Source organism: Priestia sp. 10L35, from assembly GCF_056395685.1.
The window spans coordinates 1-55,920 of record NZ_JBFTKA010000013.1; the positions used below are offsets into that span (position 1 = coordinate 1).

At 39.8% G+C, this 55,920-nt stretch carries 71 protein-coding genes, 1 rRNA gene and 2 other annotated features (1 of these 74 only partly in view); of the genes, 71 read left to right on the forward strand and 1 reads right to left on the reverse strand.

The genetic code is table 11. The features are described 5' to 3' along the window. From rrf to AC1DEF_RS26350, 71 genes are all read left to right on the forward strand, one after another. Positions 1-110, forward strand: a 5S ribosomal RNA gene (gene rrf, locus AC1DEF_RS26000); the annotation flags it as partial. Positions 111-345: 235 nt separating this feature from the next. After that, the gene (locus AC1DEF_RS26005; RefSeq protein ID WP_097825357.1) at positions 346-807 is read left to right on the forward strand and encodes a CtsR family transcriptional regulator; all 462 of its coding nucleotides are present in this window, start codon (positions 346-348) and stop codon (positions 805-807) included. A 41-nt stretch (positions 808-848) separates the two neighbouring features. Continuing rightward, positions 849-1,391 carry a UvrB/UvrC motif-containing protein gene (locus tag AC1DEF_RS26010; RefSeq protein ID WP_025753183.1) on the forward strand — a complete coding sequence of 181 codons (543 nt, stop codon included), beginning with the start codon at positions 849-851 and terminating at the stop codon, positions 1,389-1,391. Between the two features lie 3 nt (positions 1,392-1,394). Continuing rightward, entirely contained in the window at positions 1,395-2,468 is a 1,074-nt protein-coding gene (locus AC1DEF_RS26015) for a protein arginine kinase (protein WP_097825356.1), read from the forward strand. A gap of 20 nt (positions 2,469-2,488) precedes the next feature. Next, positions 2,489-4,930 carry an ATP-dependent protease ATP-binding subunit ClpC gene (gene clpC / locus AC1DEF_RS26020; protein ID WP_097825355.1) on the forward strand — a complete coding sequence of 814 codons (2,442 nt, stop codon included), beginning with the start codon at positions 2,489-2,491 and terminating at the stop codon, positions 4,928-4,930. A gap of 123 nt (positions 4,931-5,053) precedes the next feature. Further along, positions 5,054-6,430 carry a DNA repair protein RadA gene (gene radA, locus AC1DEF_RS26025; protein ID WP_013054899.1) on the forward strand — a complete coding sequence of 459 codons (1,377 nt, stop codon included), beginning with the start codon at positions 5,054-5,056 and terminating at the stop codon, positions 6,428-6,430. Between the two features lie 3 nt (positions 6,431-6,433). Next, entirely contained in the window at positions 6,434-7,513 is a 1,080-nt protein-coding gene (gene disA, locus AC1DEF_RS26030) for a DNA integrity scanning diadenylate cyclase DisA (RefSeq protein WP_013054900.1), read from the forward strand. Positions 7,514-7,660: 147 nt separating this feature from the next. Next, positions 7,661-8,758 carry a PIN/TRAM domain-containing protein gene (locus AC1DEF_RS26035; RefSeq protein WP_013054901.1) on the forward strand — a complete coding sequence of 366 codons (1,098 nt, stop codon included), beginning with the start codon at positions 7,661-7,663 and terminating at the stop codon, positions 8,756-8,758. 25 nt (positions 8,759-8,783) lie between these two features. Beyond that, complete coding sequence (gene ispD, locus AC1DEF_RS26040) at positions 8,784-9,485, forward strand: 2-C-methyl-D-erythritol 4-phosphate cytidylyltransferase (RefSeq protein WP_097825354.1); 702 nt, start codon at positions 8,784-8,786, stop codon at positions 9,483-9,485. Further along, entirely contained in the window at positions 9,482-9,961 is a 480-nt protein-coding gene (gene ispF / locus AC1DEF_RS26045; RefSeq protein WP_013054903.1) for a 2-C-methyl-D-erythritol 2,4-cyclodiphosphate synthase, read from the forward strand. The genes ispD and ispF overlap by 4 nt, the downstream gene beginning before the upstream one ends. Positions 9,962-10,066: 105 nt before the next feature. Then, positions 10,067-11,524, forward strand: coding sequence for a glutamate--tRNA ligase (gene gltX, locus AC1DEF_RS26050; protein WP_028412658.1), 1,458 nt, complete (start codon positions 10,067-10,069; stop codon positions 11,522-11,524). 39 nt (positions 11,525-11,563) lie between these two features. Continuing rightward, positions 11,564-11,788, forward strand: a binding site (T-box leader). A 72-nt stretch (positions 11,789-11,860) separates the two neighbouring features. Continuing rightward, positions 11,861-12,517 (forward strand): serine O-acetyltransferase, encoded by a 657-nt coding sequence (gene cysE / locus AC1DEF_RS26055; protein ID WP_025753192.1) that lies wholly within the window; start codon positions 11,861-11,863, stop codon positions 12,515-12,517. Next, a complete protein-coding gene (cysS, locus tag AC1DEF_RS26060; RefSeq protein WP_043982717.1) occupies positions 12,507-13,904 on the forward strand; it encodes a cysteine--tRNA ligase in 1,398 nt (465 codons plus the stop codon). The genes cysE and cysS overlap by 11 nt, the downstream gene beginning before the upstream one ends. 7 nt (positions 13,905-13,911) lie before the next feature. After that, the gene (locus AC1DEF_RS26065; protein WP_013054907.1) at positions 13,912-14,337 is read left to right on the forward strand and encodes a Mini-ribonuclease 3; all 426 of its coding nucleotides are present in this window, start codon (positions 13,912-13,914) and stop codon (positions 14,335-14,337) included. Next, positions 14,327-15,070, forward strand: a complete 744-nt coding sequence (rlmB, locus tag AC1DEF_RS26070; RefSeq protein ID WP_043982715.1) for a 23S rRNA (guanosine(2251)-2'-O)-methyltransferase RlmB — start codon at positions 14,327-14,329, stop codon at positions 15,068-15,070. Before AC1DEF_RS26065 ends, rlmB begins: the two co-directional genes overlap by 11 nt. Positions 15,071-15,072: 2 nt before the next feature. Further along, the gene (locus AC1DEF_RS26075) at positions 15,073-15,582 is read left to right on the forward strand and encodes an NYN domain-containing protein (RefSeq protein WP_013081364.1); all 510 of its coding nucleotides are present in this window, start codon (positions 15,073-15,075) and stop codon (positions 15,580-15,582) included. A gap of 68 nt (positions 15,583-15,650) precedes the next feature. Further along, positions 15,651-16,301: an RNA polymerase sporulation sigma factor SigH gene (gene sigH, locus AC1DEF_RS26080; protein WP_013054910.1), complete on the forward strand. Its 651-nt coding sequence runs from the start codon at positions 15,651-15,653 to the stop codon at positions 16,299-16,301. 81 nt (positions 16,302-16,382) lie between these two features. After that, positions 16,383-16,532 (forward strand): 50S ribosomal protein L33, encoded by a 150-nt coding sequence (rpmG, locus tag AC1DEF_RS26085; protein ID WP_013081365.1) that lies wholly within the window; start codon positions 16,383-16,385, stop codon positions 16,530-16,532. 53 nt (positions 16,533-16,585) lie between these two features. Beyond that, positions 16,586-16,765, forward strand: coding sequence for a preprotein translocase subunit SecE (gene secE / locus AC1DEF_RS26090; RefSeq protein WP_013054912.1), 180 nt, complete (start codon positions 16,586-16,588; stop codon positions 16,763-16,765). Between the two features lie 195 nt (positions 16,766-16,960). Beyond that, positions 16,961-17,494 (forward strand): transcription termination/antitermination protein NusG, encoded by a 534-nt coding sequence (gene nusG / locus AC1DEF_RS26095; RefSeq protein ID WP_013054913.1) that lies wholly within the window; start codon positions 16,961-16,963, stop codon positions 17,492-17,494. A gap of 165 nt (positions 17,495-17,659) precedes the next feature. Then, positions 17,660-18,085 (forward strand): 50S ribosomal protein L11, encoded by a 426-nt coding sequence (gene rplK / locus AC1DEF_RS26100; protein WP_013054914.1) that lies wholly within the window; start codon positions 17,660-17,662, stop codon positions 18,083-18,085. A gap of 110 nt (positions 18,086-18,195) precedes the next feature. Continuing rightward, positions 18,196-18,891 (forward strand): 50S ribosomal protein L1, encoded by a 696-nt coding sequence (gene rplA / locus AC1DEF_RS26105; RefSeq protein WP_013054915.1) that lies wholly within the window; start codon positions 18,196-18,198, stop codon positions 18,889-18,891. A gap of 65 nt (positions 18,892-18,956) precedes the next feature. Then, positions 18,957-19,100, forward strand: a sequence feature (ribosomal protein L10 leader region). Between the two features lie 40 nt (positions 19,101-19,140). Further along, positions 19,141-19,641, forward strand: a complete 501-nt coding sequence (gene rplJ, locus AC1DEF_RS26110; RefSeq protein ID WP_013054916.1) for a 50S ribosomal protein L10 — start codon at positions 19,141-19,143, stop codon at positions 19,639-19,641. 44 nt (positions 19,642-19,685) lie between these two features. Next, the gene (gene rplL, locus AC1DEF_RS26115) at positions 19,686-20,048 is read left to right on the forward strand and encodes a 50S ribosomal protein L7/L12 (RefSeq protein ID WP_013054917.1); all 363 of its coding nucleotides are present in this window, start codon (positions 19,686-19,688) and stop codon (positions 20,046-20,048) included. Between the two features lie 112 nt (positions 20,049-20,160). Further along, positions 20,161-20,763, forward strand: a complete 603-nt coding sequence (locus AC1DEF_RS26120; RefSeq protein ID WP_097825353.1) for a class I SAM-dependent methyltransferase — start codon at positions 20,161-20,163, stop codon at positions 20,761-20,763. 245 nt (positions 20,764-21,008) lie between these two features. After that, a complete protein-coding gene (rpoB, locus tag AC1DEF_RS26125; protein WP_013081368.1) occupies positions 21,009-24,572 on the forward strand; it encodes a DNA-directed RNA polymerase subunit beta in 3,564 nt (1,187 codons plus the stop codon). Positions 24,573-24,634: 62 nt separating this feature from the next. Beyond that, entirely contained in the window at positions 24,635-28,228 is a 3,594-nt protein-coding gene (gene rpoC, locus AC1DEF_RS26130) for a DNA-directed RNA polymerase subunit beta' (RefSeq protein ID WP_013081369.1), read from the forward strand. A 131-nt stretch (positions 28,229-28,359) separates the two neighbouring features. Continuing rightward, entirely contained in the window at positions 28,360-28,608 is a 249-nt protein-coding gene (locus tag AC1DEF_RS26135; protein WP_013054921.1) for a 50S ribosomal protein L7ae-like protein, read from the forward strand. A 99-nt stretch (positions 28,609-28,707) separates the two neighbouring features. Then, positions 28,708-29,130, forward strand: a complete 423-nt coding sequence (gene rpsL, locus AC1DEF_RS26140; RefSeq protein ID WP_013054922.1) for a 30S ribosomal protein S12 — start codon at positions 28,708-28,710, stop codon at positions 29,128-29,130. A gap of 50 nt (positions 29,131-29,180) precedes the next feature. Further along, the gene (rpsG, locus tag AC1DEF_RS26145) at positions 29,181-29,651 is read left to right on the forward strand and encodes a 30S ribosomal protein S7 (RefSeq protein WP_013054923.1); all 471 of its coding nucleotides are present in this window, start codon (positions 29,181-29,183) and stop codon (positions 29,649-29,651) included. Positions 29,652-29,708: 57 nt separating this feature from the next. After that, on the forward strand, positions 29,709-31,787 hold the full coding sequence (fusA, locus tag AC1DEF_RS26150; protein WP_043982712.1) for an elongation factor G: 2,079 nt from the start codon (positions 29,709-29,711) through the stop codon (positions 31,785-31,787). Between the two features lie 116 nt (positions 31,788-31,903). After that, positions 31,904-33,094, forward strand: coding sequence for an elongation factor Tu (gene tuf / locus AC1DEF_RS26155; RefSeq protein WP_013081371.1), 1,191 nt, complete (start codon positions 31,904-31,906; stop codon positions 33,092-33,094). Positions 33,095-33,409: 315 nt separating this feature from the next. After that, on the forward strand, positions 33,410-33,718 hold the full coding sequence (gene rpsJ / locus AC1DEF_RS26160) for a 30S ribosomal protein S10 (RefSeq protein ID WP_013054926.1): 309 nt from the start codon (positions 33,410-33,412) through the stop codon (positions 33,716-33,718). A gap of 41 nt (positions 33,719-33,759) precedes the next feature. Further along, a complete protein-coding gene (gene rplC / locus AC1DEF_RS26165) occupies positions 33,760-34,389 on the forward strand; it encodes a 50S ribosomal protein L3 (protein ID WP_013054927.1) in 630 nt (209 codons plus the stop codon). Between the two features lie 28 nt (positions 34,390-34,417). After that, positions 34,418-35,041: a 50S ribosomal protein L4 gene (gene rplD / locus AC1DEF_RS26170; RefSeq protein WP_013054928.1), complete on the forward strand. Its 624-nt coding sequence runs from the start codon at positions 34,418-34,420 to the stop codon at positions 35,039-35,041. Next, positions 35,041-35,328 carry a 50S ribosomal protein L23 gene (rplW, locus tag AC1DEF_RS26175; RefSeq protein WP_013054929.1) on the forward strand — a complete coding sequence of 96 codons (288 nt, stop codon included), beginning with the start codon at positions 35,041-35,043 and terminating at the stop codon, positions 35,326-35,328. The genes rplD and rplW overlap by 1 nt, the downstream gene beginning before the upstream one ends. A gap of 27 nt (positions 35,329-35,355) precedes the next feature. Continuing rightward, positions 35,356-36,186 (forward strand): 50S ribosomal protein L2, encoded by an 831-nt coding sequence (gene rplB, locus AC1DEF_RS26180; protein WP_013054930.1) that lies wholly within the window; start codon positions 35,356-35,358, stop codon positions 36,184-36,186. Between the two features lie 57 nt (positions 36,187-36,243). Next, on the forward strand, positions 36,244-36,522 hold the full coding sequence (gene rpsS / locus AC1DEF_RS26185; RefSeq protein ID WP_013054931.1) for a 30S ribosomal protein S19: 279 nt from the start codon (positions 36,244-36,246) through the stop codon (positions 36,520-36,522). Positions 36,523-36,541: 19 nt separating this feature from the next. Continuing rightward, positions 36,542-36,883, forward strand: coding sequence for a 50S ribosomal protein L22 (gene rplV / locus AC1DEF_RS26190; protein WP_013054932.1), 342 nt, complete (start codon positions 36,542-36,544; stop codon positions 36,881-36,883). A gap of 3 nt (positions 36,884-36,886) precedes the next feature. Continuing rightward, on the forward strand, positions 36,887-37,543 hold the full coding sequence (gene rpsC, locus AC1DEF_RS26195) for a 30S ribosomal protein S3 (protein WP_013054933.1): 657 nt from the start codon (positions 36,887-36,889) through the stop codon (positions 37,541-37,543). Positions 37,544-37,545: 2 nt separating this feature from the next. Further along, on the forward strand, positions 37,546-37,980 hold the full coding sequence (gene rplP / locus AC1DEF_RS26200; RefSeq protein WP_013054934.1) for a 50S ribosomal protein L16: 435 nt from the start codon (positions 37,546-37,548) through the stop codon (positions 37,978-37,980). Next, a complete protein-coding gene (gene rpmC, locus AC1DEF_RS26205; protein ID WP_013054935.1) occupies positions 37,970-38,170 on the forward strand; it encodes a 50S ribosomal protein L29 in 201 nt (66 codons plus the stop codon). Before rplP ends, rpmC begins: the two co-directional genes overlap by 11 nt. Positions 38,171-38,195: 25 nt before the next feature. Then, positions 38,196-38,459, forward strand: coding sequence for a 30S ribosomal protein S17 (gene rpsQ / locus AC1DEF_RS26210; protein ID WP_013054936.1), 264 nt, complete (start codon positions 38,196-38,198; stop codon positions 38,457-38,459). 51 nt (positions 38,460-38,510) lie between these two features. Beyond that, positions 38,511-38,879, forward strand: a complete 369-nt coding sequence (gene rplN / locus AC1DEF_RS26215) for a 50S ribosomal protein L14 (protein WP_013054937.1) — start codon at positions 38,511-38,513, stop codon at positions 38,877-38,879. Positions 38,880-38,928: 49 nt separating this feature from the next. After that, complete coding sequence (rplX, locus tag AC1DEF_RS26220; RefSeq protein ID WP_013054938.1) at positions 38,929-39,240, forward strand: 50S ribosomal protein L24; 312 nt, start codon at positions 38,929-38,931, stop codon at positions 39,238-39,240. 31 nt (positions 39,241-39,271) lie between these two features. After that, positions 39,272-39,811, forward strand: a complete 540-nt coding sequence (gene rplE, locus AC1DEF_RS26225) for a 50S ribosomal protein L5 (RefSeq protein ID WP_013054939.1) — start codon at positions 39,272-39,274, stop codon at positions 39,809-39,811. A gap of 33 nt (positions 39,812-39,844) precedes the next feature. After that, the gene (locus tag AC1DEF_RS26230; RefSeq protein WP_013054940.1) at positions 39,845-40,030 is read left to right on the forward strand and encodes a type Z 30S ribosomal protein S14; all 186 of its coding nucleotides are present in this window, start codon (positions 39,845-39,847) and stop codon (positions 40,028-40,030) included. A gap of 30 nt (positions 40,031-40,060) precedes the next feature. Further along, the gene (rpsH, locus tag AC1DEF_RS26235; RefSeq protein WP_028410368.1) at positions 40,061-40,459 is read left to right on the forward strand and encodes a 30S ribosomal protein S8; all 399 of its coding nucleotides are present in this window, start codon (positions 40,061-40,063) and stop codon (positions 40,457-40,459) included. A gap of 30 nt (positions 40,460-40,489) precedes the next feature. Next, positions 40,490-41,029: a 50S ribosomal protein L6 gene (gene rplF / locus AC1DEF_RS26240; protein WP_013054942.1), complete on the forward strand. Its 540-nt coding sequence runs from the start codon at positions 40,490-40,492 to the stop codon at positions 41,027-41,029. Positions 41,030-41,061: 32 nt separating this feature from the next. Beyond that, positions 41,062-41,424, forward strand: a complete 363-nt coding sequence (gene rplR / locus AC1DEF_RS26245; RefSeq protein WP_013054943.1) for a 50S ribosomal protein L18 — start codon at positions 41,062-41,064, stop codon at positions 41,422-41,424. Positions 41,425-41,444: 20 nt separating this feature from the next. Next, the gene (rpsE, locus tag AC1DEF_RS26250; RefSeq protein WP_013054944.1) at positions 41,445-41,945 is read left to right on the forward strand and encodes a 30S ribosomal protein S5; all 501 of its coding nucleotides are present in this window, start codon (positions 41,445-41,447) and stop codon (positions 41,943-41,945) included. Between the two features lie 14 nt (positions 41,946-41,959). Beyond that, a complete protein-coding gene (rpmD, locus tag AC1DEF_RS26255; RefSeq protein ID WP_013054945.1) occupies positions 41,960-42,142 on the forward strand; it encodes a 50S ribosomal protein L30 in 183 nt (60 codons plus the stop codon). Positions 42,143-42,175: 33 nt separating this feature from the next. Continuing rightward, positions 42,176-42,616: a 50S ribosomal protein L15 gene (gene rplO, locus AC1DEF_RS26260; protein WP_013054946.1), complete on the forward strand. Its 441-nt coding sequence runs from the start codon at positions 42,176-42,178 to the stop codon at positions 42,614-42,616. Then, the gene (gene secY, locus AC1DEF_RS26265; protein ID WP_013054947.1) at positions 42,616-43,908 is read left to right on the forward strand and encodes a preprotein translocase subunit SecY; all 1,293 of its coding nucleotides are present in this window, start codon (positions 42,616-42,618) and stop codon (positions 43,906-43,908) included. The genes rplO and secY overlap by 1 nt, the downstream gene beginning before the upstream one ends. Before the next feature lie 66 nt (positions 43,909-43,974). Continuing rightward, positions 43,975-44,628 carry an adenylate kinase gene (locus AC1DEF_RS26270; RefSeq protein WP_013054948.1) on the forward strand — a complete coding sequence of 218 codons (654 nt, stop codon included), beginning with the start codon at positions 43,975-43,977 and terminating at the stop codon, positions 44,626-44,628. Next, entirely contained in the window at positions 44,625-45,371 is a 747-nt protein-coding gene (gene map / locus AC1DEF_RS26275) for a type I methionyl aminopeptidase (protein ID WP_043982709.1), read from the forward strand. The genes AC1DEF_RS26270 and map overlap by 4 nt, the downstream gene beginning before the upstream one ends. 235 nt (positions 45,372-45,606) lie before the next feature. Continuing rightward, the gene (gene infA, locus AC1DEF_RS26280; protein ID WP_010285101.1) at positions 45,607-45,825 is read left to right on the forward strand and encodes a translation initiation factor IF-1; all 219 of its coding nucleotides are present in this window, start codon (positions 45,607-45,609) and stop codon (positions 45,823-45,825) included. A gap of 37 nt (positions 45,826-45,862) precedes the next feature. After that, positions 45,863-45,976 (forward strand): 50S ribosomal protein L36, encoded by a 114-nt coding sequence (gene rpmJ / locus AC1DEF_RS26285; protein WP_003156543.1) that lies wholly within the window; start codon positions 45,863-45,865, stop codon positions 45,974-45,976. A gap of 24 nt (positions 45,977-46,000) precedes the next feature. After that, entirely contained in the window at positions 46,001-46,366 is a 366-nt protein-coding gene (gene rpsM / locus AC1DEF_RS26290; protein ID WP_013054950.1) for a 30S ribosomal protein S13, read from the forward strand. 23 nt (positions 46,367-46,389) lie between these two features. After that, complete coding sequence (gene rpsK, locus AC1DEF_RS26295; protein ID WP_013054951.1) at positions 46,390-46,779, forward strand: 30S ribosomal protein S11; 390 nt, start codon at positions 46,390-46,392, stop codon at positions 46,777-46,779. Positions 46,780-46,959: 180 nt separating this feature from the next. Further along, complete coding sequence (locus tag AC1DEF_RS26300; protein WP_013054952.1) at positions 46,960-47,904, forward strand: DNA-directed RNA polymerase subunit alpha; 945 nt, start codon at positions 46,960-46,962, stop codon at positions 47,902-47,904. Positions 47,905-47,948: 44 nt separating this feature from the next. Continuing rightward, positions 47,949-48,311, forward strand: a complete 363-nt coding sequence (gene rplQ / locus AC1DEF_RS26305) for a 50S ribosomal protein L17 (RefSeq protein WP_013054953.1) — start codon at positions 47,949-47,951, stop codon at positions 48,309-48,311. A 138-nt stretch (positions 48,312-48,449) separates the two neighbouring features. After that, entirely contained in the window at positions 48,450-49,289 is an 840-nt protein-coding gene (locus AC1DEF_RS26310; RefSeq protein ID WP_013054954.1) for an energy-coupling factor ABC transporter ATP-binding protein, read from the forward strand. Further along, positions 49,265-50,134, forward strand: a complete 870-nt coding sequence (locus tag AC1DEF_RS26315) for an energy-coupling factor ABC transporter ATP-binding protein (protein ID WP_097825352.1) — start codon at positions 49,265-49,267, stop codon at positions 50,132-50,134. Before AC1DEF_RS26310 ends, AC1DEF_RS26315 begins: the two co-directional genes overlap by 25 nt. Then, positions 50,131-50,928 (forward strand): energy-coupling factor transporter transmembrane component T family protein, encoded by a 798-nt coding sequence (locus AC1DEF_RS26320; RefSeq protein ID WP_016762726.1) that lies wholly within the window; start codon positions 50,131-50,133, stop codon positions 50,926-50,928. The genes AC1DEF_RS26315 and AC1DEF_RS26320 overlap by 4 nt, the downstream gene beginning before the upstream one ends. 18 nt (positions 50,929-50,946) lie before the next feature. Continuing rightward, positions 50,947-51,687, forward strand: coding sequence for a tRNA pseudouridine(38-40) synthase TruA (truA, locus tag AC1DEF_RS26325; protein ID WP_013054957.1), 741 nt, complete (start codon positions 50,947-50,949; stop codon positions 51,685-51,687). A 156-nt stretch (positions 51,688-51,843) separates the two neighbouring features. Continuing rightward, complete coding sequence (rplM, locus tag AC1DEF_RS26330) at positions 51,844-52,281, forward strand: 50S ribosomal protein L13 (RefSeq protein WP_013054958.1); 438 nt, start codon at positions 51,844-51,846, stop codon at positions 52,279-52,281. 22 nt (positions 52,282-52,303) lie between these two features. Next, positions 52,304-52,696, forward strand: coding sequence for a 30S ribosomal protein S9 (gene rpsI, locus AC1DEF_RS26335; protein WP_013054959.1), 393 nt, complete (start codon positions 52,304-52,306; stop codon positions 52,694-52,696). 108 nt (positions 52,697-52,804) lie between these two features. After that, on the forward strand, positions 52,805-53,230 hold the full coding sequence (locus AC1DEF_RS26340) for a DUF2521 family protein (protein ID WP_013081382.1): 426 nt from the start codon (positions 52,805-52,807) through the stop codon (positions 53,228-53,230). Positions 53,231-53,300: 70 nt separating this feature from the next. Next, positions 53,301-54,008 (forward strand): N-acetylmuramoyl-L-alanine amidase CwlD, encoded by a 708-nt coding sequence (gene cwlD / locus AC1DEF_RS26345; protein ID WP_097825351.1) that lies wholly within the window; start codon positions 53,301-53,303, stop codon positions 54,006-54,008. Positions 54,009-54,098: 90 nt separating this feature from the next. After that, positions 54,099-55,172, forward strand: coding sequence for an Mrp/NBP35 family ATP-binding protein (locus AC1DEF_RS26350; protein ID WP_097825350.1), 1,074 nt, complete (start codon positions 54,099-54,101; stop codon positions 55,170-55,172). A gap of 38 nt (positions 55,173-55,210) precedes the next feature. Here the strand turns inward: AC1DEF_RS26350 and AC1DEF_RS26355 are convergent, their stop codons facing one another. Further along, positions 55,211-55,920, reverse strand: partial view of a LysR family transcriptional regulator gene (locus tag AC1DEF_RS26355; RefSeq protein ID WP_097825349.1) — the 3' portion only. Its footprint extends 199 nt past the window's final position; only the last 710 of its 909 coding nucleotides appear in the window; its start codon lies beyond the right edge, outside the window; its stop codon occupies positions 55,211-55,213.

Here is a 55,920-nt window from a genome sequence, read left to right on the forward strand (position 1 = left end):
GGCGATAGCGAAGAGGTCACACCCGTTCCCATACCGAACACGGAAGTTAAGCTCTTTAGCGCCAATGGTAGTTGGGACTTTGTCCCTGTGAGAGTAGGACGTTGCCAGGCACCTGAAAAAGGACTAGCTATTTTAGCTAGTCCTTTTTTGTTTACAATTTATTTGTTTTATGAAAAAGTATAGTAAGAACAATAAAATTCACGATTTGCAGGTTTTGAAATAAATTTTAGTGGCAACGATAAAAGTAAAGAATAAACTTTAATAGTACATAGTTGAAAATTTTTTCGTTTCCTTTTATATTTAAATTAAGGTCAAATATAGTCAAAGTCAGAAGGAGGGGGCAGCGTGCCAAATATCTCTGACATTATCGAACAGTATTTAAAACAAGTACTTGAATTAAGTGAAAGAGAAATTGTTGAAATAAGGCGCAGTGAGATTGCTGATAAATTTCAATGCGTTCCGTCGCAAATTAATTACGTTATCAATACCCGTTTTACAGTTGAGAGAGGTTATCTTGTAGAAAGTAAGCGAGGCGGCGGCGGCTTTATTCGTATTGCAAAAGTAAAAATGCATGATGCAGCGGATTTGTTTCAGCAAGTAATTGAGATGATTCAAAATGAAATTTCACAAGTAAGTGCTGAAAACGTCATTATTAGGTTAGTTGAAGAAAAAGTCATCACAGAACGAGAAGCAAAAATTATGTTGAGTGTTATCAATCGTTCAGTTATTAATATTGAACTTCCTTATCGTGATGAGCTAAGGGCTAATCTTTTAAAAGCAATGCTTAATTCATTATGCTACCGATAAGCTCATGATCTATTTTATTTAGAACAGGGAGTGATGACAGGATGATTTGTCAGCAATGTGAAACGAGACCTGCAACTCTTCACTTCACAAAAATCATTAATGGTGAAAAGACGGAGATGCATGTATGTGAACAATGCGCTTCAGAAAATGGAGATGCATTTTCTTTTTCAAATCAGCAAGGTTTTTCAATCAATAACTTACTAGCTGGCCTACTTAACCTAGATCCAGCAGTAACTGAAAATTATAAGCAACAAAGTCAGGAAGTTCTTTCTTGTCCTACTTGTGGCATGACATATCAAAAATTTGCTAAAATCGGCAGGTTTGGATGTGCAGATTGCTACAAAACATTTGAGCGACCTCTTATTCCTTTCCTGAAGAGGCTGCATGGAGGTAATTATCTGCATCATGGAAAAATACCAGCAAGAATTGCAAGTAATCTTCATTTAAAAAAGGAATTACAGGCATTAAGATTGAACTTAAAAGAGTATATCGAAAAAGAGGAGTTTGAGAAAGCAGCTGAACTCCGAGATCACATTCGGTTACTAGAAAAGAAGATGAACGAATCGAGAGAGGAGGAAGCGTAATTCATGTCCCAGGATTTGTTCTTTTCCCAGCCTGTTAGCTCTTGGATGCGTCAAGAAGCTTCGAATTCAGATATTGTTCTAAGCAGTCGAATCAGGCTGGCTCGAAATTTAACTCATTATCTTTTTCCAACTCTCTTTTCTAAAGAACACGCAGTTGAAGTGGTTCGAGTATTCGAGCAAGTTTTTCAAAAAAGTGAAAACACCAATCAGTGGAATTTGCATTTACTAAAGATGAACGAATTACAGCCTCTTCAAAAGCAAGTGTTGGTTGAAAAGCATCTTATCAGTCCTAACTTGGCTGAAGGAGATAACAACGGAGCTTGTTTTTTATCAGAAAAAGAAGATTTGAGTATTATGGTTAATGAAGAAGATCATTTACGCATACAATGTTTATTTCCAGGCCTTCAATTATCTGAAGCTTTAAGCACAGCGAATAAAGTAGATAATTGGATTGAGAAATACGTAGATTATGCGTTTGATGAAAATAGAGGGTATTTAACCAGCTGTCCCACAAATGTGGGTACTGGGCTACGTGCATCTGTGATGATGCATCTGCCGGCTTTAGTGATGACCCGTCAAATTCATCGTATTATTCCCGCTATTAACCAGCTTGGCTTAGTGGTGAGAGGAATTTATGGAGAAGGTAGCGAAGCTTTAGGGAATATCTTTCAAATTTCTAATCAGATAACCTTAGGGAAATCTGAAGAAGATATTGTGGCAGATTTAAATAGTGTCGTACAGCAGTTGATTACACAAGAGCACTCTGCAAGAGACGCGCTGTTTAAAACATCTCATGTAGAGTTAGAAGATCGAGTGTATCGTTCATATGGAGTATTGGCCAATAGCCGTATTATTGAGTCAAAAGAAGCTTCACAATGTTTATCAGATGTTCGATTAGGAATCGATTTAGGGTATATAAAAGGACTGAGTCAAAATATATTGAATGAACTTATCATTATGACGCAGCCAGGCTTTTTACAAAAGTATTCGGGAGGTCCCCTAAAGCCTCAAGAACGTGACATTAAAAGAGCCACCTTAATTCGAGAACGTCTCACTATAAATAAAAACACAAATTAAACGTGGAGGGTGACGATTATATGATGTTTGGTAGATTTACAGAGCGCGCACAAAAAGTATTAGCTTTAGCACAGGAAGAAGCACTACGCCTAGGTCACAACAACATTGGAACGGAGCATATTTTATTAGGTATCGTTCGTGAAGGTGAAGGAATTGCAGCAAAAGCTCTTTCTGCTCTAGGCCTAAGCACTGAAAAAATTCAAAAAGAAGTGGAAGCATTAATTGGCAGAGGCCAAGAATTAACGCAGACCATTCATTATACACCTCGAGCGAAAAAAGTCATTGAACTTTCAATGGATGAAGCCCGAAAGCTTGGTCATTCTTATGTAGGAACAGAACATATCTTACTAGGCTTAATTCGTGAAGGTGAAGGCGTTGCAGCACGCGTTTTAAATAATTTAGGTGTTAGCCTAAATAAAGCTCGTCAGCAAGTGCTTCATTTATTAGGTAGCAATGAAGCTGCTTCAAGTCATCAAGGCGGAGGCTCTTCAAACGCTAATACACCTACGCTAGACAGCTTAGCACGCGATTTAACAGTTGTAGCGCGCGAAGGAAGCTTAGACCCTGTTATCGGACGTGGGAAAGAAATTCAGCGTGTTATTGAAGTGTTAAGCCGACGTACAAAAAACAATCCTGTATTAATTGGGGAGCCAGGTGTCGGTAAAACGGCAATCGCTGAAGGTTTGGCTCAGCAAATCGTCAACAATGAGGTTCCAGAAATTTTACGCGATAAACGCGTTATGACTTTGGATATGGGAACGGTCGTTGCTGGTACAAAATACCGCGGAGAATTTGAAGATCGCCTGAAGAAAGTAATGGATGAAATTCGTCAAGCAGGTAATATCATTCTCTTTATCGATGAGTTACACACATTAATTGGCGCTGGTGGTGCAGAAGGTGCTATCGATGCTTCTAATATTTTAAAACCGTCTCTTGCTCGTGGAGAACTTCAGTGTATCGGTGCTACGACTTTAGATGAATACAGAAAGTACATTGAAAAAGATGCAGCGTTAGAGCGTCGCTTCCAGCCAATTCAAGTGGATGAACCAACGTTGGAAGAGTCTATTCAAATCTTAAAAGGGCTTCGTGACCGTTATGAAGCCCATCACCGAGTATCTATTTCTGATGAGGCAATCGAGCAAGCGGTGAAACTATCAGATCGCTACATTTCCGATCGTTTCTTACCGGATAAAGCAATCGATTTAATTGATGAAGCTGGTTCAAAAGTGCGTTTACGTTCATTTACAACGCCGCCAAATTTAAAGGAATTAGAGCAAAAATTAGAATCAGTACGCAATGAAAAAGATGCGTCTGTTCAAAGTCAAGAATTTGAAAAAGCAGCATCTTTACGCGATACAGAGCAACGCCTACGCGAAGAATTAGAAGACACAAAGAAAATTTGGAAAGAGCAGCAAGGTAAAGAAAACTCAGCTGTAACCGTAGAAGATATTGCGATGGTGGTATCTAGCTGGACGGGTGTACCGGTCTCTAAACTGGCACAGGAAGAGACAGAAAGACTGCTGAACATGGAAGAGATTCTTCACTCTCGTGTAATTGGGCAAGAAGAAGCGGTAAAAGCAGTTGCAAAAGCTGTGCGCCGTGCTAGAGCAGGCTTGAAAGATCCAAAACGTCCAATTGGTTCATTCATTTTCTTAGGACCAACAGGGGTTGGTAAAACAGAGCTTGCACGTGCATTAGCGGAGTCAATCTTCGGCGATGAAGATGCAATGATTCGTATCGATATGTCTGAGTACATGGAGAAACATTCTACTTCACGCTTAGTAGGTTCACCTCCGGGATATGTTGGATACGAAGAAGGCGGCCAGTTAACGGAAAAAGTAAGAAGAAAACCTTACTCAGTTGTTCTTTTAGACGAAATTGAAAAAGCGCATCCGGATGTATTTAACATTTTATTACAAGTGTTAGAAGATGGACGCTTAACAGATTCAAAAGGCCGTACAGTTGATTTCCGTAATACGATTTTAATTATGACATCAAACGTAGGTGCTGATACATTAAAACGAAGCAAGCACTTAGGGTTCACAGTAGAAGCGGAAGGGCAAGACTACAAAGATATGAAAGGAAAAGTAATGGCGGAAATGAAGCGCGCGTTCCGTCCCGAGTTCCTAAACCGTATCGATGAAATTATCGTCTTCCATTCATTAGAGAAACCTCACTTAGCTGAAATCGTTAAATTAATGGCGGATCAGTTAACAAGACGCTTAAAAGAGCAAGAAATTGATCTTGAATTAACAAAAGAGGCAATTGATAAGATTGCAGAGGAAGGTTTTGATCCAGAATACGGTGCTCGTCCACTTCGTAGAGCAATTCAAAAACATATTGAAGACCGTTTATCTGAAGAGCTGCTAAAAGGGGTTGTTCAAAAAGGTCAGAAAGTGACGCTAGATGTAGACAAAGGAGAATTTGTTGTTAACTCCTCCGCTCCAAGCAGCATCAGCTAAATTTACTCAAACCAAGACGAGGCATACGAAAAAACACGTATGCCTCCCTTTTTATTTTAGCTTAGGAAATAGTGTACAATAGAGATAGAAATCGATTGAATGAACGGAGAGATTGATAACATAATGGCGAAACGAAAAACAAAATTTGCATGTCAGCATTGCGGATATGAATCAGCAAAATGGATGGGGAAATGTCCCGGGTGCGGAAGCTGGAATTCTATGGTAGAAGAAATGGAAGAAACGAAATCATCACGCCGAGGAGCTTTTTCCGGAGCTACTGCTTCTAAAGTCCAAAAACCTCAGTCAATTACAGCGATTGAATCTACAACAGAACCACGAATTTTCACACCTTCTGCAGAGTTAAATCGTGTATTAGGAGGAGGTATTGTCAGAGGGTCACTCGTTTTAATAGGGGGAGATCCGGGTATCGGAAAGTCTACTTTACTTTTGCAAACCTCCGCGCAGTTAGCAATGAAACAAAATAAAGTACTATATATTTCGGGAGAGGAATCAACCAAACAAACGAAGTTAAGAGCGGACAGGCTAGGTGTAAAAGCTGAAGAGCTTTATGTTCACGCAGAAACAAACTTAGAATTAATACTAGAGGCCATCTCAAGCATGCAGCCTGATTTTGTGGTGATTGATTCAATTCAAACCATTTACCATGCTGATGTCACATCAGCGCCAGGAAGCGTCTCACAGGTGCGAGAGTGTACGGCTGAACTAATGCGTGTTGCTAAAACGAATGGAATTGCCATCTTTATTGTGGGGCATGTAACGAAAGAAGGGGCCATTGCAGGACCAAGACTTCTTGAACATATGGTGGATACGGTTCTTTATTTTGAAGGAGAGCGCCATCATACGTATCGTATATTAAGAGCAGTTAAGAACCGATTTGGATCCACAAATGAAATGGGCATTTTTGAAATGAAAGAAAGTGGGCTAGAAGAAGTATTGAATCCATCTGAAATCTTTCTAGAAGAACGGTCTCAGGGAGCAGCAGGATCGGTTGTTGTCGCTTCAATGGAAGGGACAAGGCCCGTATTAGTAGAGCTGCAGGCGCTAATCAGTCCAACGAGCTTTGGAAACCCTAGAAGAATGGCGACGGGAGTAGATCATAATCGCGTTTCGCTTATCATGGCTGTCTTAGAAAAGCGTGTAGGAATGCTGCTGCAGAATCAAGATGCTTATTTAAAAGTAGCAGGTGGAGTGAAATTAGATGAACCAGCAATTGATTTAGCTGTAGCCGTTAGTATTGCTTCAAGCTTCAGAGATGCTGCTTCTAGCGCTACGGATGTTATTGTAGGAGAGGTAGGATTAACAGGTGAAGTACGCCGAGTATCTAGAATTGAACAGCGCGTTCAAGAAGCGGTAAAATTAGGGTTCCAACGAATTATTATCCCAGAGAAAAATTTAGGAGGATGGAAAGTCCCAGATGGTATTGATGTGATTGGGGTATCAACAGTAGCGGAGGCTCTGCAATATACATTAGGAGGATAAGCAGTGGAAGGAGAAAAAACAACAGTTAGTCAAAAACAAATATCAGAAATTCTGCAGTTTGTAGCACCAGGAACCCCTATTCGTGACGGTATCGATAACGTCTTGCGGGCAAAGACGGGCGGCTTAATTGTTATGGGCTACAATGAACAAGTCAAAAAGATGGTAGATGGAGGATTTTCGATTAATTGTGCATTTACACCTGCGCATTTATACGAGTTAGCCAAAATGGATGGAGCGCTTATTTTAAATGACAGCGGAAGCAAGATATTATTTGCTAATGCTCAGCTCATGCCAGACCCCTCTACTCCTTCTTCACAGACAGGAATGCGACACCGTACAGCAGAGCGTGTAGCTAAGCAGTCAGGTGTATTGGTAATAGCCATTTCACAAAGAAGAAATGTGATTACGCTTTACAAAGGGTCTCTGCAGTATGTATTGAAAGACATTAGCGTTATTTTAGCAAAAGCGAATCAAGCGCTTGGAACACTTGAAAAGTACAAGGCGGTATTAGACGAATCGATTACAAGTCTCAGTGCATTAGAGTTTGAAGAGCAAGTAACTCATACAGACGTGCTGCAGTCGCTTCATCGTACAGAAATGGTTCTGCGTATTAAAAATGAAATTTTGAGCTATATTAGCGAGTTAGGAACAGAAGGAAGATTAATCCGTCTCCAAATGAATGAACTACTTTCCCATTTAGAGGAAGAAGCAACTTTATTAATCAAAGATTATATGTATGACCTCAGCTTTGACCCTTACCGAGTAATTGAACGTATGCAGCAGCCGTCAAATAATGTTCTTCTCGATGACCAAACGCTTCTTCGCTTAATGGGATATCCCATGTATACAAGCTTTGAAGACAGCGTTATTCCTAGAGGGTATCGAATGCTTCATAAAATTCCAAGACTTCCATCGATTATTATTGAAAATCTCATTGATGAATTAGGGGATTTAAAAACGATAGCAGATGCGTCGGTAGAAGAATTGGATGAGGTAGAAGGCATCGGTGAAATTCGAGCACGGAAAATCAGAGAAGGTCTAAAAAGACTAAAAGAGCAGCATCTTACAAACCGTCAGCTATAGGATATTAATTGACATTAAATGTTTGATTCATTAAGATATTGTGAAAATACAAAAAAAGTGACAGTTTGTTTACAAATTCTGTTTTTTGGTTAAATAACAGGTTTCAATCATTGTAAACTGTTTATAATGATAAAGGGAGGTGAAGGCGTGTTAAAACGTTTTGTACAGTTATTTTTTATTATTACAGGTGGTACATTGGGCGTCTTTTTTATACCTGAACTTATTCAATTATTAAATCTGCAAGATGTAGCATTTCTAGAAAAGCCTTACGTCGATGCAATACTAGGAGCCATTTTGTTTTTCCTTGTCACGTTTTGGATTGTTGATTATATAGTTGAATTAATTCGCCGAGTGGAAGAAGCGTTACTGAAGGCGCCTGTAACGGATGTGCTTTTTGGGAGCTTAGGATTGATTTTAGGGCTTATTGTGGCCTACTTGGTCGGAGCTTTTTTAGGCAGAATTCAACTTCAAGTAGTAAGTACCATTTTACCAATCTTTCTAAGTATTCTTTTAGGTTACTTAGGGTTTCAAGTCGGGTTTAAAAAACGTGATGAACTTGTAAGCGTGTTTTCGATGCCGGCTCGAATTGGGAAGAAAAAAGGACAAGAAGAAGAAACAGATAACGAAGAATCATTAAAGTCTCTTAAGATTTTAGATACAAGCGTTATTATTGACGGCCGTATCGCAGATATTTGTCAAACAGGATTTTTAGACGGAACGATTGTTATTCCGCGCTTTGTGCTTGAGGAACTTCAGCATATTGCTGATTCGTCGGATGTTCTAAAACGAAACAGAGGTAGACGAGGTCTAGATATTCTAAACCGTATTCAAAAAGAACTGGCAATGAAGGTAGAAATTTATGAAGGCGATTTCGAAGACATTCAAGAAGTAGACAGCAAGCTGGTTAAATTGGCAAAGCTAACTTCCGGTTTGGTCGTGACAAACGATTTTAATTTAAATAAAGTATGTGAACTTCAAAATGTTGGCGTTTTAAATATCAATGACTTAGCAAATGCCGTCAAGCCAATTGTACTTCCAGGAGAAGAAATGAACGTATTGGTTATAAAAGACGGTAAAGAGCACAATCAAGGTATTGCCTATCTTGATGACGGTACAATGATCGTGGTAGAAGAAGGAAGAAATTATATTGGAAAGCAAATTGATGTACTGGTGACGAGCGTACTCCAAACCTCAGCAGGCCGTATGATTTTTGCGAAACCCAAGTTATTAGAAAAAGCACTGTGACGTAACAGGTAAAGGGAGTATACCTATGAAGTATGAAATTATCGTGTTAGCTGCAGGTCAGGGGAAGCGAATGAAAGCGGGGCGGAACAAACAATTTTTAACTATTCAAAACGTTCCGCTTATCATTCATACGCTGCAAAAATTCGAACAAGATCCTTGGTGCAGTGGAATTGTACTAGTTGTAAACGAAAAAGAAGTGGAGATTTTTGAAGAGTTATTAATCGAATATCCAATTCAAAAGGTTCAATCATTGACAGTTGGAGGCGATGAACGTCAACATAGCGTTTATAACGGCCTTAAAAGTTTAAAGCAGGCTCAGATGGTATTAATTCATGATGGTGCTCGTCCATTTGTTCAACAAAACACAATCCATGAGTTAGTAGAAAAAGCTGCTAGTGATAAGGCTGCTGTGCTGGCTGTTCCAGTAAAAGACACAATTAAGCGTGTGGAACAGGGTACTGTCATTGAAACAGTTGAGCGCTCTAGCTTGTGGGCTATTCAAACGCCGCAGGCTTTTCTTTTTGATGTAGTAATGGATGCACACGAAAAAGCAAAAACAAATGAATACTTAGGCACCGATGATGCAAGCTTAGTAGAAAAAGCGGGGCAAAAAGTATCGATTGTAGAGGGAAATTACGATAATATAAAACTAACAACACCAGAAGATTTGTTATATGCAGAAGCTATATTAACAAAGCTAAACAAGACTGAAGGAGTGGAAAAATGAACATTCGAGTAGGACAAGGTTTCGACGTACATGAATTTGCAGAAGGAAGACCTTTAATCATCGGCGGTTTAGAAATTCCGTATGAAAAAGGATTATTAGGCCACTCAGATGCAGATGTGCTGTTGCATACAATCGCAGATGCCTTATTAGGAGCGGCGGCTAAGGGAGATATCGGAAAGCATTTTCCGGATACAGACCCTGAATTTAAAGATGCTGATTCAGCAAAGCTTCTTCAACACGTATGGAAACTGCTAAAAGATGAAGGCTATGAATTAAGCAATGTAGATTGCACAATTATCGCGCAAAAACCTAAAATGGCTCCTTACATTGAACCAATGAGAGAGCGTATTGCGCAGCTGTTAGAAGCAAGCATTTCTCAAATTAACGTCAAGGCAACAACAACAGAAAAGTTAGGCTTTACGGGACGTGAAGAAGGAATTGCCGCCCAAGCAGCCGTTTTAGTTTATCAAAAATAAAAACAGTTGACTTTGACAGATACCTATTTGGTGATAAAATTAGAACATGTCTAAAACATATAAATACATACTATAAGTAATATTAAATTGGAGGTCATCTTAGTTATGTCAAGCGAAGTAAGAGTTCGTTATGCCCCGAGTCCAACTGGACATCTTCATATAGGGAATGCAAGAACAGCACTATTTAATTATTTATTTGCACGAAATCAAAACGGTAAATTTATTATCCGTATTGAAGATACAGATCAAAAGCGTAATATCGAAGGCGGAGAAGAAAGTCAGCTGCGCTATTTAAAATGGTTAGGTATTGAATGGGATGAGAGTATCGACGTAGGCGGCGAGTACGGTCCTTATCGCCAGTCTGAACGTACGGAAATCTATCAAAAATATACGGAAGAACTTCTTGAAAAAGGATTAGCTTATCACTGTTACTGTACGTCAGAAGAGCTTGAAAAAGAGCGTGAAGAACAGCAGGCGAACAGTCAAATGCCGCGCTATTCAGGTAAGTGCCGTAACTTAACAGCTGAACAGCGTGCTGAACTAGAAGCAGAAGGCCGTGAGCCAAGCATTCGCTTCCGTGTTCCTAGCAACACAGAAATTAAATGGAATGATATAGTCAAAGATGAAGTATCATTTGAATCTGAAGGCATTGGTGATTTCGTTATTGTGAAAAAAGACGGTACACCAACATATAACTACGCTGTAGCCATTGATGATTATCTAATGAAGATGACACATGTTCTACGCGGAGATGACCATATTTCTAATACACCGAAGCAAATTCTTGTGTATGAAGCTTTAGGCTGGACGCCTCCTGTATTTGGTCATATGACATTAATCGTAAATGAAAATCGCCGTAAGCTAAGTAAACGTGATGAGTCAATCATTCAGTTTATTGAGCAATATAAAGAATTAGGCTACTTGCCGGAAGCACTGTTTAATTTTATTACAATGCTTGGCTGGTCACCTGTGGGAGAAGAAGAAATCTTCTCTAAAGAACAGTTCATTGAAATTTTTGACCCAGCTCGTTTATCAAAATCTCCAGCACTATTTGATACAAGCAAATTACGTTGGATGAACAACCAATACATGAAACAATTGGATTTAGACGAGGTAGTAGCTTTATCAGTTCCTCACTTAGTGAAAGCTGGAAAAGTTGAAGAAACGCGCGATGCAGAAACAGAACAATGGGTACGTGACTTAGTCGCTCTATACCAAGAACAAATGAGCTTTGGCGCTGAGATTGTTGAACTTACTGAAATGTTCTTTAAGAAAGAAATTGATTACAGTGAAGAAGCAAAAGCAGTGCTTGCTGAAGAGCAAGTACCGGAAGTGTTAAAAGCATTTGCTGAAGAAATTTCTTCCTTAGAAGAATTCAGTGCTGATGAAATTAAGGCAGCAACAAAGGCTGTACAAAAAGCAACAGGTCAAAAAGGTAAAAAACTATTTATGCCAATTCGTGTAGCAACAACAGGCGAAACACACGGTCCTGAGCTTCCAAAAGCTATTTCTCTTTTAGGGAAAGAAACAGTTTTAGCTCGTCTAGAAAGCATTTATAGTTAACAAATTTCTATTTTGCCCATATGATAGAATAATCAAATATGGATATCGTTGAGAAGGAAGAGTAGGCAAGTTCATTGCATATCAGAGAGGGTTATCACCGGCTGAAAGTAACCTATGACAAAACTTGTTGAAGTGCGCCTTTGAGTCTTTTGTTGAATGCTGCTAAAGTAAGTAGGCAAAAGCGGGTACTTTCACGTTATGAGAGAAGAGTTGGGATCGTTTGTTGATCCAAACAGAGTGGAACCGCGTATATACGTCTCTGTGTCATTTGACATAGGGGCGTTTTTTTATACAATCAATGAGTAGATAGAGGAATAGCGGAATTGGGGTGAGATGATGCTAAAGTTGTTAAAGGAAGACATTGAAGCCATATTTGAACAAGATCCTGCAGCAAGAAGTTATATTGAAGTGATATTAACCTATTCGGGGTTGCATGCTATTTGGGCACATAGATTCGCTCACGGGCTTTTTAAAAGAAAGTGGTTTTTTCTGGCACGTGTAATCTCACAAATTAGCCGATTCTTCACAGGGATTGAAATCCATCCGGGTGCGAAAATTGGCCGCCGCTTTTTTATTGACCATGGAATGGGAATTGTGATTGGGGAAACGTGCGAAATTGGAGATAATGTAACAGTATATCAAGGAGTAACACTCGGAGGAACAGGGAAAGAAAAAGGAAAGCGTCACCCGACGATCGAAGACAATGTCTTAATTGCAACAGGTGCTAAAGTACTAGGGTCGATTACGATTCATGCGCACTCCAAAATTGGAGCGGGCTCAGTTGTGTTAAATGACGTCCCAGAAAACTCAACGGTTGTTGGTATCCCTGGCCGAGTCGTCATTCAAAATGGCGTCCGGATTCCAAAAGATTTGAATCATCAAGATTTGCCAGATCCAGATGCAGAGCGTTTTAAACAGCTAGAGAAAGAAATTTTACACCTGCAAAATCAATTAAAGGAATTAAAAGAAGGGAAGATTCACCATGGCAATTAAGCTATATAACACGTTAACACGTCAAAAAGAGACATTTGTACCTCTAGAAGAAAACAAAGTCAAAATGTACGTGTGCGGACCGACCGTGTATAACTATATTCATATTGGAAATGCGCGTCCTGCAATCGTATTTGATACGGTGCGCCGCTATTTAGAATTTAGAGGCTACGATGTAGAGTATGTCTCAAACTTCACAGATGTGGATGATAAATTAATTAAGGCAGCAAAAGAGTTAGGAGAAGATGTTCCAACGATCGCAAACCGCTTTATCGATGCTTACTTTGAAGATACGTCAGCTCTTGGATGCAAGCATGCCGATGTGCATCCACGCGTAACTGAAAATATGGATATCATTATTGAGTTCATTGATGAACTGGTGAGAAAAGGATATGCATATGAGTCAGAGGGTGATGTATACTATCGTACACGTAAGTTTGAAGGATACGGAAAATTATCACATCAATCTATTGATGAATTGCAATCCGGTGCTCGTATCGAAGTTGGAGAAAAGAAAGAAGATCCATTAGACTTTACTCTTTGGAAAGCAACCAAAGATGGAGAAATCGCATGGGATAGCCCTTGGGGTCAAGGAAGACCAGGCTGGCATATCGAGTGCTCTGCGATGGCACGCAAGTATTTAGGTGATACAATTGATATCCACGCAGGCGGTCAGGATTTAGCTTTCCCTCATCACGAAAATGAAATTGCCCAATCAGAAGCGCTCACTGGGAAATCGTTTGCGAAATACTGGCTTCATAACGGATATATCAATATTGATAATGAAAAGATGTCTAAATCACTAGGGAACTTCGTGTTAGTTCATGACATTATTAAAAAGCATGATCCGTCCCTACTTCGATTCTTTATTTTATCTGTTCACTATCGTCACCCAATTAACTATAACGAAGAAATTTTAGAGAATACGCGCAAAGGGTTTGAGCGTCTGCAAACAGCTTACGGCAACTTAACTCACCGTTTAGAGGCAGCAACAAATCTTCAAGAAGATGCTTCAGAATGGTTCGAAAAGCTAAAAGAGCTTCGCGAAACGTTTGTTGAAGAGATGGATGATGATTTTAATACGGCAAATGCCATTTCTGTTCTGTTCGAGCTAGCAAAGCAAGCTAACTTGTATTTATTAGAACAAACAACGTCTACAGATGTAATTGAAGCCTTTATTAAAGAGTTTAAAGAATTAGGTGCTGCAATAGGCATTACGTTTGGAGAAGCTGAACTTCTAGACGAAGAAATTGATCAATTGATCCAAGATCGTATTCAGGCTCGTAAAGATCGTAATTTCCAATTAGCAGATCAAATTCGAGATGAATTAAAGGCTAAAAATATTATTTTAGAAGATACGGCGCAAGGAACAAGATGGAAAAGAGGATAATAGTGTTATGAGCAGCAGTAAATTAGATGTAAAACAGCTAAATAGCTTAGCTCTTGCTTATATGGGTGATGCGGTGTTTGATTTACATGTTCGCCGCCACCTGCTGGTGTTAGGGACAGTGCGCCCTAACCAGCTTCATAATAAAGCTAAAAAATACGTATCAGCAAAAGCACAAGCGCAAATCGTATATTATTTTAAAAATGAAAACTTTTTTACTGAAGAAGAAGAAGGTGTACTGCGCCGAGGACGCAATGCAAAGTCCGGTACAGTCCCTAAAAACACAGATGTGCAAACGTATCGCTACAGTACGGCATTTGAAGCGGTCGTAGGCTATTTGTATCTTTTAGGTGAAGAAGAAAGAATGATGGAACTTATTACTAAAGCTATCTCTTTCGTCGATGAAGGAGAGGGAGGAATGAATCATGGAACATGAATTTATCATTGGACGTAATCCGGTCCTAGAAGCCCTAAAGTCTGGGCGCGACATTAACAAACTATGGATTGCCGAAGGATCGCAAGGCGGTTCTATGGGGCAAATCACGCAGTTAGCAAAACGTAATGGTGTATTGGTGCAGTTTGTACCGAAAAAGAAAATTGAGCAAATGGTAGAAGGTATTCATCAAGGAGTAGCTGCACAAGTTGCTGCTTATCAATATGCAGAGTTAGATGATTTATTTAACTTAGCGGAAAAACGTAATGAAAGTCCGTTTTTTCTTCTGCTAGATGAGCTTGAAGATCCCCATAATTTAGGTTCTATTATGCGAACAGCCGATGCCGTTGGCGCACACGGTATTATTATTCCAAAGCGCCGTTCAGTTGGATTAACGGCCACTGTAGCTAAGGCCTCTACAGGAGCGATTGAACATGTTCCCGTAGCAAGGGTAACAAACCTATCAAGGACGATTGATGAATTAAAAGATCGAGGCGTATGGATTGTTGGAACAGATGCGAAAGAAAGCGATGATTATCGCAACTTAGATGGAGGTATGCCGCTTACGTTAGTTATTGGAAGCGAAGGAAAAGGCATGAGTCGTTTGATTCGTGAAAAATGCGACTTCCTTGTACAGCTTCCAATGGTTGGGCATGTTACATCGTTAAATGCATCTGTAGCAGCTAGTCTTCTCATGTATGAGGTTTACCGAAAACGCCATCCTCTAGGTGAATAAGAATGGATATTCTACTGGTGGATGGTTATAACATGATAGGTGCGTGGCCCGACCTAAGAAAGCTTAGAGATAATGATTTAGCCGGTGCTCGAGATCTGTTAATCGAAAAGATGGCAGAGTATCAAGCATATATGGGGTATCGTGTCATTATTGTCTTCGATGCTCATATGGTCGAAGGAATTGAAAAGAAGGCAAAAAATCATAAGGTTGACGTTGTATTTACAAGAGAAAATGAAACAGCGGATGAGTACATTGAAAAGCTGGCTCAAGAGCTAAACAATGTAAAGACACAGATTCATGTTGCTACATCTGATTTCACGGAGCAGTGGGCAATCTTTGGACAAGGTGCGCTTAGAATTTCTGCTCGAGAATTGTACAACGAAATTGAGCAGATTGAGAAACATATTAATCTTGATGTGAAGTCTATTCAAAATCAAAAGCCAGCGGCACGCATTCAACTTTCCAATCAAGTAGCCGAAATTTTCGAAAAATGGCGTCGGGGACAGCGGTGAGGTTATTGACGGTACGGAATTAGCTACTGTATAATATTTCTATCTACTGTGCGGTCGGGGGGATCGATATGGGCGATAATTATGGGAGAAAACTGCATGCTCATTTCGAACAACAAGAGGATGAAACAGTTGTCGATCTTGTGCATAAAGGCGATATTGACGCATTAGAGTATTTGATTCATAAATACAAAAACTTTGTGCGAGCAAAGGCGCGGTCATATTTTTTAATTGGGGCAGACCGTGAAGATATTGTGCAAGAAGGTATGATAGGGTTATATAAGGCAATTAGAGATTTTAGAGAAGATAAGCTAACTTCGTTTAAAGCTTTTGCTGAACTTTGCATTACCAGGCAAATTATTACCGCTATTAAAACCGCAACAAGGCAAAAACATATTCCATTAAACTCTTATGTATCATTGGACAAGCCAATATATGATGAAGAGTCCGACCGAACCTTAATGGATGTTATTTCGGGGACAAAAGTAGCAAATCCAGAAGAGTTGCTCATTAATCGAGAGAAGTTTGATGATATTGAATTAAAGATGGCTGAACTTTTAAGTGATCTTGAGCGAAAAGTTCTCGTTCTTTATTTAGATGGTCAATCTTATCAAGAGATTTCAGAAGAGTTAAACCGCCACGTCAAATCCATCGATAATGCACTTCAGCGTGTGAAGAGGAAATTAGAGCGCTACCTCGAGATTCGTGAAATCACAATGTAGCCTTCTATCCTCATATTGACATGCTAAGAAAGTCTGTGATACTTTTTTATAGACATTATCACTCTATAGGTGGTTGACATTATGCGTAAAAAAGTTGTACTTGCGTGTGTGCAATGCGCTAGTCGTAACTATACGACTATGAAAAACACACAGCAAAACGAAGAGCGTTTAGAAATGAAGAAGTTTTGCAAAACGTGTAACGCACATACGATTCATCGTGAAACAAAGTAGATCAATAATCTGCACAGACTAATACCCCTTTTAATTTATTGGAGGTTACAAACATGAACCGTGTAGGAAATTTCTTGCGTGATGTTGGGCGTGAGATGAAGAAGGTAAGTTGGCCTAAAAAAAATGAGCTAACTCGTTATACAATTACTGTTATTTCTACAGTTGTATTTATGACACTCTTTTTTGTAGTAGTTGATTACGGAATTTCGTCACTTATTCGTTTAATCCCTTGAATAAATTGACTTGAATCATGGTATAATAAAGCTAAATTATGTTTTTTTCAGAAAAGCCCGGAGACGGGTTTTTTAATTTGCTTTAAGAATGATTGTGCTAGGAGTCAACTATTTTCCTAGTGCGTTGTCTGTGCAATAGATTAGGACATCTTATTTTATAGTGAGCTGGGAGGGAAGGACGTATAGTCCTCAGAAATGGAGAAAAATTGGTATGTAGTCCATACTTATTCTGGATATGAAAATAAAGTAAAAACAAATTTAGAAAAGCGCGTAGAAACAATGGGTATGCAAGATAAAATTTTTCGCGTTGTTGTTCCTGAAGAAGAAGAAAGAGAAATTAAGAACAACAAAGAAAAGATTACAAAGAAAAAAGTATTTCCAGGGTACGTGTTAGTTGAAATCATCATGACGGATGATTCATGGTATGTAGTTCGTAATACACCTGGCGTTACGGGCTTTGTAGGTTCAGCAGGTTCTGGCTCAAAGCCAACTGCTCTTCTACCAGAAGAAGTAGAAATGATCTTAAAACAAATGGGCATGGACGAGAAGCATGCTGACTTTGACTTTGAACTAAAAGAAACAGTATTGGTTCAAGAAGGTCCGTTTGCAAACTTCGAAGGTACCATTGAAGAAATCGATACAGATAAACGTAAGGTTAAGGTTCATGTGGATATGTTCGGAAGACAAACGCCAGTAGAGCTAGACTTTACACAAATTGAAAAAATATAATCTGTAAGACCTTGCAATTCATGAAGTTTAATGTTAATATTTCATAAGTCAGTATGTCTCAAAACTAGAGACTAAAACAACTATTTCTTTATTTTATATATAAAGAACATTGAGTGGGAGGGCATCGCCCTATTACCACATCACGGACTTAAGGAGGTGTGTCTCGTGGCTAAAAAAGTAATTAAACTTGTTAAGTTACAAATTCCTGCAGGTAAAGCAAATCCAGCGCCACCAGTTGGTCCTGCATTAGGTCAAGCCGGTGTTAACATCATGGGTTTCTGTAAGGAGTTTAACGCTCGCACAGCTGATCAAGCTGGTCTTATCATTCCTGTTGAAATCACGGTATTTGAAGACCGTTCATTTACATTTATTACGAAAACTCCACCTGCTGCTGTACTACTTAAGAAAGCGGCTGGTATTGAGTCTGGTTCTGGTGAACCAAACCGTAATAAAGTTGCAACAGTCAAGCGTGACAAAGTGCGTGAGATTGCTGAAACTAAAATGCCTGACTTAAACGCTGCTAGCGTTGAATCTGCAATGCGCATGGTAGAAGGTACAGCGCGCAGTATGGGAATCGTAGTTGAAGACTAATTCCATTTGATTGGGTGTTAGAAGGTTGCGAGAAATGGAAGTTTTCCTATGCTCGCAACCTTTATTAGTGGGAGGTTATTCCGTTAAAACCACATAAGGAGGAAACAAAAATGGCTAAAAAAGGTAAAAAGTACGTTGAAGCTGCTAAGCTTGTAGATCGTACACAAACTTATTCAGTACAAGAAGCGATTGAATTAGTAAAGAAAACAAACACAACTAAATTTGATGCAACTGTAGAAGTAGCATTCCGTTTAGGAGTTGACCCTAAGAAAGCTGACCAACAAATTCGTGGTGCAGTAGTACTACCAAACGGTACAGGTAAAACTCAACGTGTATTAGTATTCGCTAAAGGCGAAAAAGCTAAAGAAGCTGAAGCTGCAGGCGCTGACTACGTTGGCGATGCTGACTACATCAACAAAATCCAACAAGGTTGGTTCGAGTTCGATGTAATCGTAGCTACTCCAGATATGATGGGTGAAGTTGGTAAACTTGGTCGTGTATTAGGACCTAAAGGTTTAATGCCAAACCCTAAAACTGGTACAGTAACATTTGATGTTCAAAAAGCAGTTAACGAAATCAAAGCTGGTAAAGTAGAATACCGCGTTGATAAAGCTGGTAACATCCACGTACCAATCGGTAAAGTATCTTTCGAAGAGAGCAAGTTAGTTGAAAACTTCACTACAATCTTCGAAACTATGGTAAAAGCTAAGCCGGCAGCAGCAAAAGGCACATACATGAAGAACGTAGCTGTTACTTCAACAATGGGCCCTGGTATCAAAGTTGATACTGCTTCATTCTCTGCTTAATAAATTTGGAAATAAATCGGTGTTGACTTTTTGAAAGTCCCTGATTATAATAGATAATGTTGTTAAAAAGAATAACATTTGTACCGTAGACAGTAGGTGCTGCAAAGCTTAATTTCCTACCGAGGTGTGTGAGATAAATTAGTGAAACGTTATGGTTCGCTTACTACACCTCCATGTCTTTATTGTCATGGAGGTTTTTTATTGCACCTTGTCTGAGTGTACGGAAGGAAATCTACAGGAGGTGTAAAGATGAGCAACGTAATTGAACAAAAGAAACAAGTCGTAGACGAAATTGCTGAAAAACTTCAAGCGAGTAACTCAATAGTTGTCGTTGACTACCGTGGTTTGAATGTTGCTGAAGTTACTGAACTTCGTAAGCAATTACGTGAAGCAGGCATTGAGTTCAAAGTTTACAAAAACACTTTAACTCGCCGTGCTGTAGAAAAACTTGAACTAACAGATCTTAATGATGCGTTAGTAGGTCCAAATGCAATCGCATTTGGTGGAGAAGATGTTGTTGCTCCAGCTAAAATTCTAAACAACTTCGCGAAAGAACACGAAGCGTTAGAAATCAAAGCTGGTGTAATTGAAGGTAATGTTGCATCTGTTGAAGAAATTAAAGCACTTGCAGAACTACCATCTCGCGAAGGCTTACTTTCTATGTTGCTTAGCGTGCTTCAAGCTCCAATTCGCAACCTTGCTCTTGCTACAAAAGCTGTGGCAGATCAAAAAGAAGAACAAGGTGCATAATCTAGTCTGTTATATATAACACAATCACAAGGAGGAAATTAACAATGACTCAAGAACAAATCATTGAAGCAGTTAAAAATATGACTGTTTTAGAACTTAACGATTTAGTAAAAGCAATCGAAGAAGAATTTGGCGTAACTGCTGCTGCTCCTGTAGCTGTAGCTGGCGGTGCTGCTGGTGAAGCTGCTGCTGAGAAAACTGAATTTGACCTAGTACTTGAAAGTGCTGGCGGACAAAAAATCAAAGTTATCAAAGTAGTACGTGAAATCACTGGTCTTGGCTTAAAAGAAGCTAAAGAAATCGTTGATAACGCTCCAAAAGCTCTTAAAGAAGGTATTTCTAAAGAAGAAGCTGAAGAAGCAAAAGCTAAACTTGAAGAAGTTGGCGCTTCTGTAGAAGTTAAGTAATTATTGCTTAACAACTGATATAAAAAAGCTCGCTTGTACAAGCGAGCTTTTTTGCTTCTGTCATCCTTTTCATTTATAGTAAAGAAGAACATATTGATTAGGAGGTTCTATTTTGACAGAACATTATTTTTCTAACACACCATCGTCTGCAAGTAATGAAGAGCGCTTTTCATTTGAATTGAGAGGAACCTCTTTTTCATTTACGAGTGACCGCGGTGTTTTTTCAAAAAAAGAGATCGATTTTGGATCGCGCCTGTTAATTGAAACGTTTCAAATGCCCGAGAATCCCGGCCCGCTTCTGGATGTTGGATGCGGATATGGCCCAATTGGGTTGGCACTTGCAAAAGAGGACAGTCAAAGAAACGTTCATATGGTTGATGTTAATGAACGTGCATTAGCACTAGCTCAAAAAAATGCTGAAGTTAATTCAGTATCAAATGTTTCAATCTATCAAAGCTCTTGCTATGAAAATGTGAAGGAAACGAATTTTGCAGCTATTCTTAGTAATCCGCCGATCCGTGCGGGTAAAAAAGTTGTTCATGAAATTCTAGAAAAATCATTAGATCACCTTGCCGACCAAGGAGAACTTTGGATTGTGATTCAGAAAAAGCAAGGAGCGCCATCTGCTCTTGCGAAATTAGAATCTCTATTTAATGAAGTAGAAGTAGTAGACAAGAAAAAAGGGTATTATATCATATGTGCTAAAAAATGTTGACTAATATTTTTTAGTATGTTAGCATTATAAAATGCCAATATATAAATATTCCATATAAGCTCGGGTTATACATAAAATAAAAGGTATAATTTTGAATTATATGGGAAAAACTAATAAAATCAATAGTACGTTTTTATGAAATTGTGGTTTTCTATTTAAAGAGACCATTTTTCTTTTGTTCAATAATAAACATATGGTTTATTATATATTTTGAATAATAACGCTTGATTTGAGGGGTGAATCAGTTGACAGGTCAACTAGTTCAGTATGGACGCCACCGCCAACGCAGAAGTTATGCTCGTATTAGTGAAGTTTTAGAGTTACCGAACTTAATCGAGATTCAAACGGCTTCATACCAATGGTTTTTAGATGAAGGTTTACGAGAAATGTTCCAAGATATTTCTCCAATTGATGATTTTACAGGTAACTTATCACTAGAATTTATTGATTACAGCTTAGGTGAGCCAAAGTATTCAGTAGGAGAGTCCAAAGAACGTGATGTAACTTATGCAGCACCTCTTCGTGTTAAGGTGCGGTTAATTAATAAAGAAACAGGTGAAGTAAAAGACCAAGATGTGTTCATGGGAGATTTCCCATTGATGACCGAAACAGGTACCTTTGTAATTAATGGTGCTGAGCGTGTTATCGTATCACAGTTGGTTCGTTCACCAAGTGTTTACTATAGTGGAAAGCTTGATAAAAACGGTAAAAAAGGATATACAGCAACTGTTATCCCTAACCGTGGTGCATGGCTAGAATATGAAACTGATGCAAAAGATGTAGTATACGTGCGTATTGATCGTACTCGTAAACTGCCAGTAACAGTGCTGTTACGCGCGCTAGGTTTCGGTTCTGACCAAGAGATTATCGATTTAATCGGTGATAATGAATACATCCGTAATACGCTTGAAAAAGATAATACGGAAACAACGGAAAAAGCGCTATTAGAAATCTATGAGCGTTTACGTCCGGGTGAACCACCGACAGTTGAGAATGCGAAGTCTCTATTAGTATCTCGCTTCTTTGATCCAAAACGATATGACTTAGCGAACGTAGGTCGCTATAAAATTAATAAAAAGCTTCATATCAAACATCGCTTATTTAATCAAAAGCTAGCTGAAACATTAGTTGATCCTGAAACAGGTGAAATTATTGCAGAAAAAGGCGCAATGATTGACCGCCGTCTGCTAGATCGCTTGATTCCGATGCTTGAAGGTGGAGTAAACTTCAAAACTTATAGTCCGGTTGGTGGAGTAGTAGAAGACGATGTTACATTACAATCTATTAAGATTTATGCGCCAAATGATCCAGAAGGTGAAAAAATCATCACTGTATCAGGTAACGCATATGTAACAGAAGAAGTTAAAAATATCACACCTGCTGATATTTTAGCATCAATCAGTTATTTCTTTAACTTGCTTCATCAAGTAGGAGACACAGATGATATCGACCACTTAGGTAACCGTCGTCTGCGTTCTGTAGGTGAATTGTTACAAAACCAATTCCGTATCGGTTTATCTCGTATGGAACGTGTTGTTCGTGAAAGAATGTCAATTCAAGACACGAATACAATCACACCTCAACAATTAATTAATATTCGCCCAGTTATTGCGGCGATTAAAGAGTTCTTTGGAAGTTCTCAATTATCACAGTTCATGGATCAAACGAATCCATTAGGCGAATTGACGCACAAACGTCGTCTTTCAGCTCTAGGACCTGGTGGTTTAACTCGTGAGCGCGCTGGTTTCGAAGTGCGTGACGTTCACTACTCCCACTATGGCCGTATGTGTCCGATTGAAACGCCAGAGGGTCCGAATATCGGGTTAATCAACTCACTATCTTCTTATGCAAAAGTAAACAAATTCGGTTTCATCGAAACACCTTACCGTCGTATCGATCCTGAAACAGGTAAAGTAACAGAGCGAATTGACTACTTAACAGCTGATGAAGAAGATAACTATGTTGTAGCCCAAGCGAACGCTCGTCTAGGTGATGATGGTTCATTCTTAGATGAAAATGTCGTTGCACGTTTCCGTGGAGAAAACACGGTTATCCGTCGCGATCGTTTAGATTATATGGATGTATCACCAAAACAAGTTGTATCTGCCGCTACAGCATGTATCCCATTCTTAGAGAACGATGACTCTAACCGTGCATTAATGGGTGCGAACATGCAACGTCAAGCAGTACCTTTATTAAATCCTGAAGCACCAATCGTAGGTACAGGTATGGAATACGTATCTGGTAAAGACTCTGGTGCAGCCGTGATTTGTAAATATCCTGGCGTTGTAGAGCGCGTAGAAGCAAAACAAATTTTTGTTCGCCGCTATGAAGAAGTAGACGGACAAAAAGTTAAAGGTAACTTAGATCAATACAAATTATTAAAATTTGTTCGTTCTAACCAAGGTACTTGTTACAACCAGCGTCCAATTGTTTCAGTTGGCGACGAAGTAGTAAAAGGTGAGATCTTAGCCGACGGTCCTTCAATGGAAAAAGGTGAGCTTGCTTTAGGACGAAACGTAATGGTTGGTTTCATGACATGGGATGGTTACAACTATGAGGATGCCATCATCATGAGTGAACGCCTTGTGAAAGACGATGTATATACGTCTGTTCATATTGAAGAATATGAATCTGAGTCTCGTGATACGAAGCTTGGACCTGAAGAAATTACGCGTGACATTCCAAACGTAGGTGAAGATGCGCTTCGCAACTTAGATGAGCGTGGAATCATCCGCATTGGTGCAGAAGTAAAAGACGGAGATCTTTTAGTTGGTAAAGTAACGCCAAAAGGTGTAACAGAACTAACAGCTGAAGAACGTCTTCTACACGCTATTTTCGGTGAAAAAGCGCGTGAAGTTCGTGATACTTCTCTTCGTGTACCGCACGGCGGCGGTGGAATCATTCTTGATGTTAAAGTCTTCAACCGTGAAGATGGCGACGAATTACCACCAGGTGTAAACCAATTAGTCCGTGTATATATTGTTCAGAAGCGTAAAATTTCTGAAGGTGACAAAATGGCCGGTCGTCACGGTAACAAAGGTGTAATTTCACGTATTTTACCTGAAGAAGATATGCCTTATCTACCAGACGGTACGCCAATTGACATCATGTTAAACCCATTAGGGGTACCATCTCGTATGAACATCGGTCAGGTGCTAGAGCTTCATTTAGGTATGGCTGCTCGTAAGCTTGGCATTCACGTTGCGTCTCCAGTATTTGATGGTGCGCGTGAGGAAGATGTTTGGGCAACAATCGAAGAAGCTGGCATGTCTCGTGATGCTAAAACAGTTCTATATGATGGTCGAACAGGTGAACCATTCGATAACCGTGTATCAGTAGGAATCATGTACATGATCAAACTTGCTCACATGGTAGACGATAAACTTCACGCTCGTTCTACTGGACCATACTCACTTGTTACACAACAACCACTTGGTGGTAAAGCGCAGTTCGGTGGACAGCGTTTTGGTGAGATGGAGGTATGGGCACTTGAAGCATACGGTGCTGCTTACACATTACAAGAGATCTTAACAGTGAAATCAGATGACGTAGTAGGTCGTGTGAAAACATACGAAGCAATTGTTAAAGGTGAAAACATTCCAGAACCTGGCATACCTGAATCGTTCAAAGTATTAATTAAAGAACTGCAAAGTTTAGGTATGGATGTGAAGATGCTTTCTGCTGACGAGCAAGAAATTGATATCATGGACTCAGAAGAGGACCATGAGCAACCAACAGAATCAATTATTGCTGATAACGAAGAAAGCCTTTCTGAAGGACAAAAAGATCCTGTCACAAAAGAGTAAGGAATTACTTTCATATAAACGTTAAGGGAAAAAACCTGTAGATTAAAAGGGAGGTAGGCTCCTTGCTAGATGTAAATAACTTTGAGTATATGAAAATCGGTCTAGCTTCGCCAGATAAAATTCGTTCTTGGTCGTACGGTGAGGTAAAAAAACCTGAAACGATCAACTATCGTACGTTAAAACCTGAAAAAGACGGCTTATTCTGTGAGCGTATTTTTGGTCCACAAAAGGACTGGGAATGTCACTGTGGAAAATATAAGCGCGTTCGTTATAAAGGTGTTGTATGTGATCGTTGCGGCGTAGAAGTTACGCGCGCAAAAGTTCGTCGTGAACGCATGGGTCATATCGAACTAGCTGCACCTGTTTCTCATATTTGGTACTTTAAAGGTATTCCTAGCCGCATGGGACTTGTCTTAGACATGTCCCCTCGTGCGCTAGAGGAAATCATTTATTTTGCTTCTTATGTAGTAACAGATGCTGGTGATACACCACTTGAAAAGAAACAGCTTTTATCAGAGAAAGAATACCGTGCGTATCGTGAGAAGTACGGACAAACTTTCCATGCAGCAATGGGTGCTGAAGCTGTTAAGAAATTATTGCATGACATCGATCTTGATAAAGAAGTAGATGCTTTGAAAGAAGAATTGAAAACTGCTCAAGGTCAACGTCGTACACGTGCTATTAAACGTTTAGAAGTACTAGAGGCTTTCCGTCATTCTGGTAACGAACCTTCTTGGATGATTTTAGACGTTCTACCGGTTATTCCGCCAGAACTTCGTCCAATGGTTCAATTAGATGGTGGACGCTTTGCTACGTCTGATCTAAATGATTTATATCGTCGTGTAATTAACCGTAACAACCGCTTAAAGCGTTTATTAGACCTTGGAGCTCCTAGCATTATCGTTCAAAACGAAAAGCGTATGCTTCAAGAAGCTGTAGATGCATTAATCGATAATGGTCGTCGCGGACGTCCGGTAACAGGACCAGGTAACCGTCCATTAAAATCTCTTTCTCACATGTTAAAAGGTAAGCAAGGTCGCTTCCGTCAAAACTTATTAGGTAAACGTGTTGACTACTCTGGCCGTTCGGTAATCGTTGTAGGTCCGAACTTAAAGATGTATCAATGTGGTCTTCCAAAAGAAATGGCGTTAGAGCTTTTCAAACCTTTCGTAATGAAAGAGCTTGTTGAACGCGGTTTAGCTCATAACATCAAGAGTGCAAAACGTAAAATTGAACGCGTGCAACCTGAAGTATGGGACGTATTAGAATCGGTTATTAAAGAGCATCCAGTTCTTTTAAACCGTGCACCAACGCTACACAGACTAGGTATTCAAGCATTTGAACCTACGCTTGTAGAAGGTCGCGCTATCCGTCTTCACCCGCTTGTATGTACAGCATATAACGCTGACTTTGACGGTGACCAAATGGCGGTTCACGTCCCATTATCTGCAGAAGCACAAGCAGAAGCACGTATCTTAATGCTTGCTGCTCAAAATATCTTGAACCCTAAAGATGGTAAACCAGTTGTTACACCTTCACAGGATATGGTATTAGGTAACTACTACTTAACGCTTGAGCGTGAAGAGGCTGTTGGAGAAGGTATGGTGTTCAAGGATACAAATGAAGCACTATTAGCGTACCAAAACGGTTATGTGCATCTTCATACACGTGTAGGTGTGTATGCAGGTTCTTTAAACAACGAAACGTTTACAGAAGCACAAAATCAACAGTTGCTTGTTACAACGGTTGGTAAATTAGTTTTCAACGAAATTTTACCAAAATCGTTCCCATACATTAACGAACCAACAAGAGAAAACTTAGAAGTGAAAACTCCTGAGAAGTACTTTGTTGAAAAAGGTGCAGATGTGAAGGAATTCATCAAGAATCAACCGGCTATCGCACCGTTTAAGAAAAAAATCTTAGGTAATATTATCGCTGAAGTATTTAAACGTTTCAAAATTACTGAGACTTCTAAAATGCTTGACCGTATGAAAGACCTAGGTTTCAAATATTCTACTAAAGCCGGTATTACAGTTGGTGTAGCTGATATCGTGGTTTTAGGAGAAAAAGAAGTTATCTTAACAGAAGCGCAAGCTAAAGTAGATAACGTACTAAAACAATTCCGTCGCGGTTTAATTACTGAAGATGAGCGTTATGAGCGTGTTATCTCTGTATGGAGTAGCGCGAAAGACGTTATCCAAGGTAAATTAATGGCGTCATTAGACAAACGCAACCCAATCTTCATGATGAGTGACTCTGGTGCCCGTGGTAACGCATCTAACTTCACTCAGCTTGCAGGTATGCGTGGACTAATGGCCAACCCGTCTGGTCGTATCATTGAGTTACCAATCAAATCTAGTTTCCGTGAAGGTTTAACAGTATTAGAGTACTTTATCTCTACCCATGGTGCACGTAAAGGTCTTGCCGATACGGCTCTTAAAACTGCTGACTCAGGTTACCTTACTCGTCGTCTGGTTGACGTGGCACAAGACGTTATCGTACGTGATGACGACTGTGGTACAGACCGCGGTATTCTGGCTGTTGCAATCAAAGAAGGAACAGAAGAAATTGAGAAACTTGATGAGCGTCTAATTGGACGTTATGCAAGAAAAACACTACTTCACCCAGGAACAAACGAAGTGTTAGTGAAAGAAAACGAACTAATTACAGAAGACCTAGCTGAAACAATTGTGGATGCTGGTGTTGAAGAAGTATGGATTCGTTCTGCATTCACTTGTAACACTCGCCACGGTGTATGTAAAAAATGTTACGGTCGTAACCTTGCAACTGGTTCAGAAGTTGAAGTGGGTGAAGCAGTTGGTATCATCGCTGCTCAATCTATCGGTGAGCCAGGTACACAGTTAACGATGCGTACATTCCATACAGGTGGGGTTGCTGGAGACGATATCACTCAAGGTTTACCGCGTATCCAAGAGATCTTCGAAGCGCGTAACCCTAAAGGTCAAGCCGTTATTTCTGAAATTGAAGGTACAATTGCCGGCATTTCTGAAGGACGCGATCGTCAACATGAAATTACTGTTCAAGGAGAGATTGAAACGCGTTCTTACACAGCTCCGTACAGTGCACGTCTGAAAGTTATTGAAGGACAGCGCATTGCACGTGGTCAAGAATTAACAGAAGGTTCAATTGATCCTAAAGAATTACTAAAAGTAAAAGACATCACGGCTGTACAAGAGTACTTGCTTCGTGAGGTGCAAAAAGTATACCGTATGCAAGGGGTAGAAATTGGAGATAAACACGTAGAGGTAATGGTTCGCCAAATGCTTCGTAAAGTGCGCGTAATGGATTCAGGAGATACAGATGTATTACCAGGTTCATTACTTGATATTCACCAATTCACTGATGCAAATGAAAAAGTATTACTTGAAGGTAATCGTCCAGCGACGGGTCGTCCTGTATTACTTGGTATTACAAAAGCATCTCTTGAAACTGATTCCTTCTTATCTGCTGCATCATTCCAAGAAACAACCCGTGTTCTTACCGATGCTGCAATCAAAGGAAAACGTGATGAGTTGCTTGGACTTAAAGAGAATGTTATCATTGGTAAGCTAGTTCCGGCTGGTACAGGTATGACGAGATATCGTAATGCTGAACCGATCAAAAACCAAGCTGAAGAAACGGTAACAATCGACTAATTATAAAATCATTACTCTAGAATGGATGTTTTTTAAAAAAACTACAAAACGTTAGTTGACATCCATTCTAGGGAATGATACTATATCAAAGGTGCTCCTATAAACTACCTGTTACTTTGGAGGATATGATAATGTCTTATGAAAAAGTATTACAGGCTGATCATATTATTGTAGGAACAAAGCAGACGGTGAAAGCATTAAAAAAAGGTACAGTAAAGGAAGTCATCATTGCTGAAGACGCTGATTTTTATGTCACATCCATTGTGGCAAAAACAGCACAGCAAGAAAACGTTCCGTATACGTATGTCCCTTCTATGCGAAAGCTTGGTCAAGCTTGTAGGATAGAAGTTAACGCTGCAACTGTTGCAATTATTAGTTAACACGTTTTTGAACTTTTAGTTTCAAAGACTTTGTTTTTTGCTAAAAAATGAACCACCTGGATGTGTGGTCTTACAAAAGGCGAAAGGAGGAAAATTTAAATGCCTACTATTAACCAATTAATCCGTAATGGTCGTGTGAGTAAAGGTAAAAAATCTGACTCACCTGCTTTAAACAGAGGTTACAACAGCTTCAAAAAAGCTCAAACTAACCAATCTTCTCCACAAAAACGTGGTGTATGTACACGTGTGGGTACTATGACACCGAAGAAACCGAACTCGGCTCTTCGTAAATATGCTCGTGTACGTTTAACAAACGGTATCGAGGTAACAGCTTATATCCCAGGTATTGGTCACAACTTACAAGAACACAGCGTGGTACTTATCCGCGGTGGACGTGTAAAAGATTTACCAGGGGTACGTTACCATATCGTACGTGGTGCACTTGATACTGCTGGTGTGGATGGCCGTATGCAAGGTCGTTCTAAATATGGTACTAAGCGACCAAAAGCAGCTAAAAAATAATAGCTTAACAATTAATAGATAAACTTTTAAAAGTGAAAGGAGGAAGTAGAATGCCACGTAAGGGACCTGTTGCAAAAAGAGACGTATTACCAGATCCGATTTACAATTCTAAGCTTGTATCTCGCTTAATCAACAAAATGATGCTTGATGGAAAGCGCGGTAAGTCACAAGCTATTCTTTATAGAGCATTCGATTTAGTACAAGAGCGCAGTGGTAAAGAAGCTATGGAAGTATTCGACCAAGCTCTTAAAAACATCATGCCTGTACTAGAAGTTAGAGCACGCCGTGTAGGGGGTTCTAACTACCAAGTTCCTGTAGAAGTACGTCCAGAGCGTCGTACTACTTTAGGTCTTCGTTGGTTAGTAAACTATGCTCGTCTTCGTGGAGAAAAAACGATGGAAGAGCGTTTAGCTAACGAAATCCTTGATGCAGCTAACAACACTGGTGCTGCAGTTAAGAAACGTGAAGATACTCACAAAATGGCAGAAGCTAACAAAGCATTTGCTCATTACCGTTGGTAATCTTTTAACGAAACTTTTTAAAAAACAAATTATAATATGGAAGGAGAAATACCTAAGATGGCAAGAGAGTTCTCCTTAGAAAACACTCGTAATATTGGGATCATGGCTCACATTGATGCTGGTAAAACAACAACAACTGAGCGTGTTCTTTATTATACTGGCCGTATCCATAAAATTGGTGAAACTCATGAAGGAGCTTCACAAATGGACTGGATGGAGCAAGAGCAAGAACGTGGTATCACTATCACGTCTGCTGCGACAACTGCTTCTTGGAAAGGTCACCGCGTTAACATCATCGATACTCCTGGACACGTAGACTTCACTGTTGAAGTTGAGCGTTCATTACGTGTACTTGATGGAGCTGTGGCAGTTCTTGATGCTCAATCTGGTGTTGAGCCTCAAACAGAAACAGTATGGCGTCAAGCGACTACGTACGGTGTTCCCCGTGTCGTATTCGTTAACAAAATGGACAAAATTGGTGCTGACTTCTTGTACTCTGTAAAAACGATCCACGATCGTTTAGGTGCAAATGCTCACCCAATTCAGTTGCCAATTGGTGCTGAAGATGAGTTCGAAGCAATCATTGACCTAGTGGAAATGAAAGCATACTTCTACGAAGATGACTTAGGTACTCGTTCAGAGTCTCGTGAAATTCCTGAGGAATACAAAGAGCAAGCTGAAGAATACCGTGCAAGCTTAGTAGAAGCTGTTGCAGAACTTGATGAAGAATTAATGATGAAGTACTTAGACGAAGGCGAGCTTACAGTTGAAGAACTAAAAGCTGGTATCCGTAAAGGTACTTGTGACGTTGAATTCTACCCAGTTATCTGTGGTTCAGCATTCAAAAACAAAGGTGTACAATTAATGCTAGATGCAGTAATTGACTACCTACCATCTCCAGTTGATGTACCATCAATCCAAGGTATCGTACCTGACACAGAAGAAGAAGTTACGCGTGAGTCTAGCGACAACGCTCCTTTCTCAGCATTAGCGTTCAAAGTTATGACGGATCCTTATGTTGGTAAATTAACGTTCTTCCGTGTGTACTCTGGTGTACTAAGCTCTGGTTCATACATCAAGAACTCTACAAAAGGTAAGCGTGAGCGTGTAGGTCGTATCCTACAAATGCATGCTAACTCTCGTGAAGAGATTTCTGAAGTATACGCTGGAGATATCGCGGCAGCTGTAGGATTAAAAGATACTTCTACTGGTGATACTCTATGTGACGAAAAGAGTCTTGTAATTCTTGAGTCTATGGAATTCCCAGAGCCAGTTATCTCTTTATCTGTTGAGCCAAAATCAAAAGCTGACCAAGATAAAATGACTACAGCTCTTCAAAAGTTACAAGAAGAAGATCCAACTTTCCGTGCGGAAACTAATACAGAGACTGGTCAAATCATCATCTCTGGTATGGGTGAGCTTCACCTTGACATCATCGTTGACCGTATGCGTCGCGAATTCAAAGTAGAAGCAAACGTTGGTGCTCCTCAAGTAGCTTACCGTGAAACTTTCCGCGCTGGTGCGAAAGTTGAAGGTAAATTCGCTCGTCAATCTGGTGGTCGTGGACAATTCGGTCACGTTTGGATTGAGTTCGAACCTAACGAAGAAGGAAAAGGCTTTGAATTTGAGAACAAAATCGTTGGTGGTGTAGTTCCACGTGAATACATCCCTGCAGTTCAAGCTGGTCTTGAAGATGCATTACAAAACGGTGTTGTTGCTGGTTATCCATTAATCGATATCAAAGCTGCTTTAGTTGATGGATCTTACCATGACGTTGACTCAAGTGAGATGGCGTTTAAAATTGCCGCTTCTATGGCTCTTAAAAACGCAGTATCAAAATGTAGCCCAGCTATCCTTGAACCAATGATGAAGGTTGAAGTTGTTATCCCTGACGAATACTTAGGAGATATCATGGGTGACATTACGTCTCGTCGTGGACGTGTAGAAGGTATGGAAGCACGCGGTAACGCTCAAGTTGTACGTGCATTCGTTCCACTTTCTGAAATGTTTGGTTATGCAACTGCATTACGTTCAAACACTCAAGGTCGCGGAACATATTCTATGCACTTCGATCACTACGAAGAAGTTCCTAAATCAATTTCAGAAGAAATTATTAAAAAAAATAAAGGTGAATAATTGATTTTCACTCTTTATTGAAGTATAACTACTTATGTACGCTGTGAAAGTGGAGCTCATTCCCTTTCACGGCCTCATAAAACATAAACTACATGAATTTTAAGGAGGATTTTCGAATGGCTAAGGAAAAATTCGACCGTTCAAAAACACATGCCAATATCGGTACAATTGGTCACGTTGACCATGGTAAAACAACTTTAACAGCTGCTATCACTACTGTTCTTGCTAAGAAAAGTGGTAAAGGTGCAGCAATGGCTTACGACATGATCGACGCTGCTCCAGAAGAGCGCGAGCGTGGAATCACAATCTCAACTGCACACGTTGAGTACGAAACTGACACTCGTCACTATGCACACGTTGACTGCCCAGGACATGCTGACTATGTTAAAAACATGATCACTGGTGCTGCTCAAATGGATGGCGGTATCTTAGTAGTATCTGCTGCTGATGGTCCAATGCCACAAACTCGTGAGCACATCCTTCTTTCTCGTCAAGTAGGTGTACCTTACCTAGTTGTATTCTTAAACAAATGTGACATGGTAGACGACGAAGAGCTACTTGAATTAGTAGAAATGGAAGTACGTGACCTTCTTTCTGAATACGACTTCCCTGGTGACGATGTACCAGTAATCAAAGGTTCTGCTCTTAAAGCTCTTGAAGGCGAAGCTGATTGGGAAGCTAAAATCATCGAGCTTATGGACGCTGTTGATGAGTACATCCCAACTCCAGAACGTGACACTGAAAAACCATTCATGATGCCAGTTGAGGACGTATTCTCAATCACTGGTCGTGGTACAGTTGCTACAGGTCGTGTAGAGCGTGGACAAGTTAAAGTTGGTGACGTTATCGACATCATCGGTTTAACTGAAGAGCCAAAATCTACTACTGTAACAGGTGTAGAAATGTTCCGTAAGCTTCTTGACTATGCTGAAGCTGGCGACAACATCGGTGCTTTACTTCGTGGTGTAGCACGTGAAGAAATCCAACGTGGACAAGTATTAGCTAAACCAGGCTCAATCACTCCACACACTAAATTTACTGCTGAAGTATACGTTCTTTCTAAAGACGAAGGTGGACGTCACACTCCATTCTTCACAAACTACCGTCCACAGTTCTACTTCCGTACAACTGATGTAACTGGTATTTGTAACTTACCTGAAGGCGTAGAAATGGTAATGCCTGGCGACAACATCGAAATGACTGTTGAACTTATCGCTCCAATCGCGATTGAAGAAGGTACTAAATTCTCAATCCGTGAAGGTGGACGTACAGTAGGCGCTGGCGTTGTAGCTAAAATCAGCGAGTAATTTCTCGTTTCAGTAAAGGGAGTAGGGTAACCTACTCCTTTTTTATTTGGTGATAAAAGGTAAAGATAGTTTTTACTATTACACTTGCAAAATGATCTCCTTTTATATATAATGAAAAAAGTGTGCGACACATAAAAAAGTTTTTTAACTTTATTGTTGCAATATGAACCCATTTTTAGTATAATAAAAATGTTGGTCTTTGACTGCGATGATGCGGAAGGTTGCCGACACACCCGGCCGCTTTGCCATGGCGAGTGTGGGGAAATTTCCGCGGAGAATGTCTATTGTAAAATAGGCGAAAAAGGAGGGAAAATAATGGCAAAAGAAAAAATTCGCATTCGTTTAAAAGCATATGATCACAGAATTCTTGATCAATCTGCTGAGAAAATCGTAGAAACTGCAAAACGTTCTGGTGCGGCTGTATCTGGTCCGATTCCATTACCGACTGAAAAATCAATTTATACAATTCTACGTGCAGTACACAAATATAAAGATTCTCGTGAGCAGTTCGAAATGCGCACGCATAAACGCTTAATTGATATCGTGAATCCAACACCACAAACTGTTGATTCATTAATGCGTTTAGACTTACCATCTGGTGTAGATATCGAAATTAAACTTTAATTTAAAATAAAGAATGAAAAGATACTTAGGAGGTGTGACTAATGGCCAAAGGAATCTTAGGAAGAAAGATCGGTATGACTCAAGTATTTGCTGAAAATGGTGACTTGATCCCAGTAACAGTAATTGAAGCTTCTGCTAACGTAGTTCTTCAAGTTAAAAACGCTGAGACAGACGGTTACGAAGCAATCCAATTAGGTTTCGAAGATATCCGTGAAAAACTATCTAACAAACCTGCAAAAGGACATGCTACTAAAGCTAATACTGCTCCTAAGCGCTTCATCCGTGAGTTACGCGGTGTGGACGCTTCAGCATATGAAGTTGGTCAAGAAGTCAAGGTTGATATTTTCGCAGAAGGCGATGTAATTGATGTAACAGGAATCTCAAAAGGTAAAGGTTTCCAAGGTGCTATTAAACGCCACGGACAATCTCGCGGACCTATGTCTCATGGTTCTCGCTACCACCGTCGCCCAGGTTCAATGGGTCCTGTAGCTCCAAACCGCGTATTCAAAGGTAAATTATTACCAGGACGCATGGGTGGAGAGCGCATCACTGTGCAAAACTTATCAATCGTTAAAGTTGACGCAGAACGCAATCTTTTATTAGTAAAAGGTAACGTGCCAGGAGCTAGAAAATCTCTAGTTACTGTTAAATCTGCAGTTAAATCTAAATAATAATTCTTCGAGAAAGGAGGAATAACCAATGCCAAAAGTAGCATTGTTTAACCAAAACGGTGAAAACGTTGGAGAAATCGAACTTCAAGATGCCGTTTTCGGTATCGAACCAAACAACAAAGTACTTTTCGACGCGATCGTAATGCAACGCGCATCTCAACGTCAAGGTACTTCTAAAGTTAAAAATCGTTCTGAAGTAAGAGGCGGTGGCCGTAAGCCATGGCGTCAAAAAGGTACTGGTCGTGCTCGTCAAGGATCTATCCGTTCTCCACAATGGCGTGGTGGTGGCGTAGTGTTTGGTCCAGTTCCAAGAAGCTATAGCTACAAATTACCTAAAAAAGTTCGTCGTTTAGCAATTAAGTCTGCATTATCAACTAAAGTTCAAGATAACAGCATCGTTGTTCTTGAAGCTCTTTCTTTTGATGCTCCAAAAACAAAAGAAATGGTAGCAGTTCTTAAAAACCTAACAGTAGAACGCAAAGCATTAGTAGTAACTGCTGATCTTAACGAAAACGTTGCACTTTCAGCACGTAATATTCCTGGTGTAACAGTTGTTGCAGCTAATGGTTTAAGCGTATTAGACGTTATGAACCATGATAAGCTTGTAATCACTAAAGACGCAGTTGAAAAAGTAGAGGAGGTGCTTGCATAATGAAAGATCCTCGTGATATTATTAAGCGCCCCGTAATTACAGAACGTTCAACAGACTTAATGGCTGAGAAAAAATATACGTTTGATGTTGATGTAAGAGCTAATAAAACTGAGGTTAAAGATGCTATCGAAAAAATCTTTGACGTAAAAGTTGAAAAAGTAAACATCATGAACTACAAAGGTAAATTCAAGCGTGTAGGTCGCTACAGTGGTCTTACTAACCGTCGTCGTAAAGCGGTAGTAACACTAACTCAAGAGAGCAACGAAATCGAATTCTTCGAAGCTTAAGATTACTAGAGAAGGAGGGAAATTGAGATGGCGATTAAAAAGTATAAACCAACCTCAAATGGTCGTCGTGGCATGTCAGTTTCTGATTTCGCTGAAATTACTACTGACAAACCAGAAAAATCGTTACTTGCACCTGTCAAGAGAAAAGGTGGTCGTAACAACCAAGGTAAATTGACTGTTCGTCACCAAGGTGGTGGGCACAAGCGTCAATACCGTATCATCGATTTTAAACGCGATAAAGATGGAATACCTGGACGCGTTGCTACAATCGAATATGATCCAAACCGTTCAGCTAACATCGCATTAATTCATTATGCTGATGGTGAAAAACGTTACATCCTTGCTCCTAAAAACCTAAAAGTAGGTTTAGAAGTTATGTCAGGTCCTGAAGCTGACATTAAAGTAGGTAACGCGCTTCCTTTAGCTAACATTCCTGTTGGTACAGTAGTACACAACATCGAATTGAAACCTGGTAAAGGTGGACAATTAGTTCGTTCTGCAGGTACATCTGCTCAAGTACTTGGTAAAGAAGGTAAATACGTATTAGTACGTTTAACTTCTGGTGAAGTACGCATGATTCTTGCAACTTGTCGTGCAACTGTAGGTCAAGTTGGTAACGAACAACACGAGTTAATCAACATCGGTAAAGCCGGTCGTTCTCGTTGGTTAGGTATCCGTCCAACTGTACGTGGTTCTGTAATGAACCCTAACGATCACCCACACGGTGGTGGTGAAGGACGTGCTCCAATCGGACGTAAGTCTCCAATGAGTCCATGGGGTAAACCAACACTTGGTTACAAAACTCGTAAGAAGAAAAACAAATCCGATAAATTTATCGTTCGTCGTCGTAAAAAATAACGGGATTGAGCTACGGTTCAAACGAACCGTAGGACAATCACGAAGGGAGGTTCATTTATGGGTCGCAGCTTAAAGAAAGGACCTTTTGTAGATGACCATTTAATCAACAAAATTGAGAAGTTAAACGAAACTGACAGCAAGCAAGTAGTAAAAACTTGGTCTCGTCGTTCAACTATCTTCCCTCAGTTCATTGGTCATACAATTGCTGTATATGACGGTCGTAAACATGTACCAGTTTATGTTACTGAAGACATGGTAGGTCACAAACTTGGTGAATTCGCACCATCTCGTACTTACAAAGGTCACGCAAGTGATGATAAGAAAACAAGACGCTAATATGAGAGGAGGCTTTTAAATGCAAGCTAAAGCTGTCGCGAGAACAGTACGTATTGCTCCTCGTAAAGTTCGTTTAGTTGTAGATTTAATTCGAGGTAAGCAAGTGGGTGAAGCGCTAGCAGTGCTACTTCACACACCAAAGGCTGCTTCTCCAGTCGTTGAGAAAGTATTAAAATCTGCTATTGCCAATGCAGAACACAATTATGAAATGGACGCTAACAATTTAGTTATTACTGACGCTTTTGTTAACGAAGGTCCAACTTTAAAACGTTTCCGTCCACGCGCTATGGGACGTGCAAGCCAAATTAACAAGCGCACAAGCCACATCACAATCGTGGTATCAGAAAAGAAGGAGGGATAATTCATGGGTCAAAAGGTAAATCCGGTCGGTCTTCGCGTCGGTGTCATCCGTGATTGGGAATCAAGATGGTTCGCTGGCAAAGACTACGCTGACTTATTACATGAAGACTTAAAAGTACGTGAATATATCGCTAAACGTTTAAACGATGCAGCTGTTTCTAAAGTTGAAATCGAACGCGCTGCTAACCGCTTAAACGTAACGATCCACACTGCAAAACCTGGTATGGTAATTGGTAAAGGTGGTACTGAAGTAGAATCACTTCGTAAAGCTCTTAACCAATTAACAGGCAAGCGTGTACACATTAACATCCTTGAAATTAAACGAGCAGATTTAGATGCTAAACTAGTAGCTGAAAACATCGCTCGCCAACTTGAGAACCGTGTATCATTCCGTCGTGCTCAAAAGCAAGCTATCCAACGTAGCATGCGTGCTGGCGCACAAGGTATCAAAACAATGGTATCTGGTCGTTTAGGCGGAGCTGATATTGCTCGTTCTGAATATTACAGTGAAGGTACAGTTCCACTTCATACACTTCGCGCTGATATTGACTATGCTCACGCTGAAGCAGATACTACTTATGGTAAACTTGGTGTGAAAGTATGGATCTATCGTGGAGAGGTTCTTCCTACTAAAAAGAAAACTGAGGAAGGAGGAAAATAATTATGTTATTACCAAAACGCGTTAAATATCGTCGCGAACACCGTGGAAAAATGCGTGGACGCGCTAAAGGTGGTACGGAAGTACATTTCGGTGAATTCGGTTTACAAGCTACTGAAGCTTCTTGGATTACAAACCGTCAAATCGAAGCTGCTCGTATCGCAATGACTCGTTACATGAAACGTGGCGGTAAAGTATGGATTAAAATTTTCCCTTCTAAACCTTATACTGCTAAGCCTCTAGAAGTCCGAATGGGTTCTGGTAAAGGTGCTCCTGAAGGTTGGGTAGCAGTTGTTAAACCTGGAAAAGTAATGTTTGAAATTTCAGGTGTATCTGAAGAGGTTGCACGTGAAGCTTTACGTTTAGCTGCACACAAGCTACCTGTAAAATGTAAGTTTGTAAAACGTGAAGAAATTGGTGGTGATTCTAATGAAAGCTAATGAAATTCGTGACCTTACCACTGCTGAAATTGAACAAAAAGTTAAGGCTTTAAAAGAAGAGTTGTTTAACCTTCGTTTCCAATTAGCGACTGGACAATTAGAGAATACTACTCGTATTCGCGAAGTGCGCAAATCGATCGCTCGTATGAAAACTGTAGTTCGTGAAAGAGAGATTGCTGCTAATAAATAATTAAGTCTGAGAGGAGGCTTTCAGAATGAGTGAACGCAACCAACGTAAAGTTTACACTGGCCGCGTAGTTTCTGACAAAATGGATAAGACTGTTACTGTTCTTGTTGAAACTTACAAAAAGCATTCGCTTTATGGCAAGCGTGTAAAATACTCAAAGAAATTCAAAGCTCACGATGAAAACAATACAGCTCAACTAGGCGATATCGTGAAGATCATGGAAACTCGTCCGTTATCAGCTACTAAACGTTTCCGTCTAGTAGAAGTTGTAGAAAAAGCTGTTATCATCTAATAGTTAAGATAGATCGGATAAGAATGATTCATCCGAAGGGAGGTTTCGTACATGATTCAACAAGAATCTCGTTTAAAAGTTGCAGACAACTCTGGTGCACGTGAGGTACTTACTATTAAAGTACTTGGTGGTTCAGGTCGTAAGACAGCAAACATTGGTGATGTTATCGTTTGTACGGTGAAACAAGCAACACCAGGAGGCGTTGTTAAAAAAGGTGACGTTGTTAAAGCTGTTGTTGTACGTACAAAAAGTGGTGTTCGCCGTACTGACGGTTCTTACATCCGTTTCGACGAAAATGCTTGCGTAATCATCCGTGACGACAAAGGACCACGTGGTACTCGTATCTTCGGACCAGTTGCTCGTGAATTACGTGATAACAACTTCATGAAGATCGTATCATTAGCTCCAGAAGTTATCTAATTGATATATAGAACAAATACAAAATGCCTTTTAAGGAGGTGCGAATAGGATGCATGTTAAAAAGGGCGACAAAGTAGTGGTTATCTCTGGTAAAGACAAAGGTAAGCAAGGTGAAGTACTTGCAGCTTTCCCAAAGAAAGACCGTGTACTTGTTGAAGGTGTGAACGTTGTGAAAAAACACTCTAAACCTTCTCAAGTAAATCCACAAGGTGGAATCGTTAGCCAAGAGGCACCTATCCACGTATCAAACGTAATGCCGTTGGATCCTAAATCTGGTGAGCCAACTCGTGTTGGGTACCAAGTTATCGATGGCAAAAAGGTACGTGTAGCAAAAAAATCTGGTGAAACTTTAGATAAATAATTAATGAAATGTGAAGGGAGGTTTAGTTCACATGAACCGTCTTAAAGAGAAATTTACAAAAGAGATTACTCCTGCTCTAGTTAGCAAGTTTAATTATGAATCTGTAATGCAAGTGCCAAAAATCGACAAGATCGTAATCAACATGGGTATCGGTGATGCTGTTTCTAACTCAAAAGCTTTAGATAACGCTGTTGAAGAACTAGCTGAAATCACTGGTCAAAAACCTGTTGTAACTCGTGCGAAAAAATCTATCGCTGGTTTCCGTCTTCGTGAAGGTATGCCAATCGGTGCGAAAGTTACTTTACGCGGCGAGCGTATGTACGAATTCTTCGATAAACTAGTATCAGTATCACTTCCACGTGTGCGTGATTTCCGTGGTGTATCTAAAAAAGCATTTGATGGTCGTGGAAACTACACGTTAGGTGTTAAAGAACAATTGATCTTCCCAGAGATCGATTATGATAAAGTAACTAAAGTTCGTGGTATGGATATCGTTATTGTTACAACAGCAAACACTGATGAAGAAGCTCGTGAGCTTTTAACTCAGTTCGGTATGCCATTCCAGAAGTAATAACTGCCAACGTTAAGCAGAGGAGGCGAAAATGTGGCTAAAAAATCAATGATTGCGAAGCAAAAACGCCAGCAAAAATTCCAAGTACAAGAGTATACACGTTGCGAACGTTGTGGACGTCCACACTCAGTACTACGTAAATTCAAGCTTTGCCGTATTTGTTTCCGTGAGCTTGCTTATAAAGGTCAAATTCCTGGTGTTAAAAAAGCTAGTTGGTAAAACCCAAGTTTGGGAAGGAGGTAAATTAATATGGTAATGACTGATCCTATTGCAGATTTACTAACTCGTATCCGCAATGCGAACATGGTTCGTCATGAGAAAATTGAAGTTCCTGCTTCTAACATTAAGAAGCAAATTGCAGAAATCCTTAAGCGTGAGGGTTTCGTACGTGATGTAGAATACATCGAAGACAACAAACAAGGTATTATCCGTATCTTCTTAAAATACGGTTCAAATAACGAACGTGTAATTACAGGCTTAAAACGTATCAGTAAACCTGGTCTACGTGTTTATGCGAAAAATAACGAAGTACCACGTGTACTTAACGGTTTAGGTATCGCAATCGTTTCTACTTCTCAAGGTGTTTTAACTGACAAAGAAGCTCGTCAAAAGCAAGCTGGTGGAGAAGTATTAGCGTACGTTTGGTAATAAGTTTTAAATGTGAATGGAGGTGTAACTATGTCACGTGTTGGTAAAAAGCCTTTAGAACTTCCAGCAGGTGTTACAGTTACGAACGAGAGCAACACTGTAACTGTAAAAGGACCAAAGGGTGAATTAACTCGTACATTCCACCCTGAAATCGAAATTAAAGTTGAAGACAACGTATTAGTTGTTAATCGTCCTAGTGACAATAAAGAGCACCGCGCTCTTCACGGAACTACTCGTAGCCTTTTAGGTAACATGGTTGAAGGTGTTACTAAAGGATTCGAACGTGGTTTAGAATTAGTCGGTGTAGGTTACCGTGCACAAAAATCTGGTAGCAAATTAGTATTGAGCGTTGGATACTCTCACCCAGTTGAGATTACTCCTGAAACAGGAATCGAAATCGAAGTTCCTTCTCAAACTAAGATCGTTATTAAAGGTATTGATAAAGAACGCGTAGGTGCATTAGCTGCAAATATTCGTGACGTTCGTCCACCAGAGCCTTACAAAGGTAAAGGTATTCGTTACGAAGGCGAATATGTACGTCGTAAAGAAGGTAAAACTGCTAAGAAGTAATGCCGGTTAGGTAAAAGAAAGGAGTGCCCGAAATGATCACGAAGCTTGATAAAAACAAAGTTCGTAAAAAAAGACATGCTCGTGTTCGTGCGAAGTTATCTGGAACTGCAACTCGTCCGCGTTTAAACGTGTTCCGTTCTAATCAACATATTTACGCACAAGTTATCGACGATTTAAATTCAGTAACAATCGCAAGTGCTTCAACGTTAGATAAAGACCTGACTTTAGAAAGCACTGGTAACACTGAAGCTGCTATCAAAGTTGGCGAATTAGTCGCTAAACGCGCAGTAGAAAAAGGTGTAAACGAAGTAGTATTCGACCGTGGCGGTTATTTATATCATGGCCGTGTTAAAGCATTAGCTGACGCTGCTCGTGAAGCTGGATTACAATTCTAATTGTAAAAGGAGGGAAAATCATGCGTCGTATTGATCCAAATAAATTAGAGCTTGAAGAACGTGTTGTTACCGTTAACCGCGTAGCTAAAGTTGTGAAAGGTGGACGTCGTTTCCGCTTCGCTGCATTAGTTGTAGTTGGTGACAAAAACGGTCACGTTGGATTCGGTACTGGTAAAGCACAAGAGGTACCAGATGCAATCCGTAAAGCAATTGAAGATGCGAAGAAAAACTTAATTACTGTACCTATGGTTGGTACAACTATTCCACACGAAATCCTTGGACAATTTGGTGCAGGTCAAATTTTCTTAAAACCTGCTTCTGAAGGTACAGGAGTTATCGCTGGTGGCCCAGTTCGTGCGGTACTAGAATTGGGTGGAGTAAGTGATATTCTATCTAAATCTTTAGGTTCAAACACTCCAATCAACATGGTACGTGCAACTCTTAACGGTTTAGCTAACCTAAAACGTGCTGAAGATGTTGCAAAACTACGTGGCAAGACTGTAGAAGAACTGTTAGGATAAGGGAGGGATATGGAATGGCAAACAAACTAGCAATTACCCTTACTCGTAGCGTAATTGGTCGTCCAGAAGATCAACGTGTAACTGTTCGTACACTTGGCCTACGTAAGTTAAATCAAACTGTCGTTCAAGACGATAATCCTGCAATTCGCGGAATGATTAACAAAGTAGCTCACCTTGTTACAGTAAAAGAGCAATAAGTATAAATTGTCACTCTAAGGAGGTGCTCCGGAATGAAACTTCATGAATTGAAACCAGCTGAAGGTTCACGTAAAGTACGTAACCGTGTAGGTCGTGGTACTGGTTCAGGTAACGGAAAGACTTCAGGTAAAGGTCACAAAGGGCAAAACGCTCGCTCTGGCGGTGGCGTAAGACCTGGCTTCGAAGGTGGTCAAACTCCTTTATTCCGTCGTCTTCCAAAACGTGGGTTCACTAATATCAATCGCAAAGAATACGCGATCGTTAATTTAGAAGCTCTTAACCGTTTTGAAGATGGAACTGAAGTAACACCAGAATTATTAATCGAAACTGGTTTAGTAAGCAAAGCAAAAGCTGGCGTTAAAGTACTAGGAAACGGTACATTAAACTCTAAGCTAACTGTTAAAGCTGCTAAATTCTCTTCAACTGCTAAAGAAGCTATCGAAGCTGCTGGCGGTACAGTTGAGGTGATCTAATGTTTCAAACAATCTCCAATTTAATGCGCGTGCGTGAAATAAGACAAAAAATCTTTTTCACTTTGTTAATGTTAATTGTCTTCCGAATTGGTACATTTATTCCTGTACCAAGTGTTAATACGGATGTACTAAAATTGCAAGATGGGTTAAATGTATTCGGGGTTCTGAATACATTTGGCGGCGGCGCGTTAAAAAACTTCTCCATTCTTGCTATGGGCATTATGCCTTATATTACAGCATCCATCATCGTCCAATTATTGCAGATGGATGTTGTACCTAAGTTTACAGAATGGTCAAAGCAGGGAGATGTTGGGCGCCGTAAATTAGCTCAAGTAACTCGTTATGGAACAATTGTGCTTGGATTTATCCAGGCTTTAGGTATGTCTATAGGATTCAACAATATTTCGGGCGGACAATTGATCGCTAATCCAGGAATTTCTACGTATCTTCTAATTGCTACAGTGTTAACGGCAGGTACTGCCTTCTTAATGTGGTTAGGAGAGCAGATTACTGCAAAAGGCGTAGGTAACGGTATTTCCATCATTATCTTTGCTGGGATTGCAGCTGGTATTCCGACAACATTAAATCAAATTTATGCACAGCAATTTGAAGACGTTGGGGATCAATTATTCATTCGTATCGTAACGGTAGTTTTAATTGCGATTGCAGTTTTAGCTATTATTGTTGGGGTTATTTACTTCCAACAAGCGCTACGAAAAATTCCTATTCAATATGCAAAGGGTTCAGCTGGTCGTAATCCTGTTGGAGGTCAATCCACTCATTTACCGTTAAAAGTAAATGCAGCTGGGGTTATTCCTGTTATCTTTGCAGTTTCATTTATTATCACACCACCAACAATTGCATCATTTTTCGGTCCAAATGATGTAACGACGTGGATTCAGAATACATTTGACTATACTAAGCCAATTGGTATGATAGTGTATGTAGCGTTAATCATTGCTTTTTGTTACTTCTATACATTTGTTCAAGTTAACCCTGAACAAGTAGCAGAGAACTTGAAAAAGCAAGGTGGCTACATCCCAGGAATCCGTCCTGGTAAAAGCACACAAGCTTATTTAACGAAAGTGTTATATCGTCTGACATTAATCGGTTCGATATTCCTTGCGTTAATTGCTGTGTTGCCGGTTCTGTTCATCAAAATTGCAAACTTACCATCATCTGCTCAGATCGGCGGTACTAGTTTGTTAATTGTTGTCGGTGTAGCTCTTGAGACAATGAAACAGCTTGAGAGTCAATTAGTGAAACGCCATTATAAGGGATTTATTAAGTAAAGCTGTTTAGTGGGAAGCAAGCTGCTTTCCCATTAAACGGATAAGATACTGAGGGGGAAGCAAGAAATGAATTTAGTGTTAATGGGCCTTCCTGGTGCTGGGAAAGGTACTCAAGCAGAAAAAATCGTTGAGCATTACGATATCCCTCATATCTCAACAGGAGATATGTTCCGAGCTGCAATTAAAGAAGGAACGCAACTAGGTTTAAAAGCTAAATCATTTATGGACCAAGGTAACCTTGTTCCTGATGAAGTAACAATTGGAATTGTGCGCGAGCGTTTAAACAAACAAGATTGTGAAAACGGCTTTTTACTTGATGGCTTCCCAAGAACAGTAGCCCAAGCAGAAGCTCTTGAAACAATTACAAAAGAACTAAACAAGCAAATTGATTATGTGATTAATATTGATGTAGATCAAAGCATTTTAATGGAGCGTCTTACTGGACGCCGCATTTGTAAAGATTGCGGAGCTACTTACCACTTAGTATTCAATCCTCCTGCGAAAGAAGGAGTTTGTGACAAATGTGGCGGAGAGCTTTACCAACGTGCAGATGACAATGCTGAGACGGTTTCAACTAGACTTTCAGTTAATGTTAAACAATCTCAACCTCTACTTGATTTCTATCAAGAAAAAGGTTATCTACGCAATATTAATGGTAATCAAGATATTAACATTGTGTTTGAGGATGTTCGTCAATTACTTGCTGGGGTTAAGCAATGATCATTTGCAAGACACCAGAGGAAATTGAGGTCATGCGTGAAGCTGGACGAATCGTGGCTTTAACCCATCTAGAGTTAAAAAAGCATATCGCTCCAGGTATTACGACTATAGAATTGGATGCAATTGCTGAAAATTTTATTCGTCAACATGATGCAATTCCGTCTTTTAAAGGGTATAATGGTTTTCGCGGCAGTGTATGTGCTTCTGTGAATGAAGAATTAGTTCATGGTATTCCGGGTGAACGCAAGCTTAATGAAGGAGATATCATCAGTTTAGACATCGGAGCTAAATTCGGTGGCTATCACGGTGATTCAGCTTGGACATATGGAGTAGGAAAGATTTCATTAGAAAATCAAGAGCTGCTTAATGTGACTGAGCAATCTCTCTACAAGGGATTAGCAGAAGCTAAGCCGGGTGAGCGTTTGTCGAATATTTCACATGCTATTCAACAGTACGCAGAATCACGTAACTTTTCGATTGTAAGAGAATATGTTGGCCATGGGGTCGGCAAAGACTTACATGAAGATCCGCAAGTACCTCATTATGGTCCACCGAATAAAGGACCGCGTCTACGTCCAGGCATGGTATTGGCAGTTGAGCCAATGGTGAATGCTGGTATGCGATATGTAAAAACATTACCTGATAACTGGACAGTTGTCACAGTAGATGGTAAAATGTGTGCGCACTTCGAACATACTATTGCAATTACTGAGACGGGATATGAAATTCTGACAGCATTGTAATGTTAAAGGATGTTATCTCTATCCATTCCTCGCTAGATGCACTGGACAGTAAACAGTAATTATCTAAATTCACGATGATCGTTTTTCGTCTGAATTGCTGTTAAAATGGTAAAGATGTATATTAGCGTCAATCATCTTGAATTTAATGATTACGATCTCCGGATGTTCAGAACAGGTTCTTTTTAAGTCGTTTAATGATAGCTTGTTACTGTTTCAAAGAAAGGAGAGCACTTTAATGGCAAAAGACGATGTAATTGAAGTTGAAGGTACAGTTGCTGAAACTTTACCTAACGCTATGTTCAAGGTAGAATTAGAAAATGGTCATACAGTACTTGCTCACGTATCAGGAAAAATTCGCATGCATTTCATTCGAATCTTACCTGGTGATAAAGTAACTGTAGAATTGTCACCATACGATTTAACTCGCGGTAGAATTACGTACCGTTTCAAATAAAACCTATGCACTCCGTACTATCAAGGAGGTATGAAACATGAAAGTCAGACCATCAGTTAAACCAATCTGCGAAAAATGTAAAGTTATCCGTAGAAAAGGTAAAGTAATGGTAATTTGTGAAAACCCTAAGCATAAACAAAAACAAGGTTAATCAATAAGGAGGTGCACTATTCATATGGCACGTATTGCTGGTGTTGATATTCCTCGTGACAAGCGTGTAGTAATTTCATTAACATACATTTTCGGTATTGGTCGTCCAACTGCTGAAAAAGTTCTAGCTGAAGCTGGAGTTTCTGAAGATACTCGCGTTCGTGACTTAACAGAAGAAGAATTAGGTAAAATTCGTGATATTTTAGATAGCTATAAAGTAGAAGGCGATCTTCGTCGTGAAGTTTCTTTAAACATCAAACGTTTAATTGAGATTGGTTCATACCGTGGTATCCGCCACCGTCGTAGTTTACCAGTTCGTGGTCAAAACAGTAAAAACAATGCTCGTACACGTAAAGGCCCACGCCGTACTGTAGCGAACAAGAAGAAATAATTAGTAAGGGAGGTCATTAACAGATGGCACGTAAAACTAATACACGTAAACGTCGCGTGAAAAAGAATATTGAAGCTGGTGTAGCTCATATTCGCTCAACGTTTAACAACACTATTGTAACAATTACAGATGTTCACGGTAATGCGATTGCTTGGTCTAGTGCAGGCGCACTTGGCTTCAGAGGTTCTCGTAAATCTACTCCATTTGCTGCGCAAATGGCTGCTGAAACTGCTGCTAAAGTTTCTATGGATAACGGAATGAAAACTCTTGAAGTTACAGTTAAAGGCCCTGGTGCTGGTCGTGAAGCAGCTATCCGTGCTCTTCAAGCTGCAGGTTTAGAAGTAACAGCTATTAAAGATGTTACTCCTGTACCTCACAACGGATGCCGCCCACCAAAACGTCGTCGTGTATAATTAATATGTATAGATTCTATTTCGTTGTCTATAATGATGATGGTGTAGAATTTATTCATGCAACGAAATGTTTTCCATTTGTTGTGCACATTCGGGAACTGTCTAATAGGGAATTTCGGTTAGGCATTTGAGAAATCAGCCGTCTAGCCGAGGTTTCGACGTTTTGAAGGAGGGTTTATATTGATAGAGATTGAAAAGCCAAAAATCGAAACGGTAGAAATCAGCGATGATAGAAAGTACGGTAAATTCGTCGTCGAACCACTTGAGCGTGGATATGGTACTACTTTGGGTAACTCCTTACGTCGTATCCTATTATCCTCACTCCCTGGTGCAGCTGTAACATCTATTCAAATTGAAGGTGTATTACATGAATTTTCAACAGTTCCTGGAGTTGTTGAAGATGTAACAAACATCATTTTAAACGTTAAAAAGTTAGCGTTAAAGATTTACTCTGATGAAGAGAAAACACTTGAGATCGATGTTAAAGGTCCTGGTACAGTAACGGCTGCTGACATTCAAGCAGACAGCGATATCGAAGTTCTAAATCCGGATCTTCATATTGCAACACTTGAGTCAGATGCTCATTTCCGTATGAGACTTACTGCTCGCACAGGTCGAGGTTATAATCCTGCCGATGCTAACAAGCGTGAAGACCAACCAATTGGTGTACTTCCAATTGATTCAATCTATACGCCTGTTACTCGCGTATCGTATTATGTAGAGAATACTCGTGTTGGTCAAATGACAAATTACGATAAGTTAACGTTGGATGTTTGGACTGACGGTAGCATCGAGCCAGAAAAAGCTGTTGCTTTAGGTGCAAAGATTCTAACTGAACACTTAAATATCTTCGTTAACTTAACAGATGAAGCTCAAAAAGCAGAGATTATGGTAGAAAAAGAAGAAGACCAGAAAGAAAAAGTTCTAGAGATGACGATCGAGGAACTGGATTTATCTGTTCGTTCTTACAACTGCTTAAAACGAGCAGGCATCAATACTGTACAAGAGCTTGCTAATAAAACAGAAGAAGATATGATGAAAGTTCGTAACTTAGGCCGTAAATCTTTAGAAGAAGTTAAAGCTAAACTTGAAGAATTAGGTTTGGGTCTACGTAAGGACGACTGATTATATCTACCTGTTTAACTACTTAACAAAGGAGGGGACCTCACATGTCTTACCGTAAATTAGGTCGTACAAGCGCACAACGCAAGGCGCTTCTTCGTGATTTAACAACTGATTTAATCATCAGTGAACGCATTGAGACAACTGAAGCTCGTGCAAAAGAATTACGTTCAACTGTTGAAAAAATGATTACTTTAGGTAAACGTGGAGATCTACACGCTCGTCGTCAAGCTGCATCTTACATCCGTAATGAAGTAGCTAACGAAGAAGCTGGTCAAAGCGCTTTACAAAAACTATTCAGCGATATTGCTACTCGCTACGAAGATCGCCAAGGCGGTTACACTCGTATCTTAAAAGTTGGACCTCGCCGTGGTGACGGTGCTCCAATGGTTATCATTGAATTAGTTTAATATTTTTAATACAGATAGAAAAGGGCGAGACAGTGTGTAACTAGTCGTTGCCCTTTTTTTATACCTAAAACTGGGTAAATAGCGTAAAAAATCAATGTAGGCAATGCTGCAATAGAAAAAGCTGAGAGGAAGATAGCGTTGAAAGAAATGTCTTTAGAGGTAAAAGATTTATGCTTTCGATATGATCCTGAAGCAGACCTAACATTAGATCACCTTTCTCTCTCTGCTTATAAAGGTGAATGGTTAGCGATAGCTGGACATAATGGATCTGGTAAGTCGACGCTGGCACGAATTCTAAACGGCCTTTTGCTACCTGAAAAAGGAACGGTTCGAGTGGGCGATACTCTTTTATCTGAAGAAACAATATGGGATGTGCGCAAGCAGATTGGAATGGTGTTTCAAAATCCAGATAATCAATTTGTTGGCTCAACCGTTCAAGACGATATTGCTTTTGGGCTTGAAAACAACGGGATTCCATTTGAGATTATGGAAAAACGTATACCTGAAGCAATCGAAATGGTCAATATGAGTGCTTTTCTGGATCAAGAGCCTCATCAGCTATCAGGTGGACAAAAACAGCGTGTGGCCATTGCGGGTATAATTGCCGTACAGCCATCTGTCATCATTCTAGATGAAGCAACATCTATGTTAGATCCTATTGGGCGAACTGAAGTACTTGAAACTGTTAGAAAATTAAAAGAAGAAAAACAACTGACGGTTATTTCAATTACTCACGATTTAGATGAAGTAGCAATGGCTGACAGAGTCGTTGTGATGAACAAAGGGAAGATCTATGCAACAGGTACTCCACGCGAAGTATTTGCATTAGGTTCCAAGTTAACGGATATTGGACTAGACTTGCCGTTTTCCGTTAAACTAAGCCATCGTTTTGCTTCCGTAGGAATTCCTTTATCAAAAATTCATTTAACAGATGAGGACTTGGTGGACGAACTATGGACATTATATTCAAAGAAGTAGAGCACCGTTATCAAGTTAATACACCATTTGAACGAATTGCTCTACATGACTTAAATTTAAACATTCAATCAGGTACATTTTTGGCTGTTATTGGCCATACTGGTTCTGGGAAATCAACAATCATACAGCATCTGAATGCCTTATTGAAGCCAACTGCTGGTGAAATTCAAATCGGTGAGCGCACCATTAAAGCCAATCGAAAAGAAAAGAATTTAAAAGCTATTCGTCAGCAAGTAGGCGTGGTGTTTCAATTTCCAGAACATCAGCTTTTTGAAGAAACGGTGGAAAAAGATATAGCTTTTGGACCAATGAATTATGGCGTTTCGGAAAAAGAAGCAAAGCAAAAAGCAAGAGAGCTTATCAAGTTAGTAGGGTTGCCAGAAGACATTCTCGCCAGATCTCCTTTTGATTTGAGTGGTGGACAAATGCGTCGTGTAGCGATAGCAGGTATTCTAGCGATGAATCCTAATGTGCTAATTTTAGATGAGCCAACTGCTGGATTGGACCCTAGAGGGCGTCAAGAAATTATGAATATGATTTATCGTCTTCATAAAGAAAAAGGCTTGACGACGATTCTCGTGACTCACAGCATGGAAGATGCAGCTATGTACGCAGATGAGCTAATTGTGATGAATAAGGGAACGATTGCGATGAAAGGGTCACCTAGAGAAGTATTTGGTCAGCATACGCAGTTAAAAGAATATGGATTGGATGTTCCAGAATCGCTTCGCTTTATGCTGAAGCTGCAAGAGAAATTTCAGCTTGAAGCATCGGATACGGTTATTACCTTTTCTGAGGTGGTAGAGAAAGTGCAGCACCTTATGCAGCAAGGTGAACGATTATGATGAACTCAATCATTATTGGTAAGTATGTGCCGGGGCATTCGGTTGTCCATCGAATGGATCCTCGGGCCAAGCTGCTTCTCGTATTTGCGTATGTATTAATTGTGTTTTTAGCAAATAACCCTATTGGCTATGCTTTTTTAGGTGTGTATACCCTTATGATAGTGGCCATGAGTAAAGTGCCCGTCTCGTTTATTTTAAGAGGGTTAAAGCCCGTTATGTTTATTATTATCATCACGTTTCTTTTGCATATTTTTATGACAAAGGAAGGTCCTCTTTTGTTTGAATGGGGATGGTTTTCTGTCTATAAAGGCGGCCTTATTCAAGGTGTTTTAATTTCCTTGCGCTTCTTGTTCTTAATTTTAATTACGACGATGCTAACTTTAACGACTACGCCTATTGAAGTAACAGATGGAATGGAAAGCTTGCTGAATCCATTTAAAAAGCTTAAGCTTCCCGTACACGAATTAGCTTTAATGATGTCCATTTCTCTTCGCTTTATTCCTACATTGATGGAAGAGACAGATAAAATTATTAAAGCGCAGACAGCACGAGGAGTGGACTTTAGCAGCGGCCCCGTTACGGATCGTTTGAAAGCTGTTGTTCCTTTACTTGTTCCTCTATTTATAGGTTCATTTAAGCGTGCTGAAGAGCTAGCTATTGCCATGGAGGCAAGGGGTTATAAAGGCGGAGAAGGGCGTACAAAGTATCGTCAATTGAAATGGGGAAGCATAGATACAATTATGCTTTTACTTCTGCTGGCAGTAGCAGTTGTTTTAGTGCTGATTAGAACGTAAAGATTGTTTGGTGAAAAGATGAAACGTTTAAAATGTATAGTTGCATACGACGGCACACACTTTTCAGGTTATCAAGTTCAGCCCAATAAGCGAACTGTTCAACTGGAGATTGAAGCCGTTTTAGAGAAAATGCATAACAAAAAAGTTCCGATTTACGCCTCTGGACGAACGGACACAAATGTTCATGCACAGGGGCAAGTCATTCATTTTGATACAAACCTAAATATTCCATGTGATAAGTGGAAAAAAGCATTGAATTCAATGCTACCAGATGATATTGTAATGAAGAATGTATGTGAAGTTGATGCACATTTTCACGCCCGGTATGACGTTACTTCAAAAGAGTATCGCTATCATATTTTGCGCGGCGAAGATCGAAATCCTTTCACTCGTTCTTATGCATACCATTACCCTTATCCATTAGACTACTCAAAAATGAAAAAAGCCATCACATATTTACTCGGTACACACGACTTTACAAGCTTTTGTTCAGCGAGAACAGAAGTGGAAGATAAGATTCGTACGATTTACAAGATTGATATGTATGAAGAGAATAGTCAGCTTGTGTTTAGATTCGTTGGAAGTGGCTTTCTGTATAATATGGTTCGTATTCTTGTTGGAACGCTTTTAGAAGTGGGACAAGGCCGTATTGAACCAGATGCTATAAAAGATATTCTAGAAAGCAAATCACGTCCTCGTGCAGGGAAAACTGCGCCTTCGCAAGGACTATATTTATGGCGCGTTTTCTATGACAACTAAACCTGGTGTAACATTTTCTTGACATTAGTAGCTTAAAGATATAATATATCATATGGTATGTATTTTAACCCCACGGTTAGCCCCGGAAATTAATCGTGTTGAAATAGAAGGTTGAAATAATTTTATAATTGATGATGAAAATTAGGAGGGAAACTCATGCGTACAACTTTCATGGCGAAAGCAAACGAAGTAGAGCGTAAATGGTATGTTGTCGATGCTGAAGGTAAAACTTTAGGTCGTTTAGCAAGTGAAGTAGCATCAATCTTACGCGGTAAACATAAACCAACTTTTACACCACATGTTGATACTGGTGATCACGTGATCCTTATCAATGCGTCAAAAATCGAACTAACAGGTAAGAAATTAACTGATAAAATTTATTACCGTCACAGCATGCACCCAGGTGGTTTGAAACAACGTACAGCATTAGAAATGCGTACTAACTACTCTGAGAAAATGCTTGAATTAGGAATCAAAGGCATGCTTCCAAAAGGTAGCCTAGGCCGTCAAATGTTCAAAAAATTACATGTGTATGCTGGTGAAACACATCCACATGAAGCACAAAAACCAGAAGTTTACGAACTTCGCGGATAATTAATAAGAGGAGGTTATTATCTTGGCACAGGTACAATATTACGGAACTGGTCGTCGTAAAAGCTCTGTTGCTCGTGTACGTTTAGTACCAGGTAACGGTCGCGTAACAATCAACGGTCGTGAAATCGAAGAATACATTCCATTTGCTGCACTACGTGAAGTAGTAAAACAACCACTTGCTTTAACTGAAACTGTAGGTAACTATGACGTATTTGTAAACGTTAATGGTGGAGGTTATGCAGGTCAAGCTGGCGCTATTCGTCACGGAATCTCTCGTGCTTTATTAGAAGCAGACCCTGAATACCGTGGAACATTAAAACGTGCTGGTCTATTAACTCGTGACGCTCGTGCGAAAGAACGTAAAAAATACGGTCTTAAAGGCGCTCGTCGTGCACCACAATTCTCAAAACGTTAATTTTATATTACGTTTCAAGCCTTGGTCTTTGGACCAAGGCTTTTTTTATTTGTTGTTTGCGTATGAGACGAAGGCTTGTGCAGACAATATGTAAAAAAGGGAGGCGTTATGGTGAACGAGGTTACATATTTAAAAGAAAAACGTTATGAAAAAGAAATGAAATATGAACGCAAAGTCCTAAGAGAACTGTCGTTTGATTTGCTTCAAGAGAGGCTGCGCCGTTATTTTCATCCCATGTTTCAGTGGAATATGCTAGGAGACGAACATGTGGAGGAGTACTGTCTTGATATTGCCATCGAATCATTTTTATTAGGTGCCCGGGTGAGTAAACGTGGTAAAGGCTACGAAGACTTTCAGAAGCACAGTAAGCAAGAAGAGTCTCTTTTAATTGATACATTGTACGGAGCCGTCAGCATGTCTGTAACAGATCTTTATCAAGACGGTCTGTATTATTTGTGTCAAGGATATGTGCAAGACTGGTGGAAAGAAGGTTATCGTACTGCAGAAAAAAGACGTCGGTTACGTTTGCATTAAAAAGTACTCATAATTCCCGTTCTTGTCCCATATAGAAATAAATAGGTGAGGCAAGAAGGGAAGGGATAAAATGTCTAAAGTAAAAATAATGAGCACAATTATAGCGCTTCTCGTTCTTTTTGTCATTGTACAATATCAGATAGATCATAGAACATCATCCGGTTCGCTTTCACTCCCTCTTAGCGGGAAAGTTATTGTACTAGATCCTGGACATGGCGGTGTTGATGGAGGAGCCGTAGGAGAGGATGAAGTGCTTGAAAAAGAAATAACTCTTAAAATTTCGTTGATGCTTCGGGACTATCTGCAAGAGCAAGGAGCACTTGTTATTATGACGAGAGAAAAAGACGAAGACCTAGCGGCCAAAGACACAAGAGGATACAGTCGCAGAAAAGTAGAGGACTTAAAAAATCGCTTAACGATGATTAATAAATCCAATGCTGATTTGTACTTAAGTATTCACTTGAATGCTATTCCATCCTCTGCATGGAGAGGGGCTCAAACTTTCTATTACGGGTCCCTAAAAGAAAACGAGCAAGTGGCTAAACTCATTCAACAAGAGCTAAGAAATAATCTGGATAATACGAGTCGTGAAGCAAAAGCTATTCAAACTCTTTACCTTCTTAAGCATTCTAAGCCACCAGGTGCTTTGGTTGAAGTAGGATTCTTATCAAATCCTACAGAACGTAAAATGCTTCAATCGAAACGCTATCAAAAAAAGTTAGCTGAATCCGTTTATGAAGGAGTCAGCCGGTATTTTACTGGAGAAAAGCCGAAATAAAAAGCATAGCATCCTTCTATTCAGAAAAATCTAATATGTATGATATACTTGATAGTATAAATAAATAGATTTTAACATGGTGGTGGGAGTATGCTAACGGAAAAGCAAGTAAAAGAAGTAGTAGGGGAAATTACAGATCCATTTTTAAATAAAAAACTATCAGAAACAGATGCGATTAAAGAAATAACAATTAAATCTGAAAAACAGCATATAAGCCTGAAGATTGCTGTTGCAAAAACAGGTACTAGTGAACAGCTGAGCCTTCAAGGCACAATTGTAGAAGAATTAAAAAAAGCAGGTGTACAGTCGGTTGGACTTCGATTTGTTGAGTTTACGCCTGAAGAACTTCAGCAGTACCGCGCTGAGCAACCGAATACTGGCAACTTACTAACTAGTCCGAATGCACCTGAATTTATTGCTATTGCCAGCGGTAAAGGAGGCGTTGGTAAATCAACAGTTTCTGTTAACTTGGCCGTTTCTCTAGCTCGTTTAGGAAAGAAAGTTGGTTTAATTGATGCTGACATTTATGGATTCAGCGTTCCAGATATGATGGGAATCACACAGCGTCCTGTAGTAGAAGGTGAAAAGATTATCCCAGTTGACCGTTTCGGAGTAAAAGTTATTTCCATGGGCTTCTTTGTAGAAGATAATTCACCTGTTATCTGGCGAGGACCTATGCTTGGAAAAATGTTGACAAGCTTTTTTACAGAAGTTGAATGGGGAGAATTAGATTATCTTCTACTAGACTTACCTCCCGGAACAGGTGATGTCGCATTAGACGTTCACTCTATGCTTCCTGCTTGTAAAGAAGTGATTATTACAACACCACATCCTACAGCGGCATTTGTTGCAGCTAGAGCGGGTGCTATGGCTTTGAAAACCGACCATGAGGTAATTGGAGTTGTAGAAAATATGGCCTACTTTGAAAGCCAGCTAACAGGGGAAAAAGAGTACGTATTTGGTAAAGGCGGAGGTCCAAAACTCGCTGAGGAACTTCAGACAGAGCTGTTAGGACAGCTTCCGTTAAGTCAGCCTGACTGGAATGAAGAAGATTTTGCACCTTCCATTTACGATGAATCGCATCGTTTAGGTGAAATATATGGAGAGATTGCAAGCAAGATTGCATTTATTTGCGAAAATGAAAAAGCAGCAACAGGAAAATAACGAAAAGCACGCGCTCGAACAGCGCGTGCTTTTTGCTATTATACAGAGAGTTCAATCTGCGCCTTTTTTAAATCAAATGCAAGGTTTTGTTTTAAGAGAGCTAAAAATGTTTTTCCGGCTGTACTTACGGTGTGAGACTGGTGCTTTAAAATGCCGATTGCAGGCCCCTCATGCAAGTCATGAATCGTTTTAACCACCACTTGATCTGGCGGAAGAGTTGCGCTTATTTGTGGAACAACGGCTACTCCTAAGTTTTCTTTTACAAAATGCTGAAGTGTGCTAATAGTGCCTAACTGGACTTTAGCAGGCAGTTGGCCTGTTCGTTCAAAGATTAGCTGCTCAATTTTCTTTTGAACGGAAGAGTGCCCAGCTGTAATCAGCGTTTCGTGTATTAAATCTTTTGCAAAGATTGTTTTTCTTTTTGTTAGAGCATGATTGAATGGTAGTAGCAGCACAAGTTTTTCCGTTAGTAGTGCCTCAAATTCTATATCTCTGAACGATTCTGAGACAGTGCCAATCGCGAAATCAATTTCTTGATTGCGTATATGTTGATGAAGATGCTTTTCGTCTGCAACGAGTAAGCTAATTTCTGTGTTGGGATATCTTTTTTTAAATAATGAGAGAATGGAAGGCAGTCGACTGCTTGCTGTAGGCTCTGGAGCACCTATACGGATAGTGCCAGCTTCGCCTGTTGAATAATCCTTTAAGGTGTTATTTAGATATTCATATTCCTTTAGTAAAATATTTG

Excerpts from the sequence above, each read along its gene's own strand:
- rplJ (WP_013054916.1), top strand. The coding sequence starts at position 19,141 with ATGAGCAACGTAATTGAACAAAAGAAACAAGTCGTAGACGAAATTGCT.
- radA (WP_013054899.1), top strand. The coding sequence starts at position 5,054 with ATGGCGAAACGAAAAACAAAATTTGCATGTCAGCATTGCGGATATGAA.
- infA (WP_010285101.1), top strand. The coding sequence starts at position 45,607 with ATGGCAAAAGACGATGTAATTGAAGTTGAAGGTACAGTTGCTGAAACT.
- rpsS (WP_013054931.1), top strand. The coding sequence starts at position 36,244 with ATGGGTCGCAGCTTAAAGAAAGGACCTTTTGTAGATGACCATTTAATC.
- rplF (WP_013054942.1), top strand. The coding sequence starts at position 40,490 with ATGTCACGTGTTGGTAAAAAGCCTTTAGAACTTCCAGCAGGTGTTACA.
- sigH (WP_013054910.1), top strand. The coding sequence starts at position 15,651 with ATGGGCGATAATTATGGGAGAAAACTGCATGCTCATTTCGAACAACAA.
- rpmJ (WP_003156543.1), top strand. The coding sequence starts at position 45,863 with ATGAAAGTCAGACCATCAGTTAAACCAATCTGCGAAAAATGTAAAGTT.
- rplR (WP_013054943.1), top strand. The coding sequence starts at position 41,062 with ATGATCACGAAGCTTGATAAAAACAAAGTTCGTAAAAAAAGACATGCT.
- ispD (WP_097825354.1), top strand. The coding sequence starts at position 8,784 with ATGAAGTATGAAATTATCGTGTTAGCTGCAGGTCAGGGGAAGCGAATG.
- rplD (WP_013054928.1), top strand. The coding sequence starts at position 34,418 with ATGCCAAAAGTAGCATTGTTTAACCAAAACGGTGAAAACGTTGGAGAA.
- rpsM (WP_013054950.1), top strand. The coding sequence starts at position 46,001 with ATGGCACGTATTGCTGGTGTTGATATTCCTCGTGACAAGCGTGTAGTA.
- tuf (WP_013081371.1), top strand. The coding sequence starts at position 31,904 with ATGGCTAAGGAAAAATTCGACCGTTCAAAAACACATGCCAATATCGGT.
- AC1DEF_RS26075 (WP_013081364.1), top strand. The coding sequence starts at position 15,073 with ATGGATATTCTACTGGTGGATGGTTATAACATGATAGGTGCGTGGCCC.
- rplP (WP_013054934.1), top strand. The coding sequence starts at position 37,546 with ATGTTATTACCAAAACGCGTTAAATATCGTCGCGAACACCGTGGAAAA.
- rpmD (WP_013054945.1), top strand. The coding sequence starts at position 41,960 with ATGGCAAACAAACTAGCAATTACCCTTACTCGTAGCGTAATTGGTCGT.
- rpmG (WP_013081365.1), top strand. The coding sequence starts at position 16,383 with ATGCGTAAAAAAGTTGTACTTGCGTGTGTGCAATGCGCTAGTCGTAAC.
- rplQ (WP_013054953.1), top strand. The coding sequence starts at position 47,949 with ATGTCTTACCGTAAATTAGGTCGTACAAGCGCACAACGCAAGGCGCTT.
- secY (WP_013054947.1), top strand. The coding sequence starts at position 42,616 with ATGTTTCAAACAATCTCCAATTTAATGCGCGTGCGTGAAATAAGACAA.
- AC1DEF_RS26270 (WP_013054948.1), top strand. The coding sequence starts at position 43,975 with ATGAATTTAGTGTTAATGGGCCTTCCTGGTGCTGGGAAAGGTACTCAA.
- rpsH (WP_028410368.1), top strand. The coding sequence starts at position 40,061 with ATGGTAATGACTGATCCTATTGCAGATTTACTAACTCGTATCCGCAAT.
- rplW (WP_013054929.1), top strand. The coding sequence starts at position 35,041 with ATGAAAGATCCTCGTGATATTATTAAGCGCCCCGTAATTACAGAACGT.
- rlmB (WP_043982715.1), top strand. The coding sequence starts at position 14,327 with ATGGAACATGAATTTATCATTGGACGTAATCCGGTCCTAGAAGCCCTA.
- rpsQ (WP_013054936.1), top strand. The coding sequence starts at position 38,196 with ATGAGTGAACGCAACCAACGTAAAGTTTACACTGGCCGCGTAGTTTCT.
- rpsK (WP_013054951.1), top strand. The coding sequence starts at position 46,390 with ATGGCACGTAAAACTAATACACGTAAACGTCGCGTGAAAAAGAATATT.
- AC1DEF_RS26065 (WP_013054907.1), top strand. The coding sequence starts at position 13,912 with ATGAGCAGCAGTAAATTAGATGTAAAACAGCTAAATAGCTTAGCTCTT.
- cysS (WP_043982717.1), top strand. The coding sequence starts at position 12,507 with ATGGCAATTAAGCTATATAACACGTTAACACGTCAAAAAGAGACATTT.
- rplE (WP_013054939.1), top strand. The coding sequence starts at position 39,272 with ATGAACCGTCTTAAAGAGAAATTTACAAAAGAGATTACTCCTGCTCTA.
- AC1DEF_RS26320 (WP_016762726.1), top strand. The coding sequence starts at position 50,131 with ATGATGAACTCAATCATTATTGGTAAGTATGTGCCGGGGCATTCGGTT.
- rplC (WP_013054927.1), top strand. The coding sequence starts at position 33,760 with ATGGCCAAAGGAATCTTAGGAAGAAAGATCGGTATGACTCAAGTATTT.
- rplV (WP_013054932.1), top strand. The coding sequence starts at position 36,542 with ATGCAAGCTAAAGCTGTCGCGAGAACAGTACGTATTGCTCCTCGTAAA.
- AC1DEF_RS26015 (WP_097825356.1), top strand. The coding sequence starts at position 1,395 with ATGTCCCAGGATTTGTTCTTTTCCCAGCCTGTTAGCTCTTGGATGCGT.
- cysE (WP_025753192.1), top strand. The coding sequence starts at position 11,861 with ATGCTAAAGTTGTTAAAGGAAGACATTGAAGCCATATTTGAACAAGAT.
- rplL (WP_013054917.1), top strand. The coding sequence starts at position 19,686 with ATGACTCAAGAACAAATCATTGAAGCAGTTAAAAATATGACTGTTTTA.
- rplX (WP_013054938.1), top strand. The coding sequence starts at position 38,929 with ATGCATGTTAAAAAGGGCGACAAAGTAGTGGTTATCTCTGGTAAAGAC.
- AC1DEF_RS26350 (WP_097825350.1), top strand. The coding sequence starts at position 54,099 with ATGCTAACGGAAAAGCAAGTAAAAGAAGTAGTAGGGGAAATTACAGAT.
- rpsC (WP_013054933.1), top strand. The coding sequence starts at position 36,887 with ATGGGTCAAAAGGTAAATCCGGTCGGTCTTCGCGTCGGTGTCATCCGT.
- rpsG (WP_013054923.1), top strand. The coding sequence starts at position 29,181 with ATGCCACGTAAGGGACCTGTTGCAAAAAGAGACGTATTACCAGATCCG.
- ispF (WP_013054903.1), top strand. The coding sequence starts at position 9,482 with ATGAACATTCGAGTAGGACAAGGTTTCGACGTACATGAATTTGCAGAA.
- nusG (WP_013054913.1), top strand. The coding sequence starts at position 16,961 with ATGGAGAAAAATTGGTATGTAGTCCATACTTATTCTGGATATGAAAAT.
- AC1DEF_RS26010 (WP_025753183.1), top strand. The coding sequence starts at position 849 with ATGATTTGTCAGCAATGTGAAACGAGACCTGCAACTCTTCACTTCACA.
- AC1DEF_RS26340 (WP_013081382.1), top strand. The coding sequence starts at position 52,805 with ATGGTGAACGAGGTTACATATTTAAAAGAAAAACGTTATGAAAAAGAA.
- secE (WP_013054912.1), top strand. The coding sequence starts at position 16,586 with ATGAACCGTGTAGGAAATTTCTTGCGTGATGTTGGGCGTGAGATGAAG.
- rplN (WP_013054937.1), top strand. The coding sequence starts at position 38,511 with ATGATTCAACAAGAATCTCGTTTAAAAGTTGCAGACAACTCTGGTGCA.
- gltX (WP_028412658.1), top strand. The coding sequence starts at position 10,067 with ATGTCAAGCGAAGTAAGAGTTCGTTATGCCCCGAGTCCAACTGGACAT.
- truA (WP_013054957.1), top strand. The coding sequence starts at position 50,947 with ATGAAACGTTTAAAATGTATAGTTGCATACGACGGCACACACTTTTCA.
- rplA (WP_013054915.1), top strand. The coding sequence starts at position 18,196 with ATGGCTAAAAAAGGTAAAAAGTACGTTGAAGCTGCTAAGCTTGTAGAT.
- fusA (WP_043982712.1), top strand. The coding sequence starts at position 29,709 with ATGGCAAGAGAGTTCTCCTTAGAAAACACTCGTAATATTGGGATCATG.
- rplM (WP_013054958.1), top strand. The coding sequence starts at position 51,844 with ATGCGTACAACTTTCATGGCGAAAGCAAACGAAGTAGAGCGTAAATGG.
- rpsL (WP_013054922.1), top strand. The coding sequence starts at position 28,708 with ATGCCTACTATTAACCAATTAATCCGTAATGGTCGTGTGAGTAAAGGT.
- rplO (WP_013054946.1), top strand. The coding sequence starts at position 42,176 with ATGAAACTTCATGAATTGAAACCAGCTGAAGGTTCACGTAAAGTACGT.
- rplB (WP_013054930.1), top strand. The coding sequence starts at position 35,356 with ATGGCGATTAAAAAGTATAAACCAACCTCAAATGGTCGTCGTGGCATG.
- clpC (WP_097825355.1), top strand. The coding sequence starts at position 2,489 with ATGATGTTTGGTAGATTTACAGAGCGCGCACAAAAAGTATTAGCTTTA.
- map (WP_043982709.1), top strand. The coding sequence starts at position 44,625 with ATGATCATTTGCAAGACACCAGAGGAAATTGAGGTCATGCGTGAAGCT.
- AC1DEF_RS26135 (WP_013054921.1), top strand. The coding sequence starts at position 28,360 with ATGTCTTATGAAAAAGTATTACAGGCTGATCATATTATTGTAGGAACA.
- rpsJ (WP_013054926.1), top strand. The coding sequence starts at position 33,410 with ATGGCAAAAGAAAAAATTCGCATTCGTTTAAAAGCATATGATCACAGA.
- cwlD (WP_097825351.1), top strand. The coding sequence starts at position 53,301 with ATGTCTAAAGTAAAAATAATGAGCACAATTATAGCGCTTCTCGTTCTT.
- rpsE (WP_013054944.1), top strand. The coding sequence starts at position 41,445 with ATGCGTCGTATTGATCCAAATAAATTAGAGCTTGAAGAACGTGTTGTT.
- AC1DEF_RS26315 (WP_097825352.1), top strand. The coding sequence starts at position 49,265 with ATGGACATTATATTCAAAGAAGTAGAGCACCGTTATCAAGTTAATACA.
- rpmC (WP_013054935.1), top strand. The coding sequence starts at position 37,970 with ATGAAAGCTAATGAAATTCGTGACCTTACCACTGCTGAAATTGAACAA.